Origin of the sequence: Streptomyces sp. NPDC056835 (genome assembly GCF_042789485.1) — a bacterium.
Classification (GTDB): Bacteria; Actinomycetota; Actinomycetes; order Streptomycetales; family Streptomycetaceae; genus Streptomyces.
The window spans coordinates 53,175-110,668 of sequence record NZ_JBHUBB010000029.1 but is presented as its reverse complement, the minus strand read 5'-3'; the positions used below and the strand labels follow the sequence as shown (position 1 = coordinate 110,668).

The window sequence follows — 57,494 nt, the reverse complement described above, 5'->3', positions numbered from 1 at the left end:
AGCGGCTCGGTTACCAAGTCGGGGTCGTCTCCGGTGGATTCACCCAGGTCACCGACGCCCTCCAGGAACAGCTCGGGCTGGATTTCGCCGCCGCCAATACGCTGGAGATCGTGGACGGCAAGCTCACCGGACGTGTGGTGGGCGAGATAGTGGACCGTGCCGGCAAGGCCCGGCTGCTGCGCCGGTTCGCCGCCGAGGCGGGGGTGCCACTCGCGCAGACCGTCGCGATCGGCGACGGCGCGAACGATCTCGACATGCTGAACGCGGCGGGGCTCGGTGTGGCCTTCAACGCCAAGCCCGTCGTCCGCGAGGCCGCCCACACGGCGGTGAACGTGCCGTTCCTGGACACCGTGCTCTACCTGCTGGGCATCACCCGCGAAGAGGTCGAGGCGGCGGACGGCGAGGACGGCTGACCGTGCGCGGGAAGGCCCCGGCACGCGGTGCGTGTGCCGGGGCCCTCTCCATGAACGCGCCGACCGGTCCGGCCTCCGGCCGGATCAGTCGTACGTCAGCGGTCGGCCAGCCTCCGTCAGCCGTCCGTCAGTCGTGCGGGCTCCAGAAATCGACGAGCTTGCCCACACCGTGCTCCACCGACTTCCAGCTGCCGTTGAAGGCGATCACGGCGAAGGACGCGGTCGGGAATCCGGTCCTGGTCATCCGGGCGATGGTGCCGCCCTCCCCCGCGCCCGAGAGCGCGTCGGCCAGTGCGTGCATACCCGGGTTGTGACCGACGAGTAGCAGATCGTTCACCTCGTCGGGCGTCTCGTTCAGCAGCGCGAGAAGATCACCGAGGGTGGCATCGTAAAGCCGCTCCTCATAGTTCGTCCTGGGACGCTGCGGCAGCTCCTGCACGGCCAGCTTCCAGGTCTCGCGGGTCCTGAGCGAGGTCGAGCAGAGAGCCAGGTCGACGGGGATACCGGTCTCGGCCAGCCGCCGGCCGGCCACGGAAGCATCCGCGCGGCCGCGATCGGCGAGCGGCCGTTCGTGGTCGGACACGTCCGGCCAGTCGGCCTTCGCGTGCCGGAGTAGGACGATCCTGCGGGCTGTATCGGCGCTCATACATTCCAGCTTCGCATGAAACGCGCCATAGGGCGCAGGGTGTTGACGCACGGCCCCAGCACGGGTGAACGCTCCCGGTGACGCTCCCGCACTACCGGCCCAGGGTCAGATGAATGTGCTCCAGAATCCGGCCCACCGTGGCGTCGTCCGTCGCGGCATGCGCCTGGCCAGGATCCGCCATCAGCAGGAACAGCATGACGAAGGCGACGACGGGCAGCGCCACGGACCACCACGGCAGCCGGATCTCGACGCGGTCGGAGGAGACGGGCTGGTGGGACCAGGAGCGGGAGCGGGAGCGGGTTCGGGCCGGCATGGCCGCCTCCGTACGTCTGCGGTTGTCGAGGTACCTCAAACCTACGGATCATGGCCCCCGGCGCCCATCCGGTGACCCACCCACTCGACCCTGACCCTGGCCCCCTAGGGGACGGTGGTGCTAGCCCCACCCCCGATACTTCGAGGGCTCGGTTCGCCTCCGGAAAGACAGCACCCAGAACGAAACGGCACCCGACTACGGACTGGCGATCGAGGCGATGATGCCGATGATCACCATGATGCCGATGATCGCGCCGAACACGAGGAGCAGCTTTCGCTGGCCGTTCTGGGGATTCGGGTCAAGGACTGGCATACGGTCAGTCTCGCATCCGCGCCTCGTCCTCTATCGTCCGGTCCCTGCCTGCCACGACGCCCGCCACCATCTGCGGCAGCAGGAACGTCGCCATCAGCGCGATCGGCAGCTCCGAGCCACCGGTGTGCTGGTACAGCACGCCGACCAGCAGCGGGCCCGGGATCGAGATCAGGTAGCCGGTGCTCTGGGCGAAGGCGGAAAGCCGTACGACGCCCGCGCCGGTCCTGGAGCGCATGCCGATCATGGTGAGGGCGAGCGGGAAGGAGCAGTTCGAGATTCCCAGCAGTACGGCCCAGACCCAGGCGCCCTCGGCCGGGGCGAAGTACAGGCCCGCGTAGGCGCTCAGTCCGCAGAGCCCCAGGGCGACGACGATCGGGCCCTGGTTCTTCATGCGCGCGGCGGTCCTTGGGATCACGAAGGCCAGCGGCACTCCCATCACCATGGTCACGGCGAGCAGCAGCCCGGCCGTGCCCGCCGAGATCCCCGCGTCGCGGAAGATCTGCGGCATCCAGCCCATGGTGATGTATGCGCCGGTGGCCTGGAGGCCGAAGAAACAGGCGAGCCCCCAGGCGGTACGGCTGCGCACGAGCCTCAGCCCCGAAGCCGGGGCAGCGGCAGAGGCCGGGGCGCGGAGCGCGGGTGAGGCCGGCGGTGAGGCCGGCGCGGCGGCGCCGCGCTCGCGTACGAGACCCAGCCAGGGCGGCACCGCGAGAGCGGCGAGTACGGCCCACACCCCGAGCCCCGTCCGCCAACTGCCACCCAGCGCCTCGGTCATGGGGACGGTCACGGCGGCCGCGAGGGCGGTGCCGAGCGCCAGGGCCATCGAGTACAGCCCGGTCATCGTGCCGACCCGGTCGGGGAAGTACCGCTTGACGATCACCGGCATCAGCACATTGCTGACGGCGATCCCCATGAGCGCGACCGCGCTCGCGGCGAGAAAGCCGACGGTGCCGCCGGCGAAGGGGCGGATCAGCAGCCCCGCCGTGATCGCCACCATGCCCGCGCAGACGACCGCGCCGGGGCCGAAGCGACGGGCCAGCCGGGGGGCCGCGAAGCCGAAGAGCGCGAAACAGAACGGCGGTACGGAGGTGAGGACACCCGCGACACTGCCGCTCATGTGCAGCCCGTCCCGTACCTCTTCGAGCAGCGCGCCGAGGCTGGTGATGGCGGGGCGGAGATTGAGGGCGGCGAGGACGAGTCCGACGACGAGCAGCCGGGTGAGCCAGACCCCGGCCCCTGGCCCCGGGGAGTCGGCGGACGCGGACAGGGTCCGGCTCGGTGATTTCGTGGGCGCCTGTGACCCGGGGGACCCTGGTGGTGGCAGCTGTATCTGCTGTATCTGTGTCTGCGGCTCGTCGGACATGGAGCCATCATAGAATCATGGGATGATTGGTTGTCCACAGACAAGGAGCGTCATGCCGCTGAACTCCCCCCGCCGTTCCGCGCTCTCCGACCAGGTGATCAGCGAGCTGCGGAACCAGATCACCTCGGGCGAATGGCCGGTGGGCTCACGTATCCCCACCGAACCGGAGCTGGTCGAGCTGCTGGGTGTGGCCCGTAACACCGTCCGCGAGGCGGTGCGCGCGCTCGCCCACAACGGTCTGCTGGACATCCGGCAGGGCTCGGGGACGTATGTCATCGCGACCAGCGAGCTCGCGGGGGTGATGCACCGCAGGTTCGCGACCGCCGATCCGAGGCATGTCGTGGAGCTGCGTTCCACGCTGGAGTCGTCGGCCGCGCGGATGGCGGCGGAGCGCCGTACGGAGCGGGATCTGCGGCAACTGGACACACTGCTCGCCCGGCGCGAGGAGGCCTGGGACTCGGGCGACGCGGAGGTGTTCGTCGGGGCCGACGCGAGCCTGCACATGGCGGTCGTCGCGGCCTCGCACAACGATGTGCTGACCGCCGTCTACGCGGATCTGGGCCATCTGCTGCGCGACCAGCTCCGCGACAACGTGGGGCGGGAGCTGCGGCCGGAGAACCATATGGACCACGCGCGGCTGGTGGCGGCGATCCGGGCGGGCGATGTGGAGACGGCGGGCGCCGAGGCCGCGAGCCATGGCCTCGGCTGCCTGGGGGAACGGGTCTGAGCCACACCCGGTGCACGGAGCCCGTCAGGGCCGCTCATGGGTGACCCACACCTCGCGTATCTCCTTCCAGCACCGGTCGGTCAGCTCGGCGTACCCGGCCGGTCCGACATCCACGGGCGCGCTGTCGGCGTCGATGTCCCACCAGCGCGCGCACTCCACATGGAGCCGTATCCGATCGGTCTCGGGATACGGGTTGTGGCAGGACACGGTGGCGCGCGAGCCCTCTATCGTCGTACGGCAGGAAGCGTGGAAGCCCTCGGATTCGCCGGGGTTCACGACAGCTCCGGCGCTCGGCGCGCCGACCAGGGAGACCGCGAGTCCCGTCATGAGCAGTGCGGCTCTCGTGAGCGCTGTCGTACGGCGACGCGGCGGGCGCGGACGCGGACGCGGCGGGAGCAGACGAAGCGGGAGCAGGCTGAGCGGGAGCATGCGCACACACCTCCTGGCCCACGATGACCGGACGACCCCGGTTCGCTCAGTGTGCGGTGCGTCGCCGCTCTTTTCGACTCGGGCTGACGCGGCCGGCACCTCCCGGCCTGTCACACACGGAAGCCGCGCGCCGTCTCCAGGACGGACGCGCGGCTTCCGGGGTACGCGAACGGTACGGGCGTCAGGCGCCCATCATGTGCACGCCACCGTCGACATGGACGATCTCGCCCGTGGTCTTCGGGAAGAAGTCCGACAGCAGACCGACGATCCCACGGCCGGCCGGCTCCGGGTCGGAGAGGTCCCAGCCGATCGGGGCGCGGTGGTTCCACACGTCCGCGAGCTCCTCGAAGCCCGGGATGGACTTCGCGGCCATCGACTTGAGCGGACCGGCCGAGATCAGGTTGCAGCGGACGTTCCGCGCACCCAGGTCACGGGCGAGATAGCGGTTGGTGGATTCGAGCGCCGCCTTGGCGACACCCATCCAGTCGTACTTGGGCCAGGCCACCTGCGCGTCGAAGGTCAGCCCGACGACCGAGCCGCCGCGCCCCATCAGCGGCAGACAGGCCATCGTCAGCGACTTCAGCGAGTACGCCGAGACCTGCACCGCGGTGCCGACGTCCTCCCAGGTGCCCTCCAGGAAGTTGAAGACGCCCTGCGGACCGAAGGCGATCGAGTGCACGACGCCGTCGAGCCCGGCCCCGTCCGCGCCCTGGATCTCACGGACCCGGTCGGCCAGCCCGTCCAGGTGCTCCTGGTTGGTGACGTCCAGCTCGATGACCGGGGCGGGCTTGGGCAGCCGCTTCGCGATGCGCTCGACGAGCGTGAGCCGGCCGAAGCCGGTGAGGATGACCTCCGCGCCCTCCTCCTGCGCCACCTTGGCGGCGTGGAAGGCGATCGAGGACTCGGTGAGAACACCCGTGACCAGAATGCGCTTGCCGGCGAGGATTCCACTCATGTGATCAGTGACCCATGCCCAATCCGCCGTCAACGGGAATGACGGCTCCAGTGATGTACGAGGCGTCGTCGGAGGCGAGGAACCGCACCGTCGCGGCGATCTCCTCCGGCTGCGCGTAGCGGCCGAGCGGTACCTGCGAGACGATGCCCGCGCGCTGCTCGTCGGTGAGCACCTTCGTCATATCCGTGTCGACGAAGCCGGGCGCGACGACATTGAAGGTGATGTTCCGCGAGCCCAGTTCGCGGGCGAGGGAGCGGGCGAAACCGACCAGACCGGCCTTGGATGCCGCGTAGTTGGCCTGCCCCGCCGAGCCGAGCAGCCCGACCACCGAGGAGATCAGGACGACCCGGCCCTTCTTGGCGCGCAGCATGGCGCGGTTGGCGCGCTTGACGACCCGGAAGGTGCCGGTGAGGTTGGTGTCGAGCACGGACGCGAAGTCCTCCTCGGACATCCGCATCAGCAACTGGTCCTTGGTGATACCGGCGTTGGCCACCAGCACCTCCACGGGACCGTGCTTCTCCTCGATCTCCTTGTAGGCCTGCTCCACCTGCTCGCTGTCGGTGATGTCGCAGCGGACCGCCAGGCAGCCCAGCTCCGTCAGGGCCTGCGGCGGCTCCCCGGACCGGTATGTGATGGCGACCTTGTCACCGTTGTCGGCGAAGGCGCGGGCGATGGCGAGGCCGATGCCCCGGTTTCCTCCGGTAACGAGAACCGAGCGGCTCAACGGATCAGCCTTTCCCTAGCGATCTTCCAGCTGTCTGGTACGTCGAAAACCTATCGGTACCGTGCCCATCGCGGGGAAGCGACCCCTGACAGCGCCTCGGTGAGGACCCTGTTGGATCCCTACAGAAAAGGGCCTCGGCCGAACGCTGCACGGGCTCACTCCCCGCCGTACAGCCGGTCCAGCCCTACGAGCACAGCCTCGCCACGCTCCTCAGCAGCCCACAGCTCGGGGGTGAACCCCGCTCCGCTGAAGCAGACGAGCCGGACCTGCGACACATCCGTGCCGCGCCCGGCCAGCAGATCCCGGATTCCTCGCAGCCGTTCGAGATGTCCGACCCCCATGACCTGACCCCACTTGCACTCGCCGAGCGCCAGCAACACCCCGTTGTCCTGGCCGACAGCGCCCTGGACCACGACATCGACTTCGTACGAGGCTCGGTTCGCCGGGTCGGAGACGGTGCCGTACGACACGTCGATCGGCAAACCGCCGAGCGTCTCGGGCGCCGCGAAGTGGGCGACCCAATCCCGGCAGAGCTGCTCGAAGTGCGGACCGACCACGGCGGGGAAGAAGCCCGGCCCGCTGCTCAGCCAGGCAGCTTCGGCCATCCCCCGGTCCAGCATGGCAATCTTCGGCCGGACGATGGCATGGTCGAAGTTGATCAACGGTTCGGCGACCTGGTACATGCTGCGGTTCTTGCGGAACGCGTCCGTCTGCCGTTGCACGAGTCCGCAGTCCTGGAGCACGGTCAACGGGTGCGTGATATCGCCCGTGGGCCGGGCGAGGAAGCTCGCGATACGGCCCGATGTGCGGTGACCCTGGGCGATCGCGGAGAGCACGGAGTGATAGATCGCCCGGTCGCGCAGATCGGACTCGTCGGCCAGCAGGTAGCGCGCCTCCCGATAGAGGGGCGAGCGGGGCGAGAGCACGGTACGGCAGATCCAGGCGTCGAAATCCTCGATGCCGGACGGGGTGTCGTCCCGTACGAACTCCCGCCGATAGGCCGGCGTACCGCCGACGACCGAATGGACGAGTACGGCGAGCCGGGGATCGCCGATGCCCCAGAATTCGGCCGCCTTACGGAAGTCGAGCGGGTGCACAACCAGTTCCAGGCTCGCCCGGCCGCGCAGCGGCGATGTACCGCTGAGCAACCCGCCCATGAATGCGAGCGAGCTGCCACACAGGAGAAGGCGGGTACGGGACTCCAGACGCTCCGGACGACGGGGCCCGTAGGCGACCTGAAGCACAGAGGGCAGGGACGGCGAGTGACGGGCGAGATAGGGGAATTCATCGATCACCACGGGAAGTGGCCGCTCACGGCCGAGCGCGAGCAGCGCGTCGACGGCCGCCTCCCAGCGGTCGAACCGCAGCGGCGCGACGCTCCGGGTGTACGCGGCCAGCTCCTCGCCGAAGCGGCGCAGCGACTCGGCTTCCGTCGCCTCGTACGCGCAGAAGTAGAAGCCACCGCCGGCCCGCGCGAGCGCGTCGAGCAGGAAGGACTTCCCCTGTCGGCGGCGACCGGACACCACACCCAAGGTGGCCTCGGGCCCGGCATCGACCGCGAAGGCGGTCAGCTCACTCCACTCCCAGTCCCGGTCGAACATGTCATCCGGCTTCGCGAGTTGGTGCCGCCTCTGCCCCACAGACCTCTCCCCAGTCACCCGGCTCCCATTCAAGGAAGCACATTTCCCGGAAGTACGTTTCCCTAACGACACTGAATGGGATTCGTCACGGCGCAGCACTACGTGGCGGGGCGGCCGCCCCGCATCGGTTCTGCTCACTGATCGGCGTCCGGAGCTCTTGCCGACCCGTCGCGATCGGATCAGGCGGAGCCGACCCGCCCCGACTCGGCTTCCGCGCGACTCCGTATGATCAGCTCGGCCAGCCCGTCGATCCGGGACTTCAGCTCCTGATGGGGCACCCCCAGGTCCAGGGCATGGCGGTGCAGACGGATCTCACCCCCGGCCACCGGTACCCGTATCACGTCCTCTTGGCCGGACGCGTAGACCAGGTGCCCCTGCGTGAGTCCGAGCCGTACGCAGTAGGCGAGCATCTGGTAGAGGTCGTCCCGGGCCGGGCCGCTTTTGTACTTCGCGTCCACCACGACGGACGGTACGGGGACGCCGTCGGCACCCGGCAGGTAGTGGACGAGGTCCGGCTTGAGGACGTGGCCTTTCCTCGTGTCGAGGTGGTGGTCACGATCACGGGGTTCCGCCCTGCCTCCCACGGTCCGTTCCAGGGCCTCGCCGAGCGCACCGCCGAGGAAGTCCTCGTACACCTGCCACATCCGGAACAGCAGACCGTCCACACTGATGGTCCGCCCGTCCTCAAGTTCGTACGAAGACCCTCTGAGAATGAGCGTGGCGAGGGACAGAGCGGGCCGGTAGCGCAGATTGAGGCGGGTCGGTGACCATACGGGCAGAGGTGCGCCGGGCACCGGCGGAGTCACCCCGTCGAGCTGGGCGGCGAACCCCTGCAACTCGCGACGGTGCACCGGGATCACGCCAGGCACCCGAAGCATCCGCCGGACCGCGCCGAGCAGCAGCCGGTTCTCCGGGATGTCGGCGGTGTGATCGTCGTAGGTCACTTCCAGCGGTAGCGCCAGCCCGGGACGGCGCCCGAGCTGGGCTGCGCCTCTCAGCCGGCCGCGCAGCACGGGGAGGGTGTCCTCGATCTCCCGGTAGCCGAACAGGACCCCGGCGCGCAGCGCCCGCCGGGACGCCCGGGAAAACGCGTGGGCCACGGCCGGCAGCAGGTCGGGGCGGGCAGCCACGTCGATCTGCTGTCTCTCCTCGTCCCAGAGAAGACGGTCCGGGGCATAGCCGAGGAGGTACATCAGCCGGTCCACCGGCATCTTCGGAGCGATGGACAACCGTACATGGCCGCGACCGCGCCCCAGCCGGACGGCACCCACCTGGTTTCTGGCCCTGAGCCGCCATTCCCCGGTGACGCGCCCCGGGCGTACGTCCACGAGCTCCGAGGCGTCAAGCGTCCGCGCCTGTTCCTCGGTCAGCGGACGGCTGGACCAGTCGTCCGCCTCCCTCAGCGAGATGGGCGGTTCGTCGCTCATACGTCGGCGGCCGACGCGTCAGGTGCGGGGGCCGCGGACCCGGACGACGGGCTGATGCCGAGGTGTTTCCTGATGGCGTCGAGGCCGTAGGTCTCCTGGATGTCGATCGATTCGCCGTAGTGGTGCTCAGTGAGCAGAGGAATGATCTGGGTACGCCAGAGCAGATCGAGGGCCCGGTCACCACCCTGCGCTATCGACTGCATCAGATACGAATGGCCGACCCTGAAGTCACGGTCGGCGCCGGGTCCCGCGGCGATACGGCGGTTGAGCTCATCGAGAAGCTGTGCTCCGAGCTGAGGCAGGCTGTTCGCGTCGAGCCAGGAGCTCAGCAGCCCCTTGAGGGGGGTCTCGTCGGGGTGGAGCTCCAGGAAGGAGAAGCGCCGGCGCATGGCCGCGTCCATCAGCGCCACGGTGCGGTCGACCGTGTTCATCGTGCCGATGATGTAGAGGTTGGGCGGCAGCCGGAATCCGCGTCCTTCATCCGATCCGTAGAGGAGATGGACGAACTCCTTCCGGTACTCCAGCAGGAAGTACATCTCCCCGAAGACCTTGGCGAGGTTGCCCCGGTTGATCTCGTCGATGACCAGCACGAAAACCTCGGCGGGTCGCTCCTCCGCCGTGTCCGCGAGCCTGCGCAGAGGTCCCTTGACCAGATCGAAGACGATGCCGGTCGAGGCGGGTCCCTCCCGCTCCGGGAGGATGGGGTCGGATGCCGACTTCTTCGGCGTCCGGGGCCGGAAACCTTCGAAGAAGTCTTCGTAGCTGTACGCCGGATGGAACTGCACCAGGCGTACGTTGCTCGGGCTGCCCCCGGTCAGATGCCGGGCGAGCGCGAGAGCGGTGTAGGTCTTTCCCGTGCCGGGCGGCCCGTGGAAGATCAACTGCGGCTTGCCACGGAGGAGTTCCACCGCGTCCTGGAGCCAGCCCGGGTCGGACAAGGTGAGTCGGTCGGCCAGTTCCTGGGTAACATCGGGGAGTTCGGCCTCGATGTCCGGAGCGGGTGCGGTACGGTCCGGCTCCGGCCCGACCAGTGGTTCGAGCCGGGTGGCGAACTCGCTGACATCAATGATACGGGCATCACCGTCGACCACTCGGGCCATCAGTTCGGCGGGCAGATCACCGACGAAGTCGAGGGGTTCACTCAGGTTCCGCCAGTCGACGGACCGCGTGAAGTGGGCCGCGTCATCGCTGGGAGCGGAGTGGACGGCGGGCCCACGTACCACCCCCAGATAGGCGTGGGGGCCGTCGGTGCACACCACGATGTCCCCCTCCTGTATCCGGGAGAGGAAGGTGTAGAGCTCTTCGGCCTGCCGGTCACGTCGAGCGGCTGTCGCACCTGAGTACGCCTCGTCCACGACCTTGCGGACGCGCTGCGGTCCGGTGCCCTGGGCGAGGGCGGGCAGCCGGTCGGCGGACAGGGTCACGACGCCCTGCTCCCGCCAGAGCGTCTTGATCAGACTGGCCCCGTCATGGCCCCTCCCCCGAATGACCCACACCCTGCGGGGCCGTTGGGGCACACTCTCCTGTCCCGGTTCCTCCCCCAGCACCAGCGCGGTGAGCTCCTCGGCGGTGAGTCGCGCGCCGGACCGGGCCCGTACGACGTCGAGGCTGGAGCCCTCCTCGTCATCCAGCTCGTCCCGCTCCAGCAGCCGGCGCCAGGCCTCGATGTCCGAGGGCGGCAACAGCAGATCCGGGCCTGCCACCCCCTCGTCCGAGAGAGCCAGATGCCAGCCGTCGGGGCGAGTCCCCTGAAAGGACGCGGCGAGCGCCTCGGCGTCGACGTCGAACTCCCCGGCGAGGTCCTCGACGCTGATCCACCGCTCGTCGGGCAGCTCGGAGAGAATCTTGGCCGCGGCGTCGAAGGAGCCGCGCCGCTCGCGCCAGTAGCCGTAGCGGGTCTGCGCCTCGGCTAGGAAGGTCACCGGGTCGGGATAGTCCACGAGCGCCTGCCGGCCCAGCCCGGTCAGCCGCCAGATCCGGTTGGCCCGGGACAGCCAGCCCGCCTTGGTCAGCGCGGTGGCGGTGTAGCTGAGGTTCTTGTCGATATCCGTCTTCACCAGCGGCCCGAGCGCGGCCCAGTCGGTGACGAGCGAGGGCTCGGCCTGATGGATCAACGGCCGGAGCTCCCGGAAGGGCAGGCCGTCCTGGAGATGCTCGTCCAGGACGGTGGCGGCTCGATGAACCGCTCGTGCGCTGATCTCGAATGCGGTCGGCACGACTTCCTTTCGTACGGTACGCGTGGGCAGATTCCGTTCGGGCTCAAGTCGAGGCGGTTCAACGGCAATATGCGGAACGGAACGACGTGTGCCGCCGTCAGGCGACGGTCACGGGTGTGGTCGGTGAAACGCTGCCGTTCGCGATGACCAGCAACAGATCCCCCACCGTCGCCTCGGGGCCCAGCCCCAGCGCTGAGACGGGCCGCGAACCCGGCACCCGGCGAGCGGTGACAGGCGTGAGATACAGCCCGCTCTCCTCCCCCTGGTACGCGAGGATCACCCAGGTCTCGTCGCGTGCTATCCGTGCGGCCACCGTGGTCAGCCGGTCGGAAAGCACGGCGCAGATCACGGTGAGCCGTTGCCGTTCTGCCCGGGGAAAGGCGGAAATCCGCTCCAGTACGCCAGGCGCGGAGAGCGTGCCTTCCAGCAGTTGGGCGACAGCGTCGCGGTCTCCCGTACGGTCGTCGTCCACCTTCGTGGCGTGCACGGTACGCACGATCGGCAACCCGTCATCGAGCACCTGGCGCCAGCGCGGCAACATGAAGTCGATGTACAGGGCGTCCTCCCGGGTCGCCCCCGCGTCTCCGCTCTTCTCCCCAATGTCCGCCAGCCAGGCATTGACCTCGGCCCAGCGCCATACGAGGGAGCGTCCGACCGTGCCCTCCGGCTCGGGGAACGCCGGCGCGGCCTGAAGCCGCTCCCCGTTCACCCATTGGAGAACGTTCTGCCTGCTCCGTCCGGCCCGCTCCGCGATGTCCGAGACACCGACCAGATCCGGGTCCAGTCTGAGCAGGCGCAGAGCGGGCAGCTCCCGGTGAAGTCTGACAACCAGGCGGTGCGCCGCGTCGATCGCACTGTCACCCTCCGCCGCCACGTCGAGCAGGTGCTTGCTGCGGTGGCGGGTGAGCAGCCCGTCGAACTCGTCGAAGATGACGCCGACCGCTACGTCGTCGTCCACACTGACTCCGTCCACGATGAAGAGAAACTCGTAGTCCATCGCGCCTTCGCCCCCTTGTTCGTGCCTTCACAAGCCTCCGCGCCGGGGTTCGCAGTCCCCCAAGGCAGAATTACCCTCCATCAACGCGTTGTCAAACGACAACACCGCCTCCCGGGGCACGGCGCGGGTCCCCTTCGGGGAGCGGGCACAGCGTGGCGCGGCGCGCGAGCCTGCGCGCCGCGCGCCCCGGATTCTGCGCCGTGCCCGGAATGGGGATGGTGAGGCAGCCCCCCTCGGCACAGGGGCAGTAGAGACGCCCCCAGTGCCCTTCCTTACGGAGCGACCAACCGGCAGCGACGAGCCCCTTGAGGACCGCCCGGATCTCTTTGTCCTGGTGATCCGCCGGCGACAACTCGCGCCCGACCATCCACCATCTCCCCAACGCTCGGAACGGCGCGGCCCGTTCAACGTCAACACCGCGTGAACAGGAGACTACTCCGGGGGACTGACAATCGACGAAATCGCACGTCGATGCGGCAATTGGGACGAGACTGCGGGCAGTTGGGGGCCGGAATCAGTCAAGCGGCAGCAGGCAGCGGACCTGTTTGCCAATGGGGGTGGGCAGCACCTCCCAACCAGGCGCGAGCACATCCACGATCCGGAGCCCGCGCCCCGACTCGGCCTCCGGGTCATCCAGAGGAACGTCCGCACGCCAGGGCATACGACTCCGATCCGGGTCGTGCAGCCTGACCCAGACCCCCGCCATGCCCACCTCCACCTCGGCGACGAGCGGCACGTAGTCGCCGCAGGCGTGGACGGCGTTGCTGTAGAGCTCAGCGAGGACGAGTTGGGCACAGTCGACGCCGTTGGGGCTGACGCCCGCCTTGAGGAGCGTCGCCTCCGTGAGCCCGCGTACGGCGCGGAGGTTGCGCGGGGAGGCGGACAGGTGAAGGGAAAAGCCGGCAGGGGCGGGAGTGAGGTAGTGGCCGAGGGCCGCGACGGGGATGGGGGCGAAGGTGGGTGGGTTGAGGTTCATCGGGCCTCCTTGACCTGCGGTCGCCTCTCCAGCCTGCGGCAGCCAGGTCACTCAGTCGTCAATGGCCGCTCCGGTAGGGCGACTTGGCTTCAGAGTGCCCTGCTGCCCGCTCAAATCGCAAGCTTGTCACCCGAATTACAGGATCGCTAACATGTTCCCATCGACTTGTCCGAGTGACGATGGAACACTCAACTCATGCCAAACGCACGTCCTGTTCCCACTGTCCGACGCCGCCGCCTGGGCGAAGCCCTGCGCCGCTATCGCAACGCCACCGGGATGAGCCTTGACGTTGCCGCCGAAGCGGTGGGCTGGATCGGCCCGAAGCTGTCACGGATCGAGACGGCCAACGGCCACATCCGGCCCAATGAGGTAGCCGGGCTACTGAAGGTGTACGGAATCGATGACCCGGAAATCGTCAGCGCGTTGGAAGGGCTGGCCAAGGACGCCCGCAAGCAGGGGTGGTGGCAAACGTACAGCGGGATCGTGGCACCGGCGTATGCGGATTACATTTCCCTGGAGTCCGACGCCGACAGCATCCATGAGTTTGCGCCACTGCTGATCCCCGGCCTGTTGCAGACCGCCGCATACGCCCGCGAGACCATCGCGGCCAATGCGACCACCCGCACTCCGGATGAAGTGGCGGCTCTCGCGGAAGTACGGCAGGCGCGGCAAGCCGTACTCACCCGCCCCGGCACGCCCCTGAAGATCTGGGCTGTGGTCCACGAAGCCGTATTCCACCAACGGTTCGCCGTACGCCCGAACATCATGCGCGATCAGCTTCAACGGCTGTTGGATGTCTCCGAGATGCCCAACGTCACCCTCCAGATCCTGCCTCTGGACGCCACCCCGCACCCGGGTGGGGCGGGCGCTTTCAGCCTTGTGGGGTTCCCCGGCCCGATGCCCGATGTAGTACTGCTGGAGAATCTCATCGGAGCGACCTACGTTGAAGGTGTAGACGAAGTCCAGACCTTCGCCAACGCCTACGAACGCATCGTCGCCGCAGCGCTGCCGACAGAGGATTCGCTGGGGCGGATCGCCCGGATGGAAGAGAGATGCCGCAAGTGAATGATGATCACAAGGCGGAGCTGTACGCCTTCGACCTCTCCACCGTCAACTGGCGCAAGGCATCCGCCAGCGCTGGAGAGAACAACTGTGTCGAGGTGGCCCGCCTCCCCGGTGGCAGCAGGGCCATACGCGACTCCAAGAACCCCGGTCTCGAACCGCTGCGCTTCACGGCTTCGGAGTGGGCCGCGTTCCACATAGGCATGGTGGCCGGCGAACTCTGAGGCCAACCACGCGGTGGCCGTCCACCCGTTTGCGCGGGTGAACGGCCACCGATCGTTGCGGTGTCAGTCAAAGAGGTCGAGCTGAACCTCACCCTCGATCTCTCCGCGCCCGAAGAGCCCGCTCTGCGGAAGCCCCTCGCGTTGCGGCGACTTGCGCTGGGGCCGCACTGCCGGGGTGGTAACGGGCGGCTTGGGCTTGGGCCGCGACGTGCGGGTCAACGGGCTTACGCCGGGGGCGTGGCGGGGGCCTTCGCCGGGAGGAGGGGTGAGGGATGTGACGTACGGGCCGGACGCCATGGCCTCGTAGATGCGGATGATGGCGTCCTTGGTCCGCTGGAAGAGCTCGGGCTTCTTGTTGCGGAAGGCACGGAAGCTGTCTAGGACTAGGTCAAGGTCCTTGCGCTCGATGCCGTAGAGGTGGAAGTACGCGGCATCCAACTCGGCGCGCATGAGGAAACGACGGTCTTCGTCCCAGATGAAGGGGGCGCCTTCGCCGGTGAGGAATTCGGCCCACGGGCCCATCTCGTATGAGGTATAGCTCAGTTCAAGGACGCGGGAGCGAATCCATGCCCCAGGAGACTGGTCACCAAGCCAGGCAACAGGCTTGGTGTACTCGTCCGGAGGGAGAACCGGCAACTGCTCCAGATAGGTGTACGTCAAATGAGCGCCGGAGATCTTCTGGCGAGCGCAGAAATCCAACGCGAAAGCAGACAAGTTGGCCATCAGCGCGTCGTACGGCAAGCCCTGATCCACGGGTAGCGTGACAGGAAAGGTGTCACCACAAGCAGTACGAGGCGCCACGGAGGGGATGACTGTGCGGTCATCTGAAGCGCGGCAAATATTGCGCCAACCGATCAACCAATCGTGCGGCCACTCAGTCTCAGGTTGCCCCGGCTCGGCAGCCAGCCTCTCCTCTACCGCCTCTTCTGTGATCCAGTGACGCGGAAGCGGAACCCGCGCGGGATCCTGGTGATTCTGTGCAGTAAGCCGCGGCAAGGTACCGACGCGGAGCTGCGCCTCCGTGGCCCCTTCATACGTACTGAACCTCGAATCGTATTGATGGACCATCTTGGCTTCGTAGAGCGGCAAAGCTCGCTCCTGGCCCCGGATAAAAATCGTGCCATCCCGTCGCCATCCGGATTCATACAGCGAATCTTCGCTCTTGAACAGATCAGAACTACTGGCCATGTGGAACATAGCCTTGAACCTCAGGCCCCACTGGTTACCGACAGTGCCGCCGAGTCTTCTATTCCAAAGAACCGGCACACGCTGGTGCACTTCTTCCAGCACCCGCAGGTGATCCGGGCTCTCACACACAGGCGCTGTAAGACTGTTGGGATTGATCCTCTGGAACGCCTCCGCATCGAGTGTGAACTCCCGAGGATCCAACTGGTCCGGGCGGCGGGCCCGGAACGCCAGGCGGACCCTGTCGTATGTGCGGGCCGGGCCTACGAACGTGAACAAGCAAAAGCGGTAGGCGTGGTGCACATCTGCAAACAGTTTCTCCTCGTTCTCCAGATCCAGCACCGTCGCCAACTGACGCTGCTCCACCAGGTTCGAGAAGAATCCCGACGTCGTCTTGTCCGTCGCGATTCCCGTAGGCAGCACCAGCCCCGCCATGCCCGTCGGCGACAGCAGCGTCCGCGCCTTCTCCGCGAAGACCGCGTACGTATTCACGTCGCCCTTCCCTGTCAACGGGAAGATGTCCGAGTCCCTGAGCATGTTCGTCGTGCCCTTGGACTCGCGCTGCGCCGTCAGATACGCCCGGTGCAGCTTGCGGTCCGCCTCGATCGGCTGGCCGTGTTCGTCCACCGTCTTCAGCAGATCGCCGATGCGGCGCTCGCGCTCGTTCGCCGTCTCCGCGTCCGCCACGTACGGGTTCTGCGCGGCGAACCATTCCTTCTTCTGGATCTTCACCCGCTCCCACGGCGGGTTCCCCAGTACGCAGTCGAAGCCGCCCTGCCACCCCGTCGCCGCGTTCGCGTCTTCCGCTTCGCGGTCCTCGACCCGGAAAACGCGCGGGAATTCCAGGTGCCAGTGGAAGAAGCGGTTACGGGAGACGATGTCGCGCAGCTCCCGCTCTCCCGCGTCTTCTCGCCACTCCCGCTCCTCCTCCGTCTCCGGGACCGGTTCCTCACCCATCTTCGGTCTCGGCTTCGGGATGCCCGGCAGTGCCTCGTCCTTCTCCAGCTTCTTCATAGTCGCCGTCGTAATGGGGATCGGCGCGTCCTCCCGCTTCGGCCAGATGAACGCCGCACACCACGCGTCCGCGACCTTCTTCAACCGCTTGAGTTCGTCGTTCGCCTCGAACTCGCGGTGTCTCCTCGCCAGTTCACGTATCGCCGCGAGCCCCGTGCCATCGGTCGGCGCGTTCACCGCCTCTTCGGCAGCGACGCGCATCTTCGCCGTACTCGTCAGGGTCGCGGGCTCGCCCATCTGGGTCTGGACCCATACCGCCACGCCCCTGCGTTCCCTGGCGTTACGGTCCCGGGCGTCCTTAACCGTCTTCTGTTCGTCGCCTTCCAGCTTCTTGAACGCCTTCTCGGGGATTCCCGCCTCCAGTAGCAGCGGCGTCGTCCCCAGCAGCGCGTTGCCGACCTTGATCCGGTCGTCCAGGTAGGCCAGCGGTTCCCCCGGGTTGAGGGACTCCATCCACAGCGACACCTTGGCGATCTCCGTCGCCAGCGGGTTGATGTCGACACCGTGGACACAGGACTTCACGACCTTGCCCATCGCCTCGCGCACCCGTTCCGGCGCGGGCTCGTGTTCACCGTCCGCCGCGAGCTGGGCGTAGCGCAGGGCGATGCGGCGGGCCGCCGCGACCAGGACGTGGCCCGAGCCACAGGAGGGGTCGACGAAGCGGATCTTGAGAAGATCTTTCGGGATGCCGGATTTCGCGTAGCGCTCGATCACCGGGTCCAGAGCGTTGTCGAGGAGCTTCTCGATAAGCACCTTAGGGGTGTAGTACGAGCCGGTGGTCTTCCGCTGGTTGCCCGCCACCAGGTCCTGGAGCCAGAACTCCAGTTTCTGCGGATTGTGGCGTGGGATGAGCTCCAGCAGGGACTCGTAGACGCTGCCGAGCTCGTCGGCATCCAGGTGCCGGTAGTCGACACGGGTCACGCGGCCCTGCTTGTCGGAGACCTGGGACAGCAGCCGGACTGCCTGGAGCAGGTGCTCGTTGGGGAGCTTCGCCGTGCGCAGCGGCTCGCTTCTGCCCGGGAGCCAGGTGATCTGCTTCTCGTCGTCGGCGGCGCGGAAGTACAGCCCGCCGAGTTCGGGAAGGGCCAGATTCTCTTCGCCACCGATCCTGCCGAGGGCTTCCAGCACGACGCACAGACCGTCCCACAGGTCGGTGTGGTGGTCGCCGCTCCTTCTGACGGCGATACGGCGCAGCCTGGCCGTGGAGAAGTAGCGGGCGTAGCGGGCGCGGGCCCGTTCCAGTCTCTGCGTTTCCGCCTTGGAGGCGTTCGCCCCGGGCTGGAGCAGCAGTGCTTCGCGGTCCTCGGCCACGAAGAGGAACACCAGCTGGTAGGCCAGACGCAGCAGTTCGTGGTGGAAGTCGTCGAGTGCGGCCTTGCCGCCACGGGTGAGGGCCTCGCCGAGGATCGGGTTCGCCTGGAGGAATCCGGTGCCGAGGATCGACAGGGCGTCCTTCACCTGGTCGCGCAGCCGGTCCCGGGAGCGGATGCCGGTCTCGATGGAGTAGGTGCGCCACCATTCGATGCGGCAGTCCGCCGGGGTGAGGGGCGCGATGTCGTCGGTGAGGAAGATGTCGTCGAGGGTGCCTTCGTCTCCGTCGGCCGGTTGTCCGTCGGAGAGTTCGCCGGCCTCTGCCGCGCCCTCCGCCGAGGCGACGGCGGCGACACCGCGTCGTTTCTTCTCCGGCTTCGCGACGAGTTCGAAGCGCGAGGAGTGGAGCATCGCGTACAGCGTGAGGAAGTCCGCGAACTGGTCCCCGCCGAAGATGGCGTCCAGATTGAACTCGACATAGGCGGAGCCGACGAGTGTGGTGGAGTCGCGCAACACGCGCAGGACCCGACCGTTGGAGAGCAGTCCCCACAGGTGCTCGGCGGAGACGTTCAGGAGATCCTGGACCATCGACTGGGGGGCGCGATGGGTTCCGATGCCCCGGTCGAGGTCGGTGTCCCAGCCCAGCAGGTGGACGGGGAGGTGGTCCTGCCAGCGGTGGCTGACGCGGTAGTACCTCTTGGGGTCCCGGCCGGCGAAATCAACGCCCTGGCGTTTCGGGATGTCCGTACGGCCCGTGTAGCCCAGTTCGTCCAGAAGGACGCTCAGCCACTGCTGGTAGGTGAGCGTCGTCAGGTCGACGTTCTCACCCTGCTCTTCGAGCTGTGCGCGGAAGGAGCTGTAGGTCCCTTTGAGGTATTCCCACCTGCGGCTGGCGGCGTCCTCGACGCGGACGCCGCGTGGCAGGCCGTAATCGGCGGGCGTGGAGCCGGGGAGCTCACGGTCCGTGCCACCGATCTTGTTGAGAAGTTCGCGGGAGAGCAGGGCCCCTTCGACGCGCACCGCTGTGCTTGCCGGAAGGTGGTCGAGGGCGAGTGCGGTCACCTGGAGCCTCCGGGGCGCTTGACGTACACGTACACACCGAGCAGGTCGGGTTCACCGGCGGGCTCGGCTGTGATGCCACGCGCGGCTGCCGCGCCGCGTGCTCTACCGCGTTCGCCGGCGGCCTCGCGGACGCGGAGGTGCGCCGCTTCCAGGCGGCGGGCGAGATCGTGGCCGTGGGAGGCCAAGTCGCCCTTCACCTCGTCCAGTTCTTCGAGGGCGCGGCTGATCTGCTGGTCGCGCATGGAGGGGATGGTGTTGCGGTCGGGGGTCGCCGGAAGCAGTTCGGCCGTTTCGTCGTCCGTGAGCCACTCCCGGGTGCCGTCATTTGTCGTGCGCCAGGCGAGCAACTGGGCGTCCTCGGCGACCAGTTCGCGGGGCTTGACCGGGGTGCGGTCCGCTCGGCGGCGGGGGGGCAGGGTGAGGTGGAAGCGGTAGCGGACCAGCAGGAGCACGACGCGGTGGTCGACGGCGGCGGTGCGGATGACGCCGAGCCGCCGGGCGGGGCGGTCGATCTCACTGAGGCTCCGGTCCAGGGCGGAGTCGAGGACGTAGCGGGCGACGGCCCGTACCGCGGGATCCGTGCGGAACAAGGCGTGTTGCCCGGCAGGAACCGGGAGGTCCTGGTGGAAGACCAGCTCGTTCGAGGCAACCGCCTTCCCCGTCTTGGCCTTGGACTTCGCCTTGCCCTTGGCCGTGCCGCGGGCCGGTGCCTGGGCGACGCCCGGCCCGGTGGCCTGGTCGTGATCCTCGTAGATCCCGAGGCCGTGGCGCAGGCCCCGGGGCAATGGGCCCGCCGGAGCGGTGAAGCCGGTGCTGTGCGGGTCGGGGCGTACGGGGGAGCCCAGCGACTTCAGGGTCTCGCGGGTGAAGTCGGCGATGTCCGCCGGCTCGCCGAGCGCCTGTCGCAGGGCGTTCAGCTCGGCCTGGACCTCTTCGGGGCGCAGGCCGCTCTGTGCGAACTTGGTGAGGACCTTCGACTCCCGGTCGGCCGCGTCCTCCCACTCCTTGTGGAGGCGTTCCCTGGCCTGGCTGAAGAGCGCCTCGGTGCCGATGTCGAGGGTGAGCTGTTCGGTGTTCTCCTTGCCTCTGAGGAAGAGGCTGCTGGAGAGGGCCTTGAGGACGCCCTCACCGCCGTCCGGTACGGGGACGACGACGCCGACCTGCTCGGCGATCGCCTGGTGTTTACGGATGAGGACGTCCAGGACAAGGCCGTCGATCCCGGTGTCGGTGTCGAAGAGGGTGACGGCCCGGACATTCTCGCGGGCCTGCCCGAACCGGTCGACCCGGCCTTCACGCTGTTCGTGGCGGGTCGGGTTCCAGGACAGGTCGTAGTGGAGGACCGCGCCGAAGTCGTCCTGCAGGTTGACGCCTTCGGAGAGGCAGTCGGTGGCGACCAGGACATGCCTGCCGTGCTTCGCCGTGAGCTCGTCGATACGGGCCTGGCGGGCGTCGGGGTGGAGCTTGCCCGTGACCGCGTCGACGTGGGCGCTGCGCCCCAGGGCTTTGGCGAGATGCCCGGCGACGTACTCGGCGGTGGGGACGTAGCGGCAGAAGACGATCGGGTCGTAGCCGTCGACGAGCAGGCCTTTCACCTCATCGACGAGGGTACGGAGTTTGGCGTCGTGTGCCGGTCCTGAGAGCTGGTCGGCGCGCGCGGCGAACGACTTCAGTTTTCGGGCGCCGACGGAGTTCTCCGGGGTGTCGAGCAGCGATCCCGGGACGCCGTCCTGGCCGTCGACGGACTCGTCGTCGGTGAGGTCGAGAACAGCACGGTGAAAGCTTTCGATCTCCGCGTCGGTGTGGGCAGTGGCGACGCCCGCCCTGACGCGGAGGGTTTCGGCCGCGGCGGCGGGCGACGAGAGCACACAGCGCAGCAGCGCGAGCACGGAGACCCAAGTCATCCGCTGCTGGTGGGCGCCGTCGGGGCGGCGGACCTGTTCACGGGCGTAGGTCAGGACATCGGTGACGAAGCCCGCGTACTCCTTGTCCAGGTGGTACGGGGTCTCGCGCACCATGCGCGCGCGGGGAAAGGGGGTCTCCTCGTCGAGGTAGCGCTTGATGTCACGGCGGCGGCGCTGGACGAAGTGGCGGGCGAGCCGGTCACGGTGGGCGGGGAGGGTGGGGTCGAGGTTCTGGAGGGCCGGATCGAGCAGGCCGGTGAGCTTGGCGAAGGCGTGGACGTCACCGCTGTGCGGGGTGGCGGTGACGAGGACGAGGTGCCGGTCGGCGTCCGCGGCGAGTTCGCGGAGCAGCTCGTACCGCAGCTGGTGTCCGGTGCCCGTACCGACACAGCTGTGGGCCTCGTCGACGATCAGGATGTCGGGGCAGGTGCGCTTGAAATTGCCCCGGCGTTCTTCCTGCTTGATGAAGTCGGTGGAGACCACGGTGCAGGGGTAACGGTCGAAGATCGACTGACCCTGTTCTGTGGTCTTCTCCAAGCGGGCCGCCGTGGAGGGAAGGACGAGTACGGCGTCCATGCCGAACTTCTCCCGCAGTTCTCGCTGCCACTGCTCGGCAAGTGACGGCGAGCAGAGCACGGCCATGTTGCGCGCCGAGCCCTGCTCGATGAGTTCCTTGGCGATGAGTGCCGCCTCGACGGTCTTGCCGATGCCGACATCGTCCCCGATGAGCAGCCGTACGGTGTCCATGCGCAGCGCCATCATCAGCGGGACGAGCTGATACTGGCGTGGCTGCACGGAGATGGAGGCGAGGCTGCGGAAGGGGCCCGCGCCGTGCGTCGCCGCGATGCGCAGCGCGGTGCGCAGGAGGCCGGCCGACGCGAAGTCGCCGACCTCTCCGGGAACGGCCTCGGGCGGGCCGAAGCCGGGGTCCTTGATCTCGTGCGGGAAGAGCGCGGTGAGATATTCGCGGTCGCCGTCCAGTGGCTGGGCGATCACCAGGCCGTCGGCTTCATCGGCGGGGCTGGGCTGGACCACCCAGTCACGGCCCCGGGCGGAGACGAGGTCGCCGGGTGCGCGGCGTGCGGAGGTCGTCGTGGTCCCGGAAGTCATCGGAAACTCCGTCCGGTGCCGAAGACGTCCGGATGTACGCGCACGGTGTTCTCCCACTCCTTGATACCGGCTCCGGCCCGGATGACGAGCCAGCCGTCGTCGATCAGCCGGAATTCGGCCCGCTGGTCCAGCGACGGGCCGCCGGAGGTGTCCAGGTAGACGGCGACGTCCGCGCCCGGCAGGCGGTAGACGACGTCGGGACGGACCGGTGCCCCGGTCTGGTCGGGCTGTGTCTCGTCGGGCAGCCGGTGCCCCGTCCGGCCCAGCCACTCTACAAACTCCGCGACGGGTCCCCTTACCGGCTCGGTGGCGGCGGCCAGGGTCTGCGCCCGCAAGGTGGCGGGGGTCACAGCACGGTCGCCCTTGGTGGTGGCGTTGGCGAGCCTGAGCAGCAGCGGGACCGCGGAATGCCGGTCGATCCGGGTGTGGAACCGCTGGTTGTTGTAGGAGAGGAGACAGTCGTAGCAGCCGCGCTCGCAGCGCTCGGGGGCGCCTTCGGCCCGGTCCTCGTCCTGGCCGGTGTCCGGGTCGTAGTGGATGATCTTCAGCGCGGCCCTGGCTACCTCGGCGAAGGCGTTCGGGTCGTCGTGGAGGAGCCGCAGCACGCCCGCGCCGCCTTCCGCTCCCTCGATGAAGAGCATCCGGCCCCGCGCCTCGTCATCGGGAAGATCCTGGCTGTCCAGCTCGGAGTCCTCCAGCTGGTAGCGGGCCTCGATGCCTCGTTCCAGGGCGTGGCGGAGCGTGACGGCGATCGTCTCGCTCTCGACGGGTTCGGCCAGGCGCAGCACGGCGATGTTCTTCCGGTCCTCGACGTACGGAATGACCTGGAGCGTCCGGTCGGCGGACGCGAACGGTGCCAGGACCTCGTCCTCGGCGGACGCCTCCTGGATCTCGCCCGCCTTCTTGGCACTGAGCCAGCGACCCTGGACAGGGTCGAGCCAGAACCCCCGGTCGGCCCGGTGCTTGCGCTTGCGGCGGCCGAGGTTGAAGACGCGGATCCAGGCGGTGTCCCCGTACCCGATGTCGAGGATCGGCCCGGCCTCGTCGGAGGCCGTGGCGTCCTGGCGTCCGGCGGCCCCTGAGAACTGGTATCCCGTCAACAGTTCGAAGCCGGATCTGAGGCGCTCCTCCTCGTCGGAGGAGATACGCCGCACCGGGGAGGCCTGAACCGTGCTCAGGACCATGGTCCTGCTCAGGGTCAGGGTCAGCGGGATCAGGCAGTAGTCGCAGGTGTCGGCTCCCTGGGCGCGGTCGTACCACATACCGCACGCGCCGCAGATCCGGACGTCACTGGTGGCGACCTGCCCGGGAGTGGCTCCCATCGGGACCTGGACGCGGTCGACGGAGTAACGCTGGCCCTCGTGGTAGATCAGCGCGCCGGGACCGAATTCGGAGATCGCGATGAAGCGCGGACGCTGGATGTAGGCGCCGTTCCGCTGGCCGAGCCGGCCTTCGCCCCGCTGCCCGGGGATGTAGGCGGCCAGGGGGAGGCGCGGGAACGAGTAGCCGGGGAGGAATCCCTCGGACGCGAAGTAGCGGTAGCTGTAGAAGTCGCTGAAGGATTCCTCGCTGTCCTCGTTGCGCAGCAGCTTCAGCTGATTCTCGGCCTCGGCTCGGCGGGCCTGGGCGCGGCGGCGGGACTTGGGATCCACGGAGAGATCACCGGCGACTCGGTGCTGCTGTTCGCGTTCGTCGAGGGCGGCCCGGTAGAGGCGGCGCCAGCGATCGCAGTCATGGTCGAACCGGCTCAGCGCGGCACGGACGACGTCCTCGATCCAGCCGTCGTACCACCAGGGGGGTGGCTTCTCCAGGCCGGCCAGCAGCGGCTGGAGGACATCGGCGGACCGGACGATGGCCCGGCGGCGGGCGGCTTCGCTGTCGAGCTGCGTGCGCATCGTGTCGGTGAGCGGCAGGGGCACCGGCTCGCCGGGGCCGGTGGGCCGGGCCTCCGCGTCGATGATCTCGGTCATCCGGGAGCCGAGGGCGACGCCTGTCTCGGCCAGCCAGACGGCGTGGACATGCGACCGCAGCAGTTCCTCATTGGCGAGGTCGAGGCGGGGCGGGGTGACGCTGCCCGCGACCATCAGCTGAGGACGGCGGAAGTAGTACTGATCGTGGGCACTACCCGTCGAACAGTAGGTCGTGACGAGTGCGGGCTGTCCGGAACGTCCCGCCCGGCCCGAGCGCTGGGCGTAGTTGGCGGGGGTGGGCGGGGCATTGCGCATGCCTACCGCGTTGAGTGTGGAGATGTCCACACCGAGCTCCATCGTCGGCGAGCAGTACAGCAGGCTCAGCTCTCCGTCGCGGAATGCCTCTTCCCGCTTTTCCCGCAGCTCGGCGGGGACCTGCGCGGTGTGTTCCCTGGCCTCAAGACCGACGAGCTGCATCGCGGTGTCCCGGTAGAGGTCGCGGAAGTAGGTGTTGACGGACGGCGTGGCGTCGGGGTCGCTGACCTTGCGCAGCGGGTCGGGCTCGGGGGTGGCCCCGTCGCCCGGCAGCCAGCGCAGGGCGGTGGCCCTGACCTGGTGGCCGAGCGAGCCGTCGCGCTCCTCCCGGACGATCGCCACCAGGCCGTAGGTCTCCAGTACCCGCAGCAGATCGCGGATCACCGTGCCGGCATCGGCGACGGACATCCGCTTGCCCCGGAGAGCAGGGATCGCGGCGAACTGGCCCGGGCGGCGGAGGAAACGTCCGTACGCGCCCAGGCCGCTGAGGTAGATGGCCTCACCGGAGGGTGCCCCCTTCGGGCCGCTGCCCGGAAAAGCGACCCGCGAGGGAACGCGCGGCTCTCGGGGCGGCAGTGCCCAGACGCCCAGCAGATGGCCGTCCGACTGGCGCTGAACCTGCTCGAAGCCCTCCTGGGTCAGCATCAGTTCATCGACGGCGAGCGAGCGGCGCAGCTCGTCCAGCAGAACCCTCGCGAGGTACTCACGGTGAGCGGGTTCGTCTCGTACCAGTGCTTCGTGCCGGCCGTGCCAGCACTCCTCGTCGGCGGCGATCTCCGCCAGATCGGTGTAGTCGAAACGCAGCAGCCCGGTCTGGGTGAGGTTGGGCATGGTGATGCGCCAGCCGCGTTCCAGGTCCGCGTGGACCCGGTAGGACAGCACCGCGCGGAGCGCCGAGCGGGCGAGCTCACGCTGGCTGAATTTCGCGCCGGGGTTGCGGGCGAACACGTCCATGGGCAGGCCGAGTGCCTCCTCGACGGCCTGCGGCAGCAGATCGTGCCGCAGGCCGTTCGGCCCTGCTGCGGCCAGCGCCTGGTAGAGGGCGCCGCGGACCTGGGTGACCTGGGCGAAGTCATTGAAGTGGCCTGCCTGGAGACTCGCGTCCTGCCGGTTGTCGACAAAGGTGAGGAGTTTGCGCGCCTTCACGTCCATATCGGCTTGGGCGCGCAGCGAGCGCACCACGCTGGAGCTGATGAGGGAGACCGCCGAGCTGCGTCCCTCGGCGGCGAAGGTGGCGAGCTTGGCGAAGTCACGGGCTCGCAACTGTTCGTGGCTGACCCGGCAGCGCAGGCAGAAGCGGAACGGCGCGGCGATCCACCACGCCCGTAGGCCGTCGGCTCCGGTTTCCTTAGCCTCTGCGGGCTCCACCACCCCGGTATGCCGTTCCGCGAGGAGCCTGCCGTCGGGAGCGATCCGTACCTCGCGCGGCAGATCACCCGCACGGGCCTGCACAACGGTCCGGGCCCCGTCTTCGCCGGTCTCGACCCAGCTGTCCGGGAGGCGGACCAGGATCTCGTCGGGCTCGGTCGGCCACGGCCGTTCCTCGCTGACGTAAAGATAACCGTCGTCCTCCTCGCCGGGGGCCTCCGGATCTCTGCGCGCGACGAAGCGTGGCCCGGCTGCCCCCCTCTCCCGGGTGACGACCAGATATTCGTGCCCGCAGTCCCGGCAGAAGGCCAGCGGGATCAGCGGCTTCTCCCGCTGCTGCGGGACCACGACCTGGTACTGGCTGGTCAGATGGCGCTGCCCAGCGGGTTCGAGACTGGTGTAGACGGTGTCACCCTTGGACAGGAACTGGTGCAGCCGAAAGGCGAACAGCGGACGGCGGTGTACCCGGTGGCGTGCCTCGGCGCCGGCTCTGAGGATCGACTCGATCGCCGCCCGGCACAGCTCGTCCCGCTGCCCACTGTCCCTGGAAAGGGTCTCCGCCGCTTCAGGCACGGTCACGGGCGTACGCCTGACCAGCCTGCCGCCGGACTTCTCGTTCTCCTCCGCCAGCCCGAAGGAATCCTCCACCCATACGGCGAGGGGGTCGGTCCGCAGGACCTCGTAGTCCCGCGACAGTGCCCCGGGGTCCAGAGCCGCGCGCCGGACCGCCTCGCCCAGTGCGGACCGCCGTGCGCGCGAGGTGCCGCTCTGCGAGGGCCCTGGATCCGTGGCGCGCTCCAGCGTCTCACCGATCACCCGCTCCGGCCGTACGGGGGCGCCGAACAGCAGGGTGGCGACGGAGGCGACTTTCTTCCGTGCTTCCTCGAAGGTGGCGGCGCTGGCCATGGTCGCGGAGGTGCCGATGCACTGAAGGCCGGGGGCATCGCAGGCATCCCGGAGCCTTCGTACCAGCAGCGCGACATCCGCGCCCTGTCTGCCGCGGTAGGTGTGCAGTTCGTCGAGCGCCAGGAACCGCAGTCCTTGTGCCGCGCCGATGAGCTCCTTCCGCTCATGGGGTCGCGTCAGCAGATATTCCAGCATGACGTAGTTCGTCAGGAGGATGTCCGGCTTGGTCCGCCACACCGCGGACTTCTGCCCGGCGTCTTCTTGGCCCGTATAGCGAGCGAAGGTCACCTTCCGGTGCTCATCCGGAACGCCCCATCGCAGATAGCGGGCCAGTTCGTGCTGCTGGCTGTTGGCGAGTGCGTTCATGGGGTAGACGATGATCGCCGAGATCCCCTCGGGGTTGGGGCGGCGCAGCACCTCGTTCACGACGGGGATGATGTAGGCGAGGCTCTTGCCGGATCCGGTACCGGTGGTGAGCACGAAAGAATCGCGGGAGGGGGAGGCGGCCACCTCGATCGCTTCGCGCTGGTGGCGGTGGAGGGTCAGGGTCCGGGTCCCGGGGTCATGCTCGTCCTTCTTCTCGCGGAAGTAGCGTTTGCACCCGACGTGCAGAACCCCTTCCTCCACGAGCTCGGCAACGGTACCGCCGCTGCGGAAACTCGGATTGAGGGAAATACGGGGGTCGGGCCAGCGGACCTTTCCCTCGCGCTCCGCGTCGAGATGGCGCTGGATGTCCCGGTCCCGTACCGACACCAGGGATTGGGTGAAGGCTCCGTAGTCCTTGATGAGGTTCTGGTGGACTCCGAAGACATCCATGGTGACGCCGCTCTCCCCATGCCGCACGCGGTACCGCGCTGCCTCCGCGGCCGTCAGCAGCACTCACCGAATGGCGTCCCCTGGCCACCGGAAGTGATCAGCCTACTGCTACGCGCCGATTCAGGACATCGGAAACGGGTGGCCCGCCTCGAGCCCCGCACGGCATGGTTCACTCCGTACCACCAGTACTGGAGCGTGAGAAGGAGAGGCAGCAAGTGCCCCACGAGGTAGATCAGTCGTTCCTGGCACTGCCGCTGCGGGCGCTCGCCGACGCCGCGCTCGCCAGGGCGCGGGCGCTCGGCGCCGACCATGCCGACTTCCGCTTCGAGCGGGTACGCGGCGCGGCCCTGCGGCTGCGGGACGGCAAGCCCGCCGGCTCGTCGGACACCACGGATCTCGGGTACGCGGTCCGGGTGGTGCACGGGGGCGCCTGGGGTTTCGCGTCCGGGGTCGATCTCTCCATGGACGCGGCGGCCCGGGTCGCGGGACAGGCCGTGGCGATGGCCAAGCTGTCCGCGAAGGTGATCTCCGCCGCCGGTTCCGACGAGCGCGTCGAGCTGGCCGAGGAGCCGGTGCACGCCGAGAAGACCTGGGTGTCGGCGTACGAGATCAACCCGTTCGAGGTACCCGACGAGGAGAAGACCGGGCTCCTGGCGGAGTGGAGCGGGCGGCTGCTGCGGGCCGAGGGCGTGGCGCATGTGGACGCCTCGCTGCTCACCGTCCATGAGAACAAGTTCTACGCGGACACGGCGGGTACGGTCACCACCCAGCAGCGCGTCAGGGTCCATCCGCAGCTCACCGCCGTGGCGGTCGACGGCGAGAGCGGCGAGTTCGACTCGATGCGCACGATCGCCCCGCCGGTCGGCCGGGGCTGGGAATACCTCACCGGGACCGGCTGGGACTGGGACGCCGAGCTGGAGCGCATCCCCGGGCTGCTGGCCGAGAAGATGCGCGCGCCGAGCGTCGAGGCGGGCACGTACGACCTGGTCGTCGACCCGTCCAACCTGTGGCTGACGATTCACGAGTCGATCGGCCACGCCACCGAGCTGGACCGCGCTCTGGGGTACGAGGCGGCGTACGCCGGGACCTCGTTCGCCACGTTCGACCAGCTGGGGAAGCTGGCCTACGGCTCCTCGGTGATGAATGTGACGGGCGACAGGACCGCCGAACACGGTCTGGCCACCATCGGCTACGACGACGAGGGCGTCGAGGCGCAGTCGTGGGACCTGATCAAGGACGGCACGCTCGTCGGCTACCAGCTGGACCGCAGGATCGCGAAGCTCACCGGTCTCGGCCGCTCCAACGGCTGCGCGTACGCGGACTCGCCGGGCCATGTGCCCGTACAGCGCATGGCGAATGTGTCGCTGCGGCCGGATCCGGGCGGGCTGAGTACGGAGGATCTGATCGGCGGGGTGGAGCGCGGGATCTACGTGGTCGGCGACCGGTCGTGGTCGATCGACATGCAGCGCTACAACTTCCAGTTCACCGGGCAGCGGTTCTTCCGTATCGAGAACGGCAAGCTGGCCGGCCAGTTGCGGGATGTCGCGTACCAGGCGACGACCACGGACTTCTGGGGCTCGATGGAGGCGGTCGGCGGACCGCGGACGTATGTGCTGGGCGGCGCCTTCAACTGCGGCAAGGCCCAGCCGGGGCAGGTGGCGGCGGTCTCCCACGGCTGCCCCTCCGCCCTGTTCCGCGGCGTCAACATCCTCAATACCACGCAGGAGGCCGGACGGTGAGCGCAACGACCACCCTCGGCCGGGGGTCCGGGGGTCGACCCCCGGGACAGCACAGTCTCAACACCACGCAGGAGGCCGGACGATGACCACCAGCCGTATCAGCAAGCCGCACGAGATCGTCGAGCGCGCCCTCGAACTGTCCACCGCCGACGGCTGCGTGGTCATCGCCGACGAGCAGTCCTCCGCCAATCTGCGCTGGGCGGGCAACGCGCTGACGACCAACGGCGTCACCCGGGGCAGGACGCTGACCGTCATCGCGACCGTCGACGGCTCGCAGGGCACCGCGTCCGGTGTCGTATCGCGCTCCGCCGTCACCGCCGGTGATCTGGAGCCGCTCGTACGGGCCGCCGAGGCCGCCGCTCGCGCGGCCGGGCCCGCCGAGGACGCGCAGCCGTTGGTCGGCGGGGGGCAGGTCTCTGGGGACTTCGCCGACGCGCCCGCCGAGACCACCTCCGCCGTCTTCGCGGACTTCGCGCCCGCGCTCGGTGAGTCGTTCGCCCGTGCCCGGGCCGGCGGCCGTGAGCTGTACGGGTTCGCCAACCACGAGCTGACCTCGACCTACCTCGGCACGTCCACGGGCGTACGGCTGCGCCACGACCAGCCGAGCGGCACGCTGGAGCTGAACGCGAAGTCGCCCGACCGCACCCGCTCGGCCTGGGCGGGCCGGTCCACCCGCGACTTCAAGGATGTGGACCCGGCCTCTCTCGACACCGAGCTGGCGCGACGGCTGGCCTGGGCCGAGCGGAAGACCGAGCTGCCCGCGGGCAGGTACGAGACGCTGCTGCCGCCGACCGCCGTGGCCGATCTGCTGATCTACCAGCTGTGGTCCTCGACCGCCCGTGACGCCGCGGAGGGCCGTACGGTCTTCTCCCGTCCCGGCGGCGGCACCCGCGTCGGCGAGAAGCTTTCCGAGCTGCCGCTGACCCTGCGCAGCGACCCGCACGAGCCCGGCCTTGAGTCCGCGCCATTCGTGATCGCGCACTCTTCCGGAGAAGACGCCTCCGTCTTCGACAACGGTCTGCCGCTGACGGCGACGGACTGGGTACGGGACGGCGAGCTGGCGCGTCTGATCACCACCCGGCACAGCGCGGCGCTGACCGGGCTGCCGGTCGCGCCCGGCATGGGCAATCTGATCCTGGACGGCGGGGGCGAACGTTCGCTGGAGGAGATGGTCAGCGGCACCGAGCGCGGGCTGCTGCTGACCTGCCTCTGGTACATCCGCGAGGTCGATCCGGCGACGCTGCTGCTCACCGGACTGACCAGGGACGGCGTCTATCTCGTCGAGAACGGCGAGGTCACCGGCGAGGTGAACAACTTCCGGTTCAACGAGTCGCCGGTCGATCTGCTGTCGCGGGCCTCGGAGGCCGGGCGTACGGAGAAGGCGCTGCCGCGCGAGTGGGGCGACTGGTTCACCCGGGCCGCGATGCCCGCCCTGCGTATCCCCGATTTCAATATGAGCTCGGTCAGCCGGGGAGTATGACCCCCATACACTGGCCGGTAGTACATCCCAGTGAACCGTTTGAACCGTTCGAGGAGAGAAACGACCGTGACGGACATCGTCGACGAGCTGAAGTGGCGCGGGCTGTTCGCCCAGTCCACTGACGAGGACGCTTTGCGTAAGGCGCTCGCGGACGGTCCCGTCACGTTCTATTGCGGTTTCGATCCCACGGCGCCCAGCCTGCATGTCGGACATCTCGTGCAGGTGCTGACCGTACGCAGGCTCCAGCGGGCGGGGCACCGGCCGCTGGCGCTGGTCGGCGGGGCCACCGGTCAGATCGGTGATCCCCGGCCGACCGCCGAGCGGACGCTGAACGACCCGGAGACGGTCGCCGGCTGGGTGCGGCGGCTGCGGTCCCAGATCGAGCCGTTCCTGGACTTCGAGGGTCCGAACGCCGCGACCATGGTCAACAACCTGGACTGGACCGCGTCGCTGTCCGCGATCGAGTTCCTGCGGGACATCGGCAAGCACTTCCGGGTGAACAAGATGCTCACGAAGGACTCCATCGCCCGCCGGCTGGAGTCCGACGAGGGCATCAGCTACACCGAGTTCAGCTACCAGTTGCTCCAGAGCATGGACTTCCTGGAGCTGTACCGCCGCTACGGCTGTGTCCTCCAGCAGGGCGGCAGCGACCAGTGGGGCAATCTCACCGCGGGTCTCGATCTGATCCACCGCCTGGAGCCGGGCGCCACCGTGCACGCGCTGGCGACGCCGCTGATGACGAAGGCGGACGGGACCAAGTTCGGCAAGACCGAGGGCGGGGCTGTCTGGCTCGACCCGGAGATGACCACGCCGTACGCCTTCTACCAGTTCTGGCTGAACGTGGACGACCGTGACATCTCCGCGTACAGCCGCATCCTCAGCTTCAAGAGCCAGGCGGAGCTGGTGGAGCTGGAGCGGGCGACCGCGGAGCGTCCGCAGGCGCGCGCGGCCCAGCGGGCGCTGGCGGAGGAGCTGACGACGCTCGTCCACGGCGCCGAGCAGTGCGCGGCGGTCGTCGCGGCGTCCCGGGCGCTGTTCGGCCAGGGCGAGCTGACGGGGCTCGACGAGGCGACGCTCAGCGCGGCGCTCTCCGAACTGCCCCGCGCCGAGGTCACCGAGCCGGTGTCGGTGGTCGATCTGTTCGCCGAAACGGGTCTGGCGCCGAGCAAGTCGGCGGCTCGCCGTACGGTGAAGGAGGGCGGGGCCTACGTGAACAACGTCAAAGTCTCCGACGGGGACGCGGTACCGGACCGTACGGAGCTGCTGCACGACCGCTGGCTGGTGCTGCGCAGGGGCAAGAGGAACCTGGCCGCGGTGGAGGTCACCACCTCCGGCTGACACTCGGGACCCGTACGACCCGTACGGCCCGTACGAGTCCCGTACGACCCGTAGAACAGCCTCCAACGGCTGCGACATTCGGCTGCGGCCGGGCACGCGCACGCGTACCCGGCCGTAACCGTCCCGCCCTGTCCCGGGCGCGTCCGGGTCGGCGTCCGGGTCAGGCCCTCTGCCCGCTGCCCCGCTTGGCCTTGTTGCCGCGGATCGTTCTCCAGAGCTTGTCAACGAGGAAGACGACGACGATGGCCCCGACCAGCTGGAGCACATGGCGGGTCCAGTCCACTCCCCTGGTCTCCGCGACACCGATCCAGCCCGCGACCGCGTTGCCGAGGAAGCTGCCCACAATGCCGCACAGGATCGTCAGCCACAGGGGGATGTGCTGCTTGCCCGGGATGATGGCCCGGGCGATCAGGCCGAGCACCAGACCGACGATGATGACCCACAACCAGCTCATGGTCGCCTCCTCACGCGGCGCGATCTGCGCGTGATCGCCAGTCTGAAGCGTTCCGCCATATGGCGCATGTCGGACACGGCCGTACGTGGCGGGATGGGCGATATCGGCGAGGATGGGAGTGCCCCGATGGGAGTGCCCCGCTCTCGTGGGCGCCTGGGTCCCGGCGTACGGTTGACCGAGTCCGGTCCGGGGAGAGTCCGGCACAGAATCGGGTGGTGGGAACGTGGTGCGCAAGCGGGGCGGCACGGAGGTTTTCCGGATCACGGAGGCCCGGCGGGGACTCGCCGAGGATGTGGGCGGCCGGCAGCGCCGGTATGTGATCTCGATGGTCGTACGGACGCTCGCGGTGATCGCGACCGTGATTCTGTGGAACGTGGAACTGCCGGTCGCGATCGTGACACTCGTCCTGGGGATGCTGCTGCCGTACGTGGCCGTGGTGATCGCCAACGCGGGCCGGGAGAACGTCACTTCACTGCCGTCGACCCATCTCGCCCCACCGGCCCGTACAATGATCGCACCCCCTGTGGAACCTGCCGTGGCGGAAACCGGCGCCCCGGCTGCCGAGGGGGAGCCGCAAAGCGGTCCGTAACGCTCCGCAAAGCTCAAGAAAAGCTCAGATCAATCGTGAAGTTCCGGTGCACGGCACCCCGTTGCCCGTGACATACTTTAAAAGCGCTCCGCATCCCCCGTCGGAGCGACGGACCGACGCCGGGCAGCTCCCCCCGTGGCTGCCCGGCGTCGCCATTTCCGGTTACGGAACGTGTCCTGGGCCGGACAGCGCCTAAGGGCTGTCCGCCGGACAGGGCCTAGGGTGGTCAGGTGAACTTCCCCGGCATTCCAGGCTTCCCCGACGCTTCCGGCTCCGCCGACGACGCGGCCCCGATCTGTTCCGCCAAGGGGTGCCGCGCGCCCGCCGTCTGGGTCCTCGCCTGGAACAACCCCAAGCTGCACACACCCGAGCGCCGCAAGACCTGGCTGGCCTGCGACGAACACCGCGAGCATCTCTCCTCGTTCCTGGGGATGCGCGGCTTTCTGAAGGACGTGGTGGAGCTGACCGAGTGGGAGCGGAACTCAGCCACCGATCGCTGACATCGGCCGCTCGGGCTGGAGGAACGCCGACGGATCGTCCAGCCCGGACCCGGCCTTCTTGCCCCACATCGCCGTCTTCCAGAGCGCGGCGATCTCCTCGTCGGGCGCGTCGGAGCGCAGCGCGCCCCGCAGATCCGTCTCCTCCTGGGCGAACAGGCACGTACGCACCTGTCCGTCGGCGGTCAGCCGGGTGCGGTCGCAGGCCTGGCAGAACGGGCGGGTGACGGACGCGATCACGCCCACACGGTGCGGACCGCCGTCGACGACCCAGCGCTCGGCGGGCGCCGAGCCCCGTACGGAGTCGTCCTCCTCGGTCAGCGCGAAACGCGTACGCAGCGAGTCGAGGATGTCACCCGCCGTGATCATGTCGTCGCGCTTCCAGCCGTGTTGGGCGTCGAGCGGCATCTGCTCGATGAAGCGCAGCTCGTAGCCGTGCTCCACGGCCCAGGCCAGCAGATCGGGCGCCTCGTCGCCGTTGACCCCCGGCATCAGGACGGTGTTGACCTTGACCGGGGTCAGCCCGGCGTCATGGGCCGCGCGGAGCCCGTCCAGCACGTCCTGGTGCCGGTCGCGGCGGGTGAGGGTCTTGAAGACATCGGGGCGCAGTGTGTCGAGGGAGACATTGACCCGGTCGAGACCGGCCTCCCGCAGTGCGGCGGCCGTCCGCTTGAGCCCGATGCCATTGGTGGTCAGCGACATCCGGGGGCGCGGCTCCAGGGCCGCGCACCGCTCCACGATCCCGACGAGACCGGGCCGGAGCAGCGGCTCACCGCCGGTGAAGCGGACTTCCGTGATACCCAGCCGCGTCACGGCTATACGGATCAGCCGGACGATCTCGTCGTCGCTGAGCAGATCCGATTTGGTGAGCCACTGAAGCCCCTCTTCGGGCATGCAGTACGCGCACCGGAGATTGCACCGGTCAGTGAGCGAAACACGCAGGTCAGTAGCGATGCGACCAAAGGTGTCGACAAGCACTCCGGGCCACCTCCCTGATCGGATCCGACATGTTGAGCCTACGTCAGGCGGCTGACATCACCAGGGCCCGTACTGACGAGGAGCGGCAAGGCCGCATCGTAGGACTCTACGATGCGGCCTTGAATCTGTATACCGTCTACAGAATTCAGCGTGCTCAGTGCTCTCAGTGCGCTCCCGTACCGGTGAGGGACTTGACCTCCAGCTCGGCGTACTTGCCCTTGTCCGGCTCCTCCTTCGACAGCACGGTGCCCAGCCAGCCGAGCAGGAAGCCCAGCGGGATCGAGATCAGCCCCGGGTTCTCCAGCGGGAAGAAGTGGAAGTCGACACCCGGGAACATCGAGGTCGGCTTGCCCGAGACGACCGGTGAGAACAGCACCAGCAGCACGGACGAGGCCAGACCGCCGTAGATCGACCACAGGGCACCCTGAGTGGTGAACCGCTTCCAGAACAGGCTGTAGAGGATCGTCGGCAGATTGGCCGAGGCGGCGACGGCGAAGGCGAGCGCGACCAGTCCGGCCACGTTCAGATCGCGGGCGAGGGCGCCGAGCGCGATCGAGACGATGCCGATGGCGACGGTCGCCCAGCGGGCCGCGCGGACCTCCTCCTTCTCGGTGGCCTCTCCCTTGCGGATGACGTTGGCGTAGATGTCGTGCGCGAACGACGACGAGGACGCCAGGGTCAGGCCCGCGACGACCGCGAGGATGGTGGCGAAGGCGACCGCGGAGATCACGGCGAGCAGGATCGCGCCCCCGGTCGAGTCGGCGCCGCCGCCGATCTCCAGGGCGGCCAGCGGAGCCGCCGTATTGCCCGCCTTGTTGGAGGCGGTGATGTCGTCGGGCTTGAGCAGGGCGGCGGCGCCGAAGCCGAGCACGATGGTCATCAGGTAGAAGGCGCCGATGATGCCGATGGCCCAGATGACCGACTTGCGCGCGGCCTTGGCGGTGGGCACCGTGTAGAAGCGGATCAGGATGTGCGGCAGTCCCGCCGTACCGAGGACGAGCGCGATGCCCAGCGAGATGAAGTCCAGCTTCGAGGTCGCGGTGGCGCCGTACTTGAGGCCGGGTTCCAGGAAGGCCGCGCCCTTGCCGCTGTTGCTCGCCGCCGTGCCCAGCAGGTCGGAGAGGTTGAAACTGAACTTCCACAGGATCAGGAAGGTGATCAGCAGTGTGCCCGCGATGAGCAGCACGGCCTTGACCATCTGGACCCAGGTGGTGCCCTTCATCCCGCCGATCGTGACGTACACGATCATCAGCAGACCGACCAGCGCGACGATCGCGATCTTCCCGGCGTCACTGGTGATACCGAGCAGCAGGGAGACCAGCACGCCCGCGCCGGCCATCTGCGCCAGCAGATAGAAGATCGAGACCACGATGGTGGAGGTGCCCGCGGCGGTACGGACGGGACGCTGGCGCATGCGGTACGCGAGGACGTCACCCATCGTGTACCGGCCGGAGTTGCGCAGCGGCTCGGCGACGAGCAGCAGCGCGACCAGCCAGGCGACCAGGAACCCGATGGAGTAGAGGAAGCCGTCGTATCCGAAGAGCGCGATGGCGCCCGCGATACCGAGGAAGGACGCGGCCGACATGTAGTCGCCGGAGACCGCGAGACCGTTCTGGAAGCCGGTGAACTGCCGGCCGCCCGCATAGAAGTCCGACGCGTTCTTGGTCTGGCGGCCGGCCCAGACCGTGATGACGAGGGTCGCCACGACGAAGAGGCCGAAGAGCGTGATGATCAGCGGCCGGTGCTCGCTGGCGTCCGCGGCGGCGGCGAGCTGCTGGACCGGGTGACTCATGACTGACAGCGACTGGCTCACGCGTCCGCCTCCATCCGGGACTTGATGACGTCCGCCTTCGGGTCGAGCCGGCGCGACGCGTGCCGCGCGTAGAGCCAGGCGATGAGGAACGTGGTGACGAACTGCGCGAGGCCGAGGATCAGGGCCACGTTGATGTTGCCGAAGACCTTGGTGCCCATGAAGCCGCCCGCGTAGTTGGACAGCAGGACGTACAGCAGGTACCAGGCGATGAACGCGACGGTCAGCGGGAAGGCGAAGGAGCGGTACGTACGGCGCAGTTCGCCGAATTCCGCGCTCTCCTGCACCTCGACGAACTGGGCCGTCGTGGGCTGCGCAGTCGTGGGCTGCGCCGTCGTGGACCGGTCCGGCGTTGACTGGGCGGGGCTGGTGTCCGTACCGCCCGCGGGCGGCGGTGCATCGGAAGCCACGGAATCTCCTCGTGACGCGGGTGCGGTGGGGTGGGTCATCAGGGAAAACCTCACAGGGGGTGCGGATGTGCTGGTCCCCCTGACAACGGCACGGAAGGCGTGGCGACGCGGTTCAACACCGGCCTTTTTCTTCCAGTTTCTTCCAAAAATGATTCGGGAAGTGATTGATGACCGGGGATGATCAGCGATAACTTCACTGGTCATGTACCCGTCCACGCGCACGCCTGCGCGGGGACGGTTCTTTCACGGATGATGTGGAGAACCCATGGCTCATCTGGGATCCAGACGGCGGCGCGCGCTCGCTCTGCCCGCAGGTCTGGCGCTCACCGTCTCGCTCGGCTTCCTGCCGACCGGTACGGCCACGGCCGCGACGGCGGCGGGCAGCGTCCCCGCGGTCGCGACGGACGGCCCGAAGCTGTCGTACGTCGTCAACACCCGCGGTGGACGTTCCACCGTCGCGTCGATCAAGAAGGCGATCGGCGAGGCGGGCGGCACGATAGTGACCTCCTACGACCAGATAGGCGTCATAGTCGTCACCTCGCAGAACCCCGGGTTCGCGAGGACCGTCCGCAAGGTCAGGGGCGTCGACTCGGCCGGTTCCACCCGCACCGCGCCGATGGCCGCGCAGTCCACGACGGACATCGGCGCCCCGCAGGTGCTGTCCGCCGAGGAGGTCGCCGCCGCCACGGCGAAGGCGAAGGCGAACAAGGCCGCCGACCAGGACCCGCTGGAGCCGTTGCAGTGGGACCTGCCCGCCATCAAGGCGGACAAGGCGCACGAGAAGACGCTCGGCAGCAGGAACGTCACGGTCGCCGTCATCGACACGGGTGTCGACGACACCCACCCGGACATCGCGCCGAACTTCGACCGCGCGGCCTCGGTCAACTGTGTCGGCGGCAAGCCGGACACGACCGAGGGCGCCTGGCGGCCGGGCACGGGCGAGAGCCCGCACGGCACGCATGTCGCCGGTGAGATAGCCGCGGCCAAGAACGGTGTCGGCGTCACCGGTGTCGCGCCGGGCGTGAAGGTCTCCGGCATAAAGGTGTCCACGCCGGCCGGCTTCTTCTACACCGAGGCCGTCGTCTGCGGCTTCGTATGGGCCGCCGAGCACGGCGTCGATGTGACGAACAACAGCTATTACACCGACCCGTGGTACTTCAACTGCAAGAACGACCCCGACCAGAAGGCTCTGGTCGAGGCGGTCTCGCGGGCCACGCGGTACGCGGAGAAGAAGGGCGCGGTCAACGTCGCCGCGGCGGGCAACGAGAACTACGACCTCGCGTCCGACTCGATCACCGACCCGTCCAGCCCGAACGACACCACTCCGGGCGACCGGGTCATCGACCCGTCCGAGTGCCTCGACATCCCCACCCAGCTGCCGGGTGTGGTGACCGTCTCGTCCACCGGCGCCAAGGGTCTGAAGTCCTCGTTCTCCAACTACGGTCTCGGTGTTGTCGACATCGCGGCCCCGGGCGGCGACTCCACGCGCTACCAGACCCCGGCCCCGCCGGCGGTCAGCGGTCTGATCCTCGGCCCGCTGCCGGGCGGCAACTACGGCTACATGGCCGGTACGTCGATGGCCTCCCCGCATGTCGCGGGCGTCGCGGCGCTGCTGAAGTCGACCCACCCGCACGCCTCGCCGTCGGCGATCAAGGCGCTCCTGTCGGTCCAGGCCGATGACACCGCCTGCCCGGCGCCGTACGACATCGACGGTGACGGAGAGGCCGACGCCGTCTGCGAGGGCGGCAAGGGCTACAACAGCTTCTACGGGGCGGGTCTTGTCGACGCCCTGGCGGCGGTGCGCAAGTAAGCACCTGGGCGCCACTGGGTGCCCTGAGCACCAATAGCCGTACCAAACGCGGGCCGTCCTCCGGGGCGGCCCGCGTTCGTGCGCCGTACGACTCTGTGCGGAGAATGCGGCCGTCCGCGATGGAAACCCCGCCGTCCGGTCGGCATAGCAGAGACCGCCGTCGGCCCCGGCACCGCCCCCGATACCGCCGTTCCCCCACCACCGTAAGGGGCTTGACGGAACGATGGCTCGGAACCCGGCATCGGCCGGTCCCGGCCGACCGGGCTGCCGGACTGTCAGTCGCGGCCCGTATTCTTTGTGACCATGCTCGACGACCATACGACTACAGCGACATGGCCGACCGCCTACCCCGAGGGGTACGCGGTCGTCGACGTCGAGACCACCGGACTCGCCCGCGACGACCGGATAGTGTCCGCTGCCGTCTATCGCCTGGACGCCCGGGGCAATGTCGAGGACCACTGGTACACGCTCGTCAATCCGGAGCGCGACCCGGGGCCCGTGTGGATCCATGGGCTGACGAGCGACGTCCTGGAGGGCGCCCCGCTCTTTCCCGAGGTCGCCGGTGAGCTGGCCGCGCGGCTCGACGGGCGGGTGCTCGTCGCGCACAACGCGATCTTCGACTGGTCGATGATCGCCAGGGAGTACGCGCGCGCGGAGCGGACCGCGCCCACCCGGCAGCGGCTGTGCACCATCGCGCTCTCCAAGGAGTTGGGCCTGCCGCTGCCCAACCACAAGCTGGAATCGCTCGCCGCGCACTTCGGCGTCGTACAGCGGCGCGCGCACCACGCGCTCGACGACGCGCGGGTGCTGGCCGAGGCGTTCCGCCCGAGTCTGCACGCCGCGGCCAGGGACGGCGTACGGCTGCCGCTGCTGGAGTGCCGGCCGCTCACGGAGTGGTCGGACGCCCCGGCGCTGCCCCGGGTCGGCTATCAGTCCTCGTACCGGCAGACGAGCTGGCGGCCCTCGCGCAAGCGGCCCGCGTGCCCGTATCCGAACCCGGGCAAGTATGTGCCGGGCGAGCGGCTGGTGCAGGGGATGCGGGTGGCGTTCTCCGGCGACACCTCCGTCGACCGCGAGCTGCTGGAGGACCGGGCCGTGGAGGCGGGGCTGCATGTCGCGACGAGCCTGTCCCGGCTGACCAGCCTGCTGGTGACCAACGACCCGGGATCCTCGACGTCCAAGACGGTCAAAGCGGCGTCGTACGGAACGCCGGTCATCGACGAGGCCGCGTTCACCCAGCTGCTGCGGGACGTGGCCCCGGCGCCCGGTGCGTCCGTACCGGCACCCGCGTCCCCCGCCCCGTCCGTTCCGTCCGTCCAGTCCCTTCCGTCCGTCCCGGCGTCCACCTCCGTCCGCGCCGCCACCCCCGCGGACGGGTGATGGGCGCGGGACGCGCCGGGGGGCCGCTCGCGTACCACCCCCGGCCCGAGCGCGGCTCCCTCTCCCAGGACCTTCCCCGTCACGTCTCCCAGGACCGTCCCCGTCACGTCCCGCCACCCCCCGTCAGATCCGCCGGGACCCGCCGGGTACCGTCGAAGGCGTGTACCGCTTCCTGTTGTCCCGGCAGTGGGTGATCCTCACCCTCCTCGCCCTCGCCCTCATCCCCGCGATGATCGAGCTGGGTTTCTGGCAGTACCACCGCCATGAGAACAAGGTCGCCCAGAACTCCCTGATCTCGGGCAACCTCTCGGCGAAGCCCGTCCCGGTCACGGATCTGACGTCCCCCGGGCACACCGTCCCGCGCGCCGACTACTGGCGCCGTGTCACCGCCACCGGCACGTTCGACACCGCGCACGAGGTTGTCGTACGCCGTAGGACCTCCATCGACGACCGGGTCGGCTTCCACGTTCTGACCCCCCTCGTCCTGAAGGACGGCCGCGCGCTCATCGTGAACCGCGGCTGGATCCCCTTCGGCGACGACCAGCGGTCCTTCCCCAGCATCCCGGCGGCGCCCAAGGGCGAGGTCACCATCACCGGCCGGCTGAAGGCGGACGAGACGTCGGCGGCCAGCGGTATCAAGGATCTGCGGGATCTGCCGCCCCGCCAGGTCATGCTGATCAACAGCGCGCAGCAGCGGGAAGAGCTGGGCCGTACCGTCCTCGGCGGCTATGTCGAGCAGATCTCGCCCGTACCGGCCGGTGGCAGTCCCGAGCAGATCCCGAGCCCCGACGACAGCTCGATCGGCCCCCATATGGCGTACGCGGTCCAGTGGTGGCTGTTCGTCGCCGCCGTGCCCGTCGGCTGGGTGGTTCTCGTACGCCGTGAGCTCCGCGACCGCGCGGCGGCGAAGGCCGAGCAGAACGCCGCCGACGCGGAATCCGCGCAGGAACCCGCGGCCGTCTGACACCACTGCTTAACGCCCGCGCCGTACGGGAACAGCCCTGGCGTGACCCAACGCATCGAGGACTACGCACTTATCGGCGATCTCCAGACCGCCGCCCTGGTCGGCCGGAACGGCTCCATCGACTGGCTGTGCCTTCCTCGCTTCGACTCGGCGGCCTGCTTCGCCGCGCTGCTCGGGGGCGAGGAGAACGGCCACTGGCGGCTCGCCCCCACCGACGGGCGCGAGTGCACGCGGCGCGCCTACGTGGGTGACTCGCTGGTGCTGGAATCCGTGTGGGAGACCCGTACCGGCACCGTCAAGGTCATCGACTTCATGCCGCAGCGCGACAGGGCCCCCGAGATCATGCGGATCGTGGAGGGCGTCAGCGGTTCGGTCGACATGAGTGCCACGATGCGGCTGCGCTTCGACTTCGGCTCGGTGGTGCCCTGGATGCGGCGGGCGGGGGACCACCGGGTGGCGGTCGCGGGCCCGGACTCCGTCTGGCTGCGCAGTGAGCCCCCGGTCAAGACCTGGGGTCAGCACTACAGCACGCGGTCGTCGTTCACCATCGGCGCGGGCGAGAAGGTGGCCTTCGTCCTCACCTGGCACCCCTCGCACAAGCCGCGCCCGCGACGCGTCGATCCGCACAGGGCGCTGGCGCGCAGTCTGGAGGACTGGAAGAGCTGGGCGGAGCGCTGCCGCTACCAGGGTCCGCACCGCGCGGCCGTCATGCGCTCGCTCATCACGCTCAAGGCGCTCACGTACGGCCCGACCGGCGGGATCGTCGCCGCACCCACCACCTCCCTGCCGGAGGATCCGGGCGGCGTACGGAACTGGGACTACCGCTACTGCTGGCTGCGTGACTCCACGCTGGTGCTGCAGGCGCTGCTGTCGGCCGGCTATCTGGAGGAGGCGGCGGCCTGGCGCGACTGGCTGCTGCGCGCGGTCGCGGGCGATCCGGCCGATCTCCAGATCATGTACGGACTCGGCGGCGAGCGCCGGCTGCCGGAGACCGAACTGCCGTGGCTGCGGGGGTACGCGGGCTCGGCGCCGGTCCGTACCGGCAACAACGCGGTCGACCAGCTCCAGCTCGATGTGTACGGCGAGGTGATGGACTCGCTCAATGTGGCACGGACGGCGGGTCTCCCCGCGCAGCCGCACGCCTGGAACATCCAGCTCAGCCTGCTGGGCTTCCTGGAGTCGAAGTGGCGCGAGCCGGACGAGGGCCTGTGGGAGGTGCGCGGGCCGCGCCAGCACTTCGTGCACTCCAAGGTGATGGCGTGGGTCGCCGCCGACCGTGCCGTGAAGACGCTGGAGGACAATCCGGCGCTCAGGGGGGACGTCGGGCGCTGGCGCGCGATGCGGGACGAGGTGCACCGGGAGGTGTGCGAACGGGGTTACGACCCGGAGCGCAACACCTTCACGCAGTCGTTCGGCTCCGCCGAGCTGGACGCGGCGACGCTGCTGATCCCCCGGGTCGGCTTTCTGCCGCCGGACGATCCACGGGTCATCGGCACGGTCGACGCGGTACGGGCCGAGCTGGGGCACGGGGGTTTCCTGCGGCGCTACAGCACGACGGGGCCCTCGGTGGACGGGCTGCCCGGCGGTGAGGGAACGTTCCTGGTCTGCTCGTTCTGGCTGGCCGACGCGCTCCACATGACGGGGCGTACGGAGGAGGCGAGGGAGCTGTTCGAGCGGCTGCTCGCACTGCGCAACGACGTCGGGCTGCTGGCGGAGGAGTACGACCCGGTGGCGCGGCGGCAACTCGGCAACTATCCGCAGGCGTTCAGCCATATCGGGCTGGTGGTCACCGCGTTGACCCTCACCGGGGTCGACACGGCAGGATAGGACCATGGATCTTGGACTGAAGGACCGCGTATACGTTGTCACCGGTGGATCGCGGGGGCTGGGCCGCGCGGCGGCGGAAGCGCTGGCCGCGGACGGGGCGAAGGTCGTCATCTCGGGCCGCGACGAGGTGCGCGTCGCCGAGGCGGCCGCGGAGATCGGCCCCGGCGCGTACGGGCTGGCCGCCGACAACGCCGATCCGGCGGTGGCGGCACGTCTGATCGCCACGGCCAAGGAGCGGTTCGGCCGCTTCGACGGCGTCCTGATCAGTGTCGGCGGCCCGGCGCCGGGGTTCACCGCGGACAACACGGACGAGCAGTGGCAGACCGCGTTCGAGTCCGTCTTCCTGGGCGCGGTACGAATCGCCCGCGAGGCGGCGGCCGAGCTGGGCGAGGGCGGTGTGATCGGGCTCGTGCTCTCCTCGTCGGTCCACGAGCCGGTCCAGGGCCTCACCATCTCCAACGGCCTGCGGCCGGGCCTGGCCGGCTTCGCGAAGTCCCTCGCGAACGAGGTCGGCCCGCGCGGGATCCGGGTACTTGGCCTGCTGCCGTCCCGTATCGACACGGACCGGGTGCGTGAACTCGACGCGCTGTCGGGCGACGCGGAGGCGGCGCGGGCGGCGAACGAGTCCCGGATTCCGCTGCGGCGGTACGGGAGGCCGGAGGAGTTCGGGATGACCGCGGCGTTCTTGCTGTCGCCGGCCGCGTCGTATCTGACGGGGGTGATGGTGCCGGTGGATGGCGGGGTGCGGCGGGGTTTCTAGGGCGGCGGCCGGGGGGGTGTCGACCGCTGCGCGGGGCGTTTCCCCACCCCGCCCCTTCCCGAAACCGGGGCTGCGCCCCGGACCCGCTGCCCGGCGTTGCCGTGGCAGCCCGGTACGACCGCCGTCGCCGGGCGAGCCCGACGCGGGCCCGGCCCCGTGGGCGCAGCCCCGAGGCCGCCGGCGGAGAGCCGGAGCACCGGCCGCAAGCACCCCGGGGCCCGGTACGGGGGCCCGGTACGGAGGCCCGGGGCGGAGCCCCGGTTTCGGGAAGGGGCGGGGTAGGGGAACGCCCCGCACAGCAGAACGGCACACCTCGGCCGCAGGCCAGCACCCCGCCCGAAGCGGAACCCCGGCCGCAAGCACCCCGGGGCCCGGGGGCGGAGCCCCGGTTTCGGGAAGGGGCGGGGTGGGGAAACGCCCCGCGCGGCGGGCCAAGCCGTACGCGGTCAGCTCACCCTCTCCGCCCCATGCCTCACCGCCCGCAACCGCACCTCCGCCCGCAGCTCCCCCAGCCCCGCCGACCTCCGCGCATGCTCCAGCGCCTCCGCCGTCAGCAGGTTCAGCGTCTCGCCCGGTGCCGCGTGGGGCTCCAGGAGGAGGCGTACGCGGGCGGCAGGGGCGGTGCGGCGGCCCGTGAGGCGTACGCGGGCGCGGGCCACGCCGTCCAGGGACTCCGCGTCGTCCTCCACCGCGCTCTCCAGCGCCCGCGCGCGTAGCAACGCGCCCTCGCCGTCGCCGCTGTCGACCAGTATCTCCGCCATCCGGGCCCGGCGCAGCTGGGCGAAGAACCACCACAGGGCCAGCACGACCAGCACCGCCAGGACAGCGATGACGACCGGCCACCACCAGCCCTGATCGCGCCAGCGCTCGCGGGCGGCACGGCTCAGCAGCACATCGCGCTGCCCGCTGTAGGGCCACCAGGACGGCACGGCCCAGTCCAGTCCGCGCGCCAGCACCGCGCCGCCCGCGCAGAGCAGCGCCAGCCCGAGCAGAGCCAGCAGTACGCGGTTGACGACCCGGATCATCCCGTCACCTCACCTCTTCTTGACGGGCCTGCGGACACGCATCCTCAGCGCGGGCGCCCGGTCGAGGCCCAGTTCGCGGATGCCGGCGCTGAGCACCCTGTCCAAGTCGTCCCGTACGTCTCCGAGTTCGCGGAAGTGGGAGAGGGCCCGCACCTTCACCTTCGAACGGCTCATCCGTACCCGCGCGGACCGCACGCCCGAGACCTCCATGGCCCGGTCGCGCAGCGTCAGCGCGGCGGCGTCGCGGTCGATGCCGGCCCGTACCAGCGGGGATTGGCGCCGCATGGGCAGCAGTCCGCGCAGGCCGGGGGTGAGGGCGAGCGCGAGGAGCCACAGTCCGAGCGCCATCGCGACGCCCGCCGCGACCAGCACCCAGGGCTCGTCGAGCGGCTGCCGGGCCAGTTGGACGGCGAGCTCACGGCGCCAGTACATCGCCTGACGGCCCGCCCGTACCGCCGCGATGTCGTACAGCAGCAGTCCCGACGCGCCGAGTACGACCAGCGCGGCCAGCGCCGCGGGGACGCGGCGCGTGGACCAGAAGCGCCCGGCCCGTTCGCCGTTGCCGTCGTCCGACAGCGTGGGCCTGGGCTCGTACGGTGTGGTGGGGTCCCGCGGGTCCCGTTCCCCCACTCCGCCGCCCCGCTCCGTACCCCCGGCTCGCCCCTCGGGCGCGGGTCCGCTCATTGGAGCCTCCCCCGCGCCGCGAGCCGTGCCGGGTCGGGGTGCAGCCGCTCCACCCGTACCACCACCTCCGGCACGTCCATGTCCGCCAACGCCTTCACCCGCTGGGCGACGCGGAGACGTACGGCGCCGCACTGCCGGCCGATGTCGGTCGGATACTCCAGCTCCACACCGATCCGTACGCGCGCGCTGTCGTGGCGCACCGTGACGGTGGCGTGCGGCGCGGAGCCGCCTTCCGGTACGCGGTCCAGCGCCTCCCTGGCCGCCTGTGCGGCGATCTTCGCGACGACCCGGTCGGCGATCGTGGTCGCCCCGCGCTCGCCGGCCGCCACCCGTTCAACGGCCACGCGCGTCACCGCCGCCGGTCGTCGCGGTCGCGACTGCGGAAGAGATCGCCGGGTTCGAGATCGCCGTCCAGGAAGCGCCCGGCCACGAACCCGATCAAACCCAGCGCGGCCACCAGCACAAAGGCTCCGAAGCCGCCGAAGTACCCGGCGAATCCGAGCGCCATACCGGCCAACAGGCCGACCACCGCCATGCTCATGTGCCGCTCCTCATCCACTCCACTGCCGGTCGCGTACGGTGCGGGACGCGCGTACGGACGTTACTGGAGCCGGGTGTCCGGCTCTTCGTCGTCTTCCTCGTCGGGCAACTTGACGTCGATGACCGCGATGTTGACCTCGACGACCTCCAGTCCCGTCATCCGCTCGACCGCCGAGATGACGTTCTCCCGTACGGCGGCGGCGACTTCGGTGATCGAGACGCCGTAGTCGACGACGATCTCCAGGTCGAGCGCCGTCTGTACCTCTCCGACCTCGGCCTTCACGCCCCGGCTGACGGACTTGGCGCTGCCGGGGACCCGGTCGCGCACGGCGCCGAAGGTACGGGACATCCCGCTGCCCAAGGCGTGCACACCGAGGACGTCGCGGGCCGCGAGGCCGGCGATCTTCTCCACCACGCCGTCGGCGATGGTGGTACGGCCGCGGGAGGCGGGGGGCCCGCCGCCGCGTTTGGTGACGGGGCTGCTTCCCCCTTCGTCGGGCGACGGCTTCCTGCCCGACGGCGCGGACTGGTTACGGGGTGCGGTGTCTGACATCGCCATTCGTTCCTTCCCGGGCGGTGGTGGACTCCGTTCCCCACACTAGGTGCGCTTGCCCCGTCCCGCCCCGTGGATGCGGCAGGCTGGAGGAATGACGACTGCGCACAGCTCCGATGGACTCGGCACCGGCGGATGGACGGCCGCGGTACGGCAACGGCTCGGCCTGGGCAGGCTGCTTCCGCTGGGCGCGGCGCGGGACGGCGCCTGGCTGTCGGAACGCGCGGCGACGGACGAACTGCGCCGGGCCGCGGCGGAGGTGGCGGGTGCCGCGCTCGGCCGGCTGCGGCTTTCCCTGGCCGATCCGGACCGGGCCGGCCGACCCGCCGTGCCGCCGCCGCCCAGCGCGCTGCCGCCCGGTCCGCTGAGGATCGACGGGGAGTTCGCGGCGGGTCCCGATGAGCCGCTGCCCGCCGTGGCGGAGCGACTGCGCGCGGTGCTGTTCACCTGCGCGACTGAGCGTCTTGGGCTACGGGTCGAGGAGGTCGATCTGCGGGTGACGGCCCTGCTCGGTCCGTCCGGAGACGCCGCGGAGGAACGACCGGCCGGGACCGAGGCGCCCGCTGGGCCGAACGGGGAACGGCCCGCCGACGTACGGGCCGCCGCCCCGCAAGGTGAGCCGGAATTGCTGGCGGCAGCGGTGCCGGGCGTCGCGCATCCGACCAGAACGCTGGGCGACGCGGTGGTCACGACTCCGGGACATGTCCGGGTGGAACTGGCGACGGCGGCCGGGCACCGCCCGCTGGTGGTGGCGCGGGCGGTACGGGCGAAGCTCACGGCGGAGCTGCCGGGTGCGCCTTCGGTGGCGGTCCTGGTCACGGCGGTGGGTCAGGACGGCTGAGGCGGCACCGTGCCGAAACCGTAGGACGGCGACATCGACGACGCCCTTTCGGACTTGGAGGCGCGGCCTCTTACTCCTCCAGGCCCGCCAGATCGCGCAGCCGGCGTGCCTGCGCGGCGCGCTCGGCGGCGCGCTGGGTCTCGAAGGTACGACCCGCCGCGCCCTGGAGGAGCGCCTTGGTCTCGATCACCGCGTCCCGAGGCGCGGCCAGCAGCGCGCCCGCCAGATCGCCTACCGCCGCGTCGAGTTCGTCCGCGGGCACGACGAGATTGGCGAGCCCCGTACGCTCCGCTTCCTCGGCCTGTACGAAGCGGCCCGTGGCGCAGATCTCCAACGCGCGGGCGTAGCCGACCAGTCCGACGAGCGGATGGGTGCCGGTGAGGTCGGGGACCAGGCCGAGGCTCGTCTCGCGCATGGCGAACTGCACGTCGGACGCGACGACTCGCAGGTCACAGGCGAGAGCCAGCTGAAAGCCGGCCCCGATCGCATGTCCCTGAACGGCCGCGATCGACACGATGTCGGGGCGGCGCAGCCAGACGAACCCGTCCTGGTACGCGGCGATCGCCGCGTCGAGGTCCTGGTCGCATTCCCGCGCGAGATCCAGGAAGGACGGCTCGCCGTCGAACCCCTCGGGGGTGAACGCCTGCCGGTCGAGCCCCGCGGAGAAGGACTTCCCTTCGCCCCGCAGCACAACGACCCGCACGCTGCCCGGCAGTGACCTTCCGGCTTCCGTCAACGCCCGCCACAGAGCGGGAGACTGAGCGTTGCGCTTCGCCGGATTGTCCAGTGTGACCGTGGCAACCGCGTCCTCGATGGTGAGCCGTACGCCGTCCTTGTCGAGTACTGGTTCGAGCGAAGTCATGGGGCGCCTCCGGTTCGGGCAGTCTTGGAAAACGAGCTAAGTGACTGCACAGTAACCACCTGGGCGATCGTCCGATCGACCCGGGTGGCCACCATCCGAACCGGTGGCCAGGAGGAGTCGCGCTCGGTCGTCAGGCCGATGCGGCCTTCTTGCCTCGCGTCGCTCCGCCGCGTCCCCGCAGCGTGACTCCGGACTCGCTGAGCATCCGGTGGACGAATCCGTAGGAGCGGCCGGTTTCCTCGGCCAGCGCCCGAATGCTCGCACCGTTGTCGTATTTCTTCTTCAGGTCTGCCGCGAGCTTGTCGCGCGCGGCGCCGGTTACCCGGCTGCCCTTCTTCAGAGTCTCGGCCACCCGTGCCTCCTCATGGGAAGTGCGCTCTGGACTTCTCATGATCACCCCTCGCGGGCTTCCTGGCCACCCATTCGGCAAGGTCCGCACGACAAGCTTTACCCGGCTCCAGGGGTGAAACACGACCGGAATCGCGCATTCCCTACGCGATCACCGCCGCCTTTACCCAAAGCTCCCGGCGAAGTGCCAGGTCAGGGCCTTCTCATCGGAGAGGACGCGGATCATGGTGCGATCGGCCCGTTCCGCCGCGCACCACGCCGTGGTACGAGACGCACTCACACAGATGAGGGATCACCACTGAGCCGAAATGATCCATATGGAGTCGATCACGCGCGTGGATCATGTAGCGACAGCTCATCACCGGTCCCCGGCACCCCGCTCACGGAGTGCTCGGGCGGGTCCTCAGGCGGGTAGTCGGGCGGGTACTCAGGCGAGTGCGACCAGATCCGCGTAGTCCGCTCCCCAAAGGTCCTCGACCCCGTCGGGCAGCAGAATGATCCGCTCCGGTTCCAGCGCGTGCACCGCGCCCTCGTCGTGGGTGACCAGGATGACCGCTCCCTTGTACGTGCGGAGCGCGCCAAGGATCTCCTCACGGCTGGCCGGGTCCAGGTTGTTCGTCGGCTCGTCGAGCAGCAGCACATTCGCGGAGGAGACGACCAGGGTGGCCAGCGCCAGCCGGGTCTTCTCGCCACCGGAGAGCACCCCGGCCGGCTTGTCGACATCGTCCCCGGAGAAGAGGAACGAGCCCAGCGTCTTGCGGACCTGGACGAGGTCGAGGTCGGGAGCCGAGGAACGCATGTTCTCCAGGACGGAGCGGTCCGGGTCCAGGGTCTCGTGCTCCTGCGCGTAGTAGCCGAGCTTGAGGCCGTGACCGGGGGTCACCTGTCCGGTGTCCGGCTTCTCGACCCCGGCCAGCAGTCGCAGGAGCGTCGTCTTGCCCGCGCCGTTGAGGCCGAGGATGACGACCCGGGAGCCCTTGTCGATGGCGAGATCGACATCGGTGAAGATCTCCAGGGAGCCGTACGACTTCGACAGTCCCTCGGCGGTCAGCGGGGTCTTGCCACAGGGGGCGGGCTCGGGAAAACGCAGCTTGGCGACCTTGTCGGACTGGCGCACCTCCTCAAGACCGGACAGCAGCCGCTCGGCGCGGCGGGCCATGTTCTGCGCGGCGACGGTCTTGGTGGCCTTGGCGCGCATCTTGTCGGCCTGGGAGTTCAGGGCGGAGGCCTTCTTCTCCGCGTTGGCGCGCTCGCGCTTGCGGCGCTTCTCGTCGGCCTCGCGCTGCTGCTGGTAGAGCTTCCAGCCCATGTTGTAGACGTCGATGTGCGAGCGGTTGGCGTCCAGGTAGAAGACCTTGTTGACGACGGTCTCGACCAGTTCGACATCGTGGGAGATGACGATGAAGCCGCCGCGGTACGTCTTGAGGTAGTCGCGCAGCCAGACGATCGAGTCCGCGTCGAGGTGGTTCGTGGGCTCGTCGAGCAGCAGGGTGTCGGCGTCCGAGAAGAGGATGCGCGCCAGCTCGACGCGGCGGCGCTGACCGCCGGAGAGCGTATGGAGGGGCTGGCCGAGCACCCGGTCGGGCAGCCCGAGCGCGGCGGCGATGGTGGCGGCCTCGGCCTCGGCGGCGTATCCGCCCTTGGTGAGGAACTCCGTCTCCAGGCGCTCGTACTTCCTCATCGCCTTCTCGCGGGTGGCGCCCTGACCGTTCGCCATCCGGTCCTCGTTCTCGCGCATCTTCTTCAGTACGGAGTCGAGTTCACGCGCGGAGAGGATGCGGTCCCGGGCGAGGACGTCGAGATCGCCGGTGCGCGGGTCCTGCGGCAGATAACCCACCTCGCCGGAGCGGGTGATGGTGCCCGCGGCGGGGACGCCCTCGCCCGCGAGGCACTTGGTGAGCGTGGTCTTGCCGGCTCCGTTGCGGCCGACCAGGCCGATGCGGTCGCCCTTGGCGATACGGAATGAGGCGGACTCGATGAGGACACGGGCGCCGGCGCGCAGCTCTACGCCGGTTGCGGTGATCACGGAAAGACTCCAGGGCGGTATGGACGGCGGAAGAGGGCAGGCGGAGGAGATTCTTCGACGCCGGCTAATGCACAAGGAGAAATGCCATACGAGCCAGTCTAACTGGGCCGCGCAACTGCTTTCTCTGGCCGGTCCCCCGGCGGATCGTCCCAGCCCTTAGTTCGAGACGCCGCTGGGGGGATCGTTCCGGGGAACGTTCGGGCGATCGTTGCCGAGCGGGGTGCGGCCCGGCACGATCCGGCCGAGGTCGTCGACCGCCATGAGCTCGGCGGTCCAGTTCGTGTGTCCGGGGCAGGGCTGGGCGACCAGCAGGATCCCGGCCGTACGGACGTACCGTCCCGGCTCGAAGGCGCAGCCGCGGGCGGCGGGCAGCACCCAGCGCAGGTCGCCGTCGTCCGCCCGGAAGGTGGCGATGCGCTGCGGGGTGACGACGGCGAGCATGCGCGCCCCGGGTGTGAGGGGCTGGAGGACCCCGGCCGCGCGACCGGATCCCGCGGCCAGCCAGTCGGCGAGACCGGGCAGGGCGCGGTGCCAGCGGACGGCGGAGCCGGTGACGCGCTCGGTGTCGGTGACCAGGCCGTCGCTCCAGAGGGCGAAGGCGTGGCCGGGCCCCGCGGCGAGGGCGAGCGGGCGGCTGCCGGTGCGTTCATGGACCCAGCGGAGCGTGCCCGAGCGCGGGTCGCGCGCCTCGACGCGGGGGCCGGAGGTGCGCAGGACGGGTTCCTGGGCGGAGGGGGGTCCGGGAGCCGCGGTGGTGTGCACGGTGAGGCGGTCGTCGAAGGGGAGGTGCCTCGACTGGTGGGCGGCGGTCACCAGCGGGACGGCCAGTACGGCGGAGAGGCCCGCGAGGAGGAGGCGGGTGCGGCGTCGTTGGCTGTACCGGGAACGGCCCTGCCCGCCGGACCGGGGGCCGTGGCGCCGGGAACCGCCGGGCGGGAGGCCGTCGTGCGGTTGATCGCCGTACGAGGAGTCGGCGGGCGCGGAATCGGCGAGCGGGGAGTCGGCGGGCGCGGAATCGGCGAGCGGGGAATCGGCGTCGTCGTGGGGACCGCCGCTCTCTCTGGCGCCCGGCAGCAGGTCCGGCGCCGTGGTCGTCGGCAGAGCCGTCACTGTTCTCCCTCGGTACCACTGGTGGGCCACTGGTCGCGATCAGGCGCGAGCGTAGTCACGGGCCGCGCGGGCGGGGCGGGGGCGCTCCGCGACACGGCGGGCGCGCCCGGGCACATCCCCCGTTCGGCCTCGGATGCGGGCCGGGCGGGGCCTGCGGGCTCGACGGCCGATTGTCAGTGGCCGGTGCGAGACTGAGATCCGTGTCACATTCGAGCCCGCGAAGGGGTGAGCCGCATGACCGGAGTACCGAGTACCGGAGTACCGAGCACGGAAGCACCGAGCATCTGCCCGACCATCCTGTACAAGGACGCGAAGGCGGCCATCAGGACGCTGACGGATGCCTTCGGGTTCACCGAGCTGAGGGTGTACGAGGGCGCGGACGGCGAGGTGCTGCACGCCGAGCTGGCCTCCGGCGGCGGCGTGGTGATGCTGGGCTCGAAGGGCCGGGCGGGCGTCTTCGCCAGGGCGATGGGCGACGCGGGCCCGGCGGGCGTCTATGTGGTCGTCGAGGACGTCGACGCGCACCACGCGCGGGCGGTGGAGCACGGCGTCGAGATCCTGATGGCGCCCACGGACCAGGACTACGGCTCGCGGGACTACATGGCCCGCGATGCCGAGGGAAACATATGGAGCTTCGGGACGTACGCGCCGGGCGCGGGCGGCTGAGGCTGAGGCGCGGCGGACCCCGGTCCCGGGCGGCCGGGGCAGGGCCGGCGGGACCGGTCCCTGCCTCCGTGGCCCGGCGCGCGACCGGCCGGGTCAGGCTCCTCCGGTGTGCACCTGGAAGGCCGCCCGGCGGACCGCCTTGGCGAAGGCGGGATCCGGATGCGCGGCGGCGAGGGCGACCAGCACCTGGACGGTTCGGGGGTGGCCGACGGCCCGGATCTCGTCGAGCAGCGTGGGCACATTGCCCTGCACGGCGGAGTCCAGGTGACGGACCAGCAGATCGCTCTCGCCGTGGTCGGCGACGGCCGCCGCGGTGTCGACCCAGAGCCAGGTGGACTCCTCCCGGGTAAGGACCTCGGCGGCGTCCTCCGGGTCGGCGCCCTCGTACTCCGCCAGCCAGAGCAGGGCGTAGGGGCGCAGCGAGGAGTCCGTCGCCGCGGCCCGTACCTCACCCTCGGCGGGGGCGCCGACGACGCGCAGCGCCTCGAAGGCGAGCCCGCGCAGCAGCGCGTCCTCTCCCCGGGCGACGGCGAGCAGTTCGGTGACCGCGCTGCCGACGGTGCGGGCGGCGAGCCAGGCGCGGTATTCGGCGCGGGCGGGGCCGGGGGTGAGCCGGGCGCAGCCGCGCAGCATGTGCTGGGCGGACTGCTCGATATTGCCCGCGGGGCTCTGGGCGGCGACGCAGATCTGCTCCAGCTTGACCCAGACCGCCCAGTTGCCGAGCGGGGTGAGGGTGGCCTGGCCCTTGCCCAGGGTCAGCGCGCCCACGGCGGCGAGCCCTTCCAGGGCCCAGTCGAGGAGCGGGGGCAGGAGGTCGCCGGCGGGCGGCTCGGGCGCCGGGGGCTCGACGGGGGCGGGCTGCGGGCCGTAGGGCACCTCGCAGCGCTCCTCGTGGAGCTCGGCGACCCGCTGCTGGAGGAGATCGAGCAGGGACGGTACGAGCACGGGCCCGGCGGAGAGCTGGAGGAGGGAGAGCACCTGGGGGACGGCCTCGACGACCTCGGCGACCGTGGAGGCGGCGACATCCTCGGGGGCCGGGTGCACGAGCGACCAGGCGTCGAAGAGGGCCACCCAGCCGCGCTGGACGGCGCTGTCGTCGCGGTCCCAGGCCTGGAGCCGCCAGCCGGGCCGTACGGCGGTGCCGTGCAGCTCGACGAGTCCGGCCAGCCGGGCGCGGTCCCAGCCCGCGCGTACCCGCTCGGGCGTCAACTCCAGTGCGGTGGCGGCCCGTTCCGCTGTCGCCGCGTCGAGCGGACCCGCGCCGGGGTCCCGGTCGCCGGCCGCCCAGCGGGCGACCCGTACCGCGTCGGCGAGGACCGCTCTCGCCTGACGGGCCAGCTCCGCCGGGGGCGGAGTGCCCTCGGGCGGCCGGGGTGCGGGCCGGCTGCGCCCGTCGGTCACAGCCCGTCGGGCCGTGGTCAACGGCCGCGGGCGGACGAGTCGGAGTCTGGAGTTGCGCGCCAATTGCTCATCAGGCTTTCGGGACGTCACGGGGGCAGTCTTCCCGGTGACCGCCCGAAAGCCCAAACGGAACCTGTTCTGGCGGTACGGGAAGGGCGGAAGGGGCCTTTTACCCGGGGGTGCCGCAGGGCACACAAGGGAAGGAAGATGCCTGTTGGCACGGTACGGGACGGATGGTGCGGCGCTCCGTGACGGGTGGACGCGACGGGCCGCAAGGTGCGCGAAGGAAGCGAAGCGGAGCGCCGGGCGCCGGACCGGATTCCACCGCGGCGGCGCATGCCGGACACATCCGTCAGACACCTGTAAGGCACCCCTGCGGCGCACGCCGTGCCAGGCGCTACATCAGGGGGGTGAGGAAGCGGCGAAGCGCCTCTTCGTAGCCGGTCGGATCCGCGTTCCACATGGCGCCGTGCGGAGCGTGCGCGACGGCGTGCAGGCTGATCAGACCGGAGCGGTGGGTGGCGAGTTCGCGGGAGGGGTTCCAGGACGCGAGGGTGTCGTCGGGGCCGTGGAAGATCAGCGTCGGGATGTTCAGGTTGCCGGGGTCGGCGGCCCGGCGCAGCCGGTCGCCGTCGAGACCGGCCCTGTCCTGGGCCGACCGGACCGCGAGGGGCAGCAGTGGCGCGGGGACACGGCGGGCGGTGGCCAGCGCCCGCAGGGTGGCCTCCGAGTCCAGCACCGGCGAGTCGAGCACCAGCCCGGCGATCCGGGCGCGGAGCGCGGAGCCGGCCGCCGCGCCCAGGGCCATCGAGGCGCCGGTGGACCAGCCGTGCAGCACCACGCGCTCGGCGCCGTACCGCACCGCGTAGCGGATCGCCGCGTCGAGGTCGCGCCATTCGGACTCGCCGAGGTGGCCGAGGCCGTCCGGGGAGCGGGGTGCCCCGGGATCGCCGCGGTAGGCGAGGTCGAGTACCGGAAGTTCCTGTTCCGCCAGGAACTCCATGATGTTCATGGGGTGCTCGCGGGTGGTGCCGAGGCCATGTGCGGTGATCACCCAGGTGTCGCGCACTCCGGGCACGAACCAGGCGGGCAGAGGGCCGAGTTCGCCCGGGATCGTCACGTCCTTGTGGTCGAGGCCGAGCGCGGAGGTGGGATCGCCGCTGTGGACCTGCGGGGTGAGGCGTACGCGGGCGCCGGGGACGAGCGAGCCGTGACTGACGCGCTCCAGTCGGCGCACCACGGTGTCCGCGGCGTGTTCCACATCGTCGAGAACGGGCCCGACGACGGCGTGGACGCCGGGGCCCTCGATCCCGTACGTACCGGGGCGCAGGGAGGCGAGACAGCGGGTCAGCGTGATCTGTCCGGCGGCCGTGGCGTGCACGGTGAGCCGGGGGTCGCCCGGCAGCGGACGGCCCGGGGGCGTCTTGAGCGCGGCGTCGCCGGCGTACCGGCCGACCGCGAACGCGGCCGCGCCGACGCCGATCAGTGTCGAGACGGCCGCTGCCGTCGCTTTGGCGGGGCGCACGTTCCCAGTGTGGTCACCCCTGCCGGGCCCGGCCAGCCGGCGGCGTCCGTCGGAGTGCCGGGTCCTTGCCGAACGCCCCGCCGAAAGCGCTGGTCAGCGTCGTTGCCCGTACCCCTTCAGCCGCTGTCCGACCTCGTCGAGCTGGGCCTCGGTCAGCAGCGTGGGGGTACGGCCGGGCAGCGAGCTCGCGGTGAGCCAGAGCCGGCACATCCACTCCAGCTGGGCCGTGCGGTCGTAGGCCTGGGCGAGGCTGTCGCCGTAGGCGACCGTGCCGTGGTTCTGGAGCAGACAGGCGTTCCGGTCGCGCAGGGCGTGGAGCATATGGGCGGCCAGTTCGTCCGAGCCGTACAGCGCGTAGGGCGCGACCCGGACCGCGCCGCCGTGTGCCGCCGCCATGTAGTGGATCAGGGGCAGTTCGGGGACGAGGGTGGAGACGGCGGTGGCGTGCACCGCGTGGGTGTGGACCAGGGCGGTCGCGGAGGTGTTCCGGTACACCGCGAGGTGCAGCGGCAGCTCGCTCGTAGGGGTGAATTCTCCGAGGACCTGTCGGCCGTCCGGATCGACGCCGACGGTGTCCTCGGAAGTGAGCTGGTCATACGGAACTCCGCTCGGCGTGACGAGGATCAGGTCGCCGATCCGCACCGACACATTGCCGGATGTGCCGACGACAAGCCCTTCATCTGCTGTTCTCCGGGCGGTGGTGATGAGTTCACGCCAGGCCCCGGCTATCGCGTCCCGGCTCTGCTGATCAGTCATAAGAGAATCCTGTCAGGCGGATACGGCGGGGCGCAGGGCGCTCCGTCAGAACGGGCGGGCGATTTCTCCACACATGGGGACACCGCAAAGACGAGCCCAGTTCATCTTCCGTTCACTCGGACTCCCTACGTTCACCGAGGCCACTGACGTCAAAAGATTGCCTGGGTCCTGGGTCAATGGAACACATCACGCTGCTGCTCGCGATCGTGATCGTGACGGCTCTCGTGTTCGATTTCACGAACGGCTTCCACGACACCGCGAACGCGATGGCGACGACCATCTCGACCGGGGCCCTCAAGCCCAAGGTCGCGGTGGGCATGTCCGCCGTCCTGAATCTCGTCGGCGCGTTCCTGTCCGTGGAGGTCGCCAAGACGATCTCCGGCGGACTCATCAATGAACAGGGCATCAGAACGGAAGTGATCTTCGCGGCGCTCGTCGGCGCGATCCTGTGGAATCTCTTCACCTGGCTGCTCGGTCTTCCGTCGAGCTCCTCCCACGCACTCTTCGGCGGCCTGATCGGCGCCACCCTGATGTCGGTCGGCACCTCCGGGGTCAACGGCGGCGTCGTCATCACCAAGGTGCTGATCCCCGCGCTCGCCGCGCCGGTCGTCGCCGGTCTCGCGGCGCTGCTCGCGACACGGCTGACGTTCCGCATCGGCCGCGGGACGGACGACAAGGCGACCGCCAAGGGCTACCGCGCCGGGCAGATCGCCTCCGCCGGGCTCGTCTCCCTCGCCCACGGCACCAACGACGCGCAGAAGACCATGGGCGTCATCACCCTCGCGCTGGTCACCGGCGGCGTCCTCGCCCCCGGCTCCAACCCCCCGATGTGGGTCATCGTCTCCGCCGGAGTGGCGATCGCGCTCGGTACGTATCTCGGCGGCTGGCGCATCATCCGCACCATGGGCACCGGCCTCACCGATCTCCGTCCGCAGCAGGGCTTCGCCGCCCAGACCAGTGCCGCGACCGTCATCCTGGCCTCCTCGCACCTGGGCTTCTCGCTCTCCACCACCCAGTCGTGCTCCGGCGCCGTGATGGGCGCGGGCCTCGGCCGCAAGGGCGGTGTGGTGCGCTGGTCGACGGCCACCCGGATGTTCATCGCCTGGGGGCTGACCCTGCCCGCCGCGGGCCTGGTCGCCGCCGGGGCCGAGTTCCTGACGGGCCAGGGCACGTGGGGCATCGCGGTCGTCGCCGTCCTGCTCGTCGCGATCTCCGGGGCGATCTGGCTCGCCTCGCGCCGTCGCCCGGTCGACCACACCAACGTGAACGAGAACGAGAACGAGGCGGTAGCCGACGGCGTCGGGGCCGAGCCCGCGGGCGTCGTCACCACCGCCATGGCGGCCGTCACCCCGCCGCCCACGGCCGGTGCCGCGCAGGAATTGTCGACCACCATCCCGGCCCCGGGCCCCACGGACCCCGCGGGCGAGCCCGCGCGAACCGCCACGGTGTAAGAACCGCCACGGTGTAAGGAAGAGAAACCGCATGAACATCGACTGGGCAGCACTCGGTTCCGTCTTCGGAGTCAGCCTCGTGGCCACCGTCGCCCTCGTGGGCCTGTTCACCCTCGGCATCGTGGGCCTCGCCAAGCAGGAGTCGGCGAGCGCGCGGGGCGCGACCGGCTCCGTGGCGCTGGCCCGCGCGGGCGCGTACACCTGCTTCGCGCTCTGCGTGGCGGCCGTCGCGTACGGGATCTCCCTGATCGTCGCCTGACCGGGCGAGAGGAACGCTCGGACTTCCAGACCCCCGGGCCGGGCCCCCCCCGGGGGGGAAACCCCCCGGGGGGGGGGGCCCGGGCCCGG

At 69.8% G+C, this 57,494-nt stretch carries 49 protein-coding genes (1 of these 49 only partly in view); 18 read left to right on the top strand and 31 right to left on the bottom strand.

What is annotated here, in order from left to right; all coding sequences use genetic code 11:
* Positions 1-413 carry the end of a phosphoserine phosphatase SerB gene (gene serB / locus ACFRMN_RS28915; protein ID WP_383024665.1) on the top strand. It extends 808 nt beyond the left edge of the window, so 413 of the gene's 1,221 nt are visible here — the last part of the coding sequence; the start codon falls outside the window, past its left edge; its stop codon occupies positions 411-413.
* A gap of 127 nt (positions 414-540) precedes the next feature.
* Here the strand turns inward: serB and ACFRMN_RS28910 are convergent, their stop codons facing one another.
* From ACFRMN_RS28910 to ACFRMN_RS28895, 4 genes are all read right to left on the bottom strand, one after another.
* Positions 541-1,059: a SixA phosphatase family protein gene (locus ACFRMN_RS28910; protein WP_383024662.1), complete on the bottom strand. Its 519-nt coding sequence runs from the start codon at positions 1,057-1,059 to the stop codon at positions 541-543.
* A gap of 91 nt (positions 1,060-1,150) precedes the next feature.
* Entirely contained in the window at positions 1,151-1,372 is a 222-nt protein-coding gene (locus ACFRMN_RS28905) for a hypothetical protein (RefSeq protein ID WP_383024659.1), read from the bottom strand.
* Positions 1,373-1,567: 195 nt separating this feature from the next.
* Positions 1,568-1,684 carry an SGM_5486 family transporter-associated protein gene (locus ACFRMN_RS28900; RefSeq protein WP_129769705.1) on the bottom strand — a complete coding sequence of 39 codons (117 nt, stop codon included), beginning with the start codon at positions 1,682-1,684 and terminating at the stop codon, positions 1,568-1,570.
* 4 nt (positions 1,685-1,688) lie between these two features.
* Positions 1,689-3,047 (bottom strand): CynX/NimT family MFS transporter, encoded by a 1,359-nt coding sequence (locus ACFRMN_RS28895; protein ID WP_383024656.1) that lies wholly within the window; start codon positions 3,045-3,047, stop codon positions 1,689-1,691.
* Between the two features lie 52 nt (positions 3,048-3,099).
* Between ACFRMN_RS28895 and ACFRMN_RS28890 the strand changes: the two genes are divergently transcribed.
* On the top strand, positions 3,100-3,774 hold the full coding sequence (locus tag ACFRMN_RS28890; RefSeq protein ID WP_383024653.1) for a FadR/GntR family transcriptional regulator: 675 nt from the start codon (positions 3,100-3,102) through the stop codon (positions 3,772-3,774).
* A gap of 24 nt (positions 3,775-3,798) precedes the next feature.
* On the opposite strand, the gene ACFRMN_RS28885 is transcribed toward ACFRMN_RS28890, so the two are convergent.
* The 8 genes from ACFRMN_RS28885 to ACFRMN_RS28850 form a co-directional block, all read right to left on the bottom strand.
* On the bottom strand, positions 3,799-4,203 hold the full coding sequence (locus tag ACFRMN_RS28885; RefSeq protein ID WP_383024650.1) for a hypothetical protein: 405 nt from the start codon (positions 4,201-4,203) through the stop codon (positions 3,799-3,801).
* Between the two features lie 181 nt (positions 4,204-4,384).
* Positions 4,385-5,158, bottom strand: a complete 774-nt coding sequence (gene fabI / locus ACFRMN_RS28880) for an enoyl-ACP reductase FabI (protein WP_383024647.1) — start codon at positions 5,156-5,158, stop codon at positions 4,385-4,387.
* A 4-nt stretch (positions 5,159-5,162) separates the two neighbouring features.
* Positions 5,163-5,882, bottom strand: coding sequence for a 3-oxoacyl-[acyl-carrier-protein] reductase (gene fabG / locus ACFRMN_RS28875; protein WP_329826278.1), 720 nt, complete (start codon positions 5,880-5,882; stop codon positions 5,163-5,165).
* A 155-nt stretch (positions 5,883-6,037) separates the two neighbouring features.
* Complete coding sequence (locus ACFRMN_RS28870; protein WP_383024715.1) at positions 6,038-7,483, bottom strand: ATP-binding protein; 1,446 nt, start codon at positions 7,481-7,483, stop codon at positions 6,038-6,040.
* A gap of 218 nt (positions 7,484-7,701) precedes the next feature.
* Positions 7,702-8,949, bottom strand: a complete 1,248-nt coding sequence (locus tag ACFRMN_RS28865; protein WP_383024644.1) for an McrC family protein — start codon at positions 8,947-8,949, stop codon at positions 7,702-7,704.
* Positions 8,946-11,165, bottom strand: coding sequence for an McrB family protein (locus tag ACFRMN_RS28860; protein ID WP_383024642.1), 2,220 nt, complete (start codon positions 11,163-11,165; stop codon positions 8,946-8,948). Before ACFRMN_RS28860 ends, ACFRMN_RS28865 begins: the two co-directional genes overlap by 4 nt.
* 97 nt (positions 11,166-11,262) lie before the next feature.
* Positions 11,263-12,162: an AlpA family transcriptional regulator gene (locus tag ACFRMN_RS28855; protein ID WP_030353791.1), complete on the bottom strand. Its 900-nt coding sequence runs from the start codon at positions 12,160-12,162 to the stop codon at positions 11,263-11,265.
* A 514-nt stretch (positions 12,163-12,676) separates the two neighbouring features.
* Positions 12,677-13,138, bottom strand: coding sequence for an ATP-binding protein (locus tag ACFRMN_RS28850; protein WP_383024639.1), 462 nt, complete (start codon positions 13,136-13,138; stop codon positions 12,677-12,679).
* Between the two features lie 195 nt (positions 13,139-13,333).
* Here ACFRMN_RS28850 and ACFRMN_RS28845 point away from each other — a divergent pair, with 195 nt between their 5' ends.
* Positions 13,334-14,203, top strand: a complete 870-nt coding sequence (locus ACFRMN_RS28845) for a helix-turn-helix domain-containing protein (protein WP_383024636.1) — start codon at positions 13,334-13,336, stop codon at positions 14,201-14,203.
* The gene (locus ACFRMN_RS28840) at positions 14,191-14,424 is read left to right on the top strand and encodes a DUF397 domain-containing protein (protein WP_383024633.1); all 234 of its coding nucleotides are present in this window, start codon (positions 14,191-14,193) and stop codon (positions 14,422-14,424) included. Before ACFRMN_RS28845 ends, ACFRMN_RS28840 begins: the two co-directional genes overlap by 13 nt.
* A 63-nt stretch (positions 14,425-14,487) precedes the next feature.
* Here the strand turns inward: ACFRMN_RS28840 and ACFRMN_RS28835 are convergent, their stop codons facing one another.
* From ACFRMN_RS28835 to ACFRMN_RS28825, 3 genes are read right to left on the bottom strand one after another with little or no spacing between them, the layout of a single operon-like run.
* A complete protein-coding gene (locus tag ACFRMN_RS28835) occupies positions 14,488-18,996 on the bottom strand; it encodes an Eco57I restriction-modification methylase domain-containing protein (protein ID WP_383024630.1) in 4,509 nt (1,502 codons plus the stop codon).
* Positions 18,993-22,007 carry a helicase-related protein gene (locus tag ACFRMN_RS28830; RefSeq protein WP_383024627.1) on the bottom strand — a complete coding sequence of 1,005 codons (3,015 nt, stop codon included), beginning with the start codon at positions 22,005-22,007 and terminating at the stop codon, positions 18,993-18,995. Before ACFRMN_RS28830 ends, ACFRMN_RS28835 begins: the two co-directional genes overlap by 4 nt.
* On the bottom strand, positions 22,004-27,322 hold the full coding sequence (locus tag ACFRMN_RS28825; protein WP_383024624.1) for a DEAD/DEAH box helicase: 5,319 nt from the start codon (positions 27,320-27,322) through the stop codon (positions 22,004-22,006). The genes ACFRMN_RS28830 and ACFRMN_RS28825 overlap by 4 nt, the downstream gene beginning before the upstream one ends.
* A 215-nt stretch (positions 27,323-27,537) precedes the next feature.
* Between ACFRMN_RS28825 and ACFRMN_RS28820 the strand changes: the two genes are divergently transcribed.
* The 3 genes from ACFRMN_RS28820 (at position 27,538) to tyrS (ending at position 31,879) form a co-directional block, all read left to right on the top strand.
* Positions 27,538-29,061: a TldD/PmbA family protein gene (locus tag ACFRMN_RS28820; RefSeq protein WP_383024622.1), complete on the top strand. Its 1,524-nt coding sequence runs from the start codon at positions 27,538-27,540 to the stop codon at positions 29,059-29,061.
* An 82-nt stretch (positions 29,062-29,143) separates the two neighbouring features.
* On the top strand, positions 29,144-30,541 hold the full coding sequence (locus ACFRMN_RS28815) for a metallopeptidase TldD-related protein (protein WP_383024619.1): 1,398 nt from the start codon (positions 29,144-29,146) through the stop codon (positions 30,539-30,541).
* Between the two features lie 66 nt (positions 30,542-30,607).
* On the top strand, positions 30,608-31,879 hold the full coding sequence (tyrS, locus tag ACFRMN_RS28810; protein ID WP_383024617.1) for a tyrosine--tRNA ligase: 1,272 nt from the start codon (positions 30,608-30,610) through the stop codon (positions 31,877-31,879).
* Between the two features lie 160 nt (positions 31,880-32,039).
* Here tyrS and ACFRMN_RS28805 read toward each other — a convergent pair whose 3' ends face one another.
* Positions 32,040-32,333 carry a GlsB/YeaQ/YmgE family stress response membrane protein gene (locus ACFRMN_RS28805; RefSeq protein WP_383024614.1) on the bottom strand — a complete coding sequence of 98 codons (294 nt, stop codon included), beginning with the start codon at positions 32,331-32,333 and terminating at the stop codon, positions 32,040-32,042.
* Positions 32,334-32,556: 223 nt separating this feature from the next.
* Between ACFRMN_RS28805 and ACFRMN_RS28800 the strand changes: the two genes are divergently transcribed.
* Entirely contained in the window at positions 32,557-32,922 is a 366-nt protein-coding gene (locus tag ACFRMN_RS28800; RefSeq protein WP_383024611.1) for a DUF3099 domain-containing protein, read from the top strand.
* Positions 32,923-33,152: 230 nt separating this feature from the next.
* Positions 33,153-33,422: a hypothetical protein gene (locus ACFRMN_RS28795; RefSeq protein ID WP_383024608.1), complete on the top strand. Its 270-nt coding sequence runs from the start codon at positions 33,153-33,155 to the stop codon at positions 33,420-33,422.
* Here the strand turns inward: ACFRMN_RS28795 and moaA are convergent.
* From moaA to ACFRMN_RS28780, 3 genes are all read right to left on the bottom strand, one after another.
* Positions 33,405-34,397 (bottom strand): GTP 3',8-cyclase MoaA, encoded by a 993-nt coding sequence (moaA, locus tag ACFRMN_RS28790; protein ID WP_383024606.1) that lies wholly within the window; start codon positions 34,395-34,397, stop codon positions 33,405-33,407. The two genes, ACFRMN_RS28795 and moaA, sit on opposite strands and share 18 nt — an antisense overlap.
* A 163-nt stretch (positions 34,398-34,560) precedes the next feature.
* Positions 34,561-36,189 (bottom strand): cation acetate symporter, encoded by a 1,629-nt coding sequence (locus tag ACFRMN_RS28785; protein ID WP_383024713.1) that lies wholly within the window; start codon positions 36,187-36,189, stop codon positions 34,561-34,563.
* Between the two features lie 17 nt (positions 36,190-36,206).
* Entirely contained in the window at positions 36,207-36,617 is a 411-nt protein-coding gene (locus tag ACFRMN_RS28780; RefSeq protein ID WP_383024604.1) for a DUF485 domain-containing protein, read from the bottom strand.
* Positions 36,618-36,882: 265 nt separating this feature from the next.
* On the opposite strand from ACFRMN_RS28780, the gene ACFRMN_RS28775 reads away from it, so the two are divergent.
* From ACFRMN_RS28775 to ACFRMN_RS28755, 5 genes are all read left to right on the top strand, one after another.
* A complete protein-coding gene (locus ACFRMN_RS28775) occupies positions 36,883-38,427 on the top strand; it encodes a S8 family serine peptidase (RefSeq protein WP_383024602.1) in 1,545 nt (514 codons plus the stop codon).
* Positions 38,428-38,724: 297 nt separating this feature from the next.
* On the top strand, positions 38,725-39,807 hold the full coding sequence (locus tag ACFRMN_RS28770) for a DEDDh family exonuclease (protein WP_383024600.1): 1,083 nt from the start codon (positions 38,725-38,727) through the stop codon (positions 39,805-39,807).
* A gap of 160 nt (positions 39,808-39,967) precedes the next feature.
* Positions 39,968-40,771 carry an SURF1 family protein gene (locus ACFRMN_RS28765; protein WP_383024597.1) on the top strand — a complete coding sequence of 268 codons (804 nt, stop codon included), beginning with the start codon at positions 39,968-39,970 and terminating at the stop codon, positions 40,769-40,771.
* A gap of 42 nt (positions 40,772-40,813) precedes the next feature.
* Positions 40,814-42,598: a glycoside hydrolase family 15 protein gene (locus tag ACFRMN_RS28760; RefSeq protein ID WP_383024595.1), complete on the top strand. Its 1,785-nt coding sequence runs from the start codon at positions 40,814-40,816 to the stop codon at positions 42,596-42,598.
* A 4-nt stretch (positions 42,599-42,602) separates the two neighbouring features.
* Positions 42,603-43,358, top strand: a complete 756-nt coding sequence (locus ACFRMN_RS28755) for an SDR family oxidoreductase (protein WP_383024593.1) — start codon at positions 42,603-42,605, stop codon at positions 43,356-43,358.
* A gap of 446 nt (positions 43,359-43,804) precedes the next feature.
* On the opposite strand, the gene amaP is transcribed toward ACFRMN_RS28755, so the two are convergent.
* Genes amaP through ACFRMN_RS28730 form a run of 5 tightly spaced genes read right to left on the bottom strand, consistent with a single transcriptional unit; the run spans position 43,805 to position 46,160 of the window.
* A complete protein-coding gene (amaP, locus tag ACFRMN_RS28750; RefSeq protein WP_383024590.1) occupies positions 43,805-44,383 on the bottom strand; it encodes an alkaline shock response membrane anchor protein AmaP in 579 nt (192 codons plus the stop codon).
* Between the two features lie 9 nt (positions 44,384-44,392).
* Entirely contained in the window at positions 44,393-45,067 is a 675-nt protein-coding gene (locus tag ACFRMN_RS28745) for a DUF6286 domain-containing protein (RefSeq protein WP_383024587.1), read from the bottom strand.
* Positions 45,064-45,420 carry a hypothetical protein gene (locus ACFRMN_RS28740; protein WP_383024585.1) on the bottom strand — a complete coding sequence of 119 codons (357 nt, stop codon included), beginning with the start codon at positions 45,418-45,420 and terminating at the stop codon, positions 45,064-45,066. Before ACFRMN_RS28740 ends, ACFRMN_RS28745 begins: the two co-directional genes overlap by 4 nt.
* Positions 45,417-45,608, bottom strand: coding sequence for a hypothetical protein (locus tag ACFRMN_RS28735; RefSeq protein ID WP_383024583.1), 192 nt, complete (start codon positions 45,606-45,608; stop codon positions 45,417-45,419). Before ACFRMN_RS28735 ends, ACFRMN_RS28740 begins: the two co-directional genes overlap by 4 nt.
* Positions 45,609-45,668: 60 nt before the next feature.
* A complete protein-coding gene (locus ACFRMN_RS28730; RefSeq protein WP_383024580.1) occupies positions 45,669-46,160 on the bottom strand; it encodes an Asp23/Gls24 family envelope stress response protein in 492 nt (163 codons plus the stop codon).
* Positions 46,161-46,254: 94 nt separating this feature from the next.
* Between ACFRMN_RS28730 and ACFRMN_RS28725 the strand changes: the two genes are divergently transcribed.
* Positions 46,255-47,001 carry a hypothetical protein gene (locus ACFRMN_RS28725; RefSeq protein WP_383024577.1) on the top strand — a complete coding sequence of 249 codons (747 nt, stop codon included), beginning with the start codon at positions 46,255-46,257 and terminating at the stop codon, positions 46,999-47,001.
* 70 nt (positions 47,002-47,071) lie between these two features.
* Here ACFRMN_RS28725 and ACFRMN_RS28720 read toward each other — a convergent pair whose 3' ends face one another.
* From ACFRMN_RS28720 to ACFRMN_RS28705, 4 genes are all read right to left on the bottom strand, one after another.
* The gene (locus tag ACFRMN_RS28720) at positions 47,072-47,863 is read right to left on the bottom strand and encodes an enoyl-CoA hydratase/isomerase family protein (RefSeq protein ID WP_383024574.1); all 792 of its coding nucleotides are present in this window, start codon (positions 47,861-47,863) and stop codon (positions 47,072-47,074) included.
* 130 nt (positions 47,864-47,993) lie between these two features.
* A complete protein-coding gene (locus ACFRMN_RS28715) occupies positions 47,994-48,215 on the bottom strand; it encodes a helix-turn-helix domain-containing protein (RefSeq protein WP_030753304.1) in 222 nt (73 codons plus the stop codon).
* A gap of 423 nt (positions 48,216-48,638) precedes the next feature.
* The gene (locus ACFRMN_RS28710) at positions 48,639-50,237 is read right to left on the bottom strand and encodes an ABC-F family ATP-binding cassette domain-containing protein (protein ID WP_383024571.1); all 1,599 of its coding nucleotides are present in this window, start codon (positions 50,235-50,237) and stop codon (positions 48,639-48,641) included.
* Between the two features lie 156 nt (positions 50,238-50,393).
* A complete protein-coding gene (locus ACFRMN_RS28705; RefSeq protein WP_383024568.1) occupies positions 50,394-51,347 on the bottom strand; it encodes a hypothetical protein in 954 nt (317 codons plus the stop codon).
* A gap of 234 nt (positions 51,348-51,581) precedes the next feature.
* Here ACFRMN_RS28705 and ACFRMN_RS28700 point away from each other — a divergent pair, with 234 nt between their 5' ends.
* Positions 51,582-52,013, top strand: coding sequence for a VOC family protein (locus tag ACFRMN_RS28700; protein WP_383024565.1), 432 nt, complete (start codon positions 51,582-51,584; stop codon positions 52,011-52,013).
* 93 nt (positions 52,014-52,106) lie between these two features.
* On the opposite strand, the gene ACFRMN_RS28695 is transcribed toward ACFRMN_RS28700, so the two are convergent.
* The 3 genes from ACFRMN_RS28695 to ACFRMN_RS28685 all read right to left on the bottom strand — a co-directional run bounded on the left by ACFRMN_RS28695 (position 52,107) and on the right by ACFRMN_RS28685 (position 55,695).
* The gene (locus tag ACFRMN_RS28695) at positions 52,107-53,504 is read right to left on the bottom strand and encodes a hypothetical protein (RefSeq protein ID WP_383024562.1); all 1,398 of its coding nucleotides are present in this window, start codon (positions 53,502-53,504) and stop codon (positions 52,107-52,109) included.
* 307 nt (positions 53,505-53,811) lie between these two features.
* Positions 53,812-54,939, bottom strand: coding sequence for an alpha/beta hydrolase (locus ACFRMN_RS28690; RefSeq protein ID WP_383024559.1), 1,128 nt, complete (start codon positions 54,937-54,939; stop codon positions 53,812-53,814).
* 93 nt (positions 54,940-55,032) lie between these two features.
* A complete protein-coding gene (locus tag ACFRMN_RS28685; RefSeq protein ID WP_383024557.1) occupies positions 55,033-55,695 on the bottom strand; it encodes a class II aldolase/adducin family protein in 663 nt (220 codons plus the stop codon).
* A 176-nt stretch (positions 55,696-55,871) separates the two neighbouring features.
* Here ACFRMN_RS28685 and ACFRMN_RS28680 point away from each other — a divergent pair, with 176 nt between their 5' ends.
* Positions 55,872-57,146 (top strand): anion permease, encoded by a 1,275-nt coding sequence (locus tag ACFRMN_RS28680; RefSeq protein WP_383024553.1) that lies wholly within the window; start codon positions 55,872-55,874, stop codon positions 57,144-57,146.
* 31 nt (positions 57,147-57,177) lie between these two features.
* Positions 57,178-57,405 carry a hypothetical protein gene (locus tag ACFRMN_RS28675; RefSeq protein ID WP_383024551.1) on the top strand — a complete coding sequence of 76 codons (228 nt, stop codon included), beginning with the start codon at positions 57,178-57,180 and terminating at the stop codon, positions 57,403-57,405.
* Positions 57,406-57,494: the final 89 nt, after the last annotated feature.

Coding starts and splice junctions, on each gene's coding strand:
- ACFRMN_RS28785 (WP_383024713.1), bottom strand. CDS start 36,189: ATGAGTCACCCGGTCCAGCAGCTCGCCGCCGCCGCGGACGCCAGCGAG.
- ACFRMN_RS28850 (WP_383024639.1), bottom strand. CDS start 13,138: ATGAACCTCAACCCACCCACCTTCGCCCCCATCCCCGTCGCGGCCCTC.
- ACFRMN_RS28895 (WP_383024656.1), bottom strand. CDS start 3,047: ATGTCCGACGAGCCGCAGACACAGATACAGCAGATACAGCTGCCACCA.
- ACFRMN_RS28840 (WP_383024633.1), top strand. CDS start 14,191: ATGCCGCAAGTGAATGATGATCACAAGGCGGAGCTGTACGCCTTCGAC.
- ACFRMN_RS28815 (WP_383024619.1), top strand. CDS start 29,144: ATGACCACCAGCCGTATCAGCAAGCCGCACGAGATCGTCGAGCGCGCC.
- ACFRMN_RS28825 (WP_383024624.1), bottom strand. CDS start 27,322: ATGGATGTCTTCGGAGTCCACCAGAACCTCATCAAGGACTACGGAGCC.
- ACFRMN_RS28805 (WP_383024614.1), bottom strand. CDS start 32,333: ATGAGCTGGTTGTGGGTCATCATCGTCGGTCTGGTGCTCGGCCTGATC.
- ACFRMN_RS28755 (WP_383024593.1), top strand. CDS start 42,603: ATGGATCTTGGACTGAAGGACCGCGTATACGTTGTCACCGGTGGATCG.
- ACFRMN_RS28725 (WP_383024577.1), top strand. CDS start 46,255: ATGACGACTGCGCACAGCTCCGATGGACTCGGCACCGGCGGATGGACG.
- ACFRMN_RS28700 (WP_383024565.1), top strand. CDS start 51,582: ATGACCGGAGTACCGAGTACCGGAGTACCGAGCACGGAAGCACCGAGC.
- ACFRMN_RS28775 (WP_383024602.1), top strand. CDS start 36,883: ATGGCTCATCTGGGATCCAGACGGCGGCGCGCGCTCGCTCTGCCCGCA.
- ACFRMN_RS28890 (WP_383024653.1), top strand. CDS start 3,100: ATGCCGCTGAACTCCCCCCGCCGTTCCGCGCTCTCCGACCAGGTGATC.
- ACFRMN_RS28675 (WP_383024551.1), top strand. CDS start 57,178: ATGAACATCGACTGGGCAGCACTCGGTTCCGTCTTCGGAGTCAGCCTC.
- ACFRMN_RS28900 (WP_129769705.1), bottom strand. CDS start 1,684: ATGCCAGTCCTTGACCCGAATCCCCAGAACGGCCAGCGAAAGCTGCTC.
- ACFRMN_RS28745 (WP_383024587.1), bottom strand. CDS start 45,067: ATGAGCGGACCCGCGCCCGAGGGGCGAGCCGGGGGTACGGAGCGGGGC.
- ACFRMN_RS28685 (WP_383024557.1), bottom strand. CDS start 55,695: ATGACTGATCAGCAGAGCCGGGACGCGATAGCCGGGGCCTGGCGTGAA.
- ACFRMN_RS28845 (WP_383024636.1), top strand. CDS start 13,334: ATGCCAAACGCACGTCCTGTTCCCACTGTCCGACGCCGCCGCCTGGGC.
- ACFRMN_RS28855 (WP_030353791.1), bottom strand. CDS start 12,162: ATGGACTACGAGTTTCTCTTCATCGTGGACGGAGTCAGTGTGGACGAC.
- ACFRMN_RS28720 (WP_383024574.1), bottom strand. CDS start 47,863: ATGACTTCGCTCGAACCAGTACTCGACAAGGACGGCGTACGGCTCACC.
- ACFRMN_RS28870 (WP_383024715.1), bottom strand. CDS start 7,483: ATGTTCGACCGGGACTGGGAGTGGAGTGAGCTGACCGCCTTCGCGGTC.
- ACFRMN_RS28910 (WP_383024662.1), bottom strand. CDS start 1,059: ATGAGCGCCGATACAGCCCGCAGGATCGTCCTACTCCGGCACGCGAAG.
- ACFRMN_RS28735 (WP_383024583.1), bottom strand. CDS start 45,608: ATGAGCATGGCGGTGGTCGGCCTGTTGGCCGGTATGGCGCTCGGATTC.
- ACFRMN_RS28905 (WP_383024659.1), bottom strand. CDS start 1,372: ATGCCGGCCCGAACCCGCTCCCGCTCCCGCTCCTGGTCCCACCAGCCC.
- ACFRMN_RS28885 (WP_383024650.1), bottom strand. CDS start 4,203: ATGCTCCCGCTCAGCCTGCTCCCGCTTCGTCTGCTCCCGCCGCGTCCG.
- ACFRMN_RS28865 (WP_383024644.1), bottom strand. CDS start 8,949: ATGAGCGACGAACCGCCCATCTCGCTGAGGGAGGCGGACGACTGGTCC.
- fabI (WP_383024647.1), bottom strand. CDS start 5,158: ATGAGTGGAATCCTCGCCGGCAAGCGCATTCTGGTCACGGGTGTTCTC.
- ACFRMN_RS28680 (WP_383024553.1), top strand. CDS start 55,872: ATGGAACACATCACGCTGCTGCTCGCGATCGTGATCGTGACGGCTCTC.
- ACFRMN_RS28730 (WP_383024580.1), bottom strand. CDS start 46,160: ATGTCAGACACCGCACCCCGTAACCAGTCCGCGCCGTCGGGCAGGAAG.
- ACFRMN_RS28830 (WP_383024627.1), bottom strand. CDS start 22,007: ATGACTTCCGGGACCACGACGACCTCCGCACGCCGCGCACCCGGCGAC.
- amaP (WP_383024590.1), bottom strand. CDS start 44,383: ATGATCCGGGTCGTCAACCGCGTACTGCTGGCTCTGCTCGGGCTGGCG.